Origin of the sequence: Liquorilactobacillus uvarum DSM 19971 (assembly GCF_001434935.1) — a bacterium.
GTDB lineage: Bacteria > Bacillota > Bacilli > Lactobacillales > Lactobacillaceae > Liquorilactobacillus > Liquorilactobacillus uvarum.
The window spans coordinates 1-52,455 of record NZ_AZEG01000016.1 but is presented as its reverse complement, the minus strand read 5'-3'; the positions used below and the strand labels follow the sequence as shown (position 1 = coordinate 52,455).

Genomic DNA, 52,455 nt, shown 5'->3' with positions numbered 1-52,455 from the left:
ATTAATTATGGCACAACTGTTCAGAAATTTATGTACCAAATACTAGGATAGGAGCAATGATTAGAATCTAATGAAATTATTTAGGATATTGTTTATTTATTAAATTAACGCTTTTTTCTCTAAGCTCTCTTAATGATTATTGCTACTCCAGGAATGTACAGTTAGAATTACCTTCATTACGCAAGTAAAATAAAAGCAGCATTATTAGAAATTGGAGGCGTTCTAATGAATTTTTTTAACAGAGCTTTTTTAAATATAAAGGGGAAAGTAGGGCGGACAATACTTTTAACCTTAGTTCTTTCAGCAATACTTCTTTTTGTTTTGGCAGGAATTATTATTCAAAATGCAGCTACCACTGCAGTTAACAACGCTAAAAAAAGTTCTGGAGCGACAGTTACATTATCTGCTAATCGTGATAATGCTTTTAAAAAATTACGGCAGCAGAAAAGCAAAACACCTACATTGAGCCTAGCGAGTGTAAATATTAAGACAGCAGAAAAAATAGGCAAGTCTAAATATGTTAAGAACTACAATATAGCAAGTTCAACTACAGCAAATGCGAAATCATTTGATGCAATTGAAACTTCAAGTAATAGCCAAATGAGTAGTCCGATGGGTGGAAAATCAGGTGCAACTTCTAGCAGTCAAGGAGATCTATCAATTTCCGGAGTTTCATCCACGAATCAAGTCAGTTCTTTTACGTCTAATACAAGTAAAATAACGAGTGGACGTGGCATAAAGGCATCTGATAAAGGAACTAATAATGTTGTGCTTGAAAAAGATTTAGCTAAGCAAAATAGCATATCTGTTGGTGATATTGTTACTATTAAAAGTACTAGCAAAAAAGTTTATAAATTAAAAGTAGTCGGCATTTACAAGACAAGTTCGACGACAAGCCAGAGTGGTGGCATGATGGGGCAAAGTGATCCAGCAAACACAATATATAGCTCATACACATTGGCAAACTCAATCAAAGGGACAAGTACCACAGCTGAATCAGTTGCTTATACAATTAACAATCCAGCAAAGGCTTCAAGTTTTATCAAAGATGCGAAGAAATCAATTAACAGTTCTAAACTTTCGCTTTCAAAAGATGACAGCACATATCAATCGCTGTTAACACCTCTTAACAACGTTAAGTCCTTTGCAAGAAAAATTGTGTTTTTAGTTAGTATTGCGGGAACCATTATCTTAACATTGATCGTCATTTTGATGATTCGTGAACGACGTTATGAAATTGGAGTTTTGCTTTCATTGGGTGAGAAACGGTGGAAAGTGATCGCACAATTTTTTGTGGAAATGGCAATGATAATGGTTGTTTCAATAGCAATTGCTGGTTTTGGAGGTAAATTTGTTGGAGACGCAGTTGGAAAACAACTTGTTAATCAAGAAACATCAACAACTAGTGTAACTGCAAATAATAGTGGTGGCAATAGTCAAGGCCAGACGAATAATGGAGGACAGCCTGGAGAAAATAATCAGCAGACGCCAGGAAAAGCTAACAATAGAGGCTCAGCATCACAAAGTGCCAGTTCAACACAGCAGCTCAAAAATCTTTCAACAAGCATTAGTATAATTTCTTTGATCCAACTAGCAGCTTTTGGACTAATTATTATCCTTTTAGCAATAATGATTGGATCTATTGGGATTTTAAGACTACAGCCTAAAAAAATATTGATATCCTAAATTGCGGAAGGAATGAGAAAAATGCTAAAAACAAAAAATCTTGAATACTGGTATGATCAGAAAGAAAATAAACTTTTTAACAATGCAAATTTAGAATTTGAAGAAGGAAAGTTATATGCGATTATCGGCAGCAGTGGTTCTGGTAAAACAACATTTCTTTCCCTTTTAGCTGGTTTAGATAAACCAAGTGCAGGGACAATTGAATATCAAGGAGTGCCTCTTCCAAAGATTGGGTTAACGAATTATCGAAATAAAAATGTTTCAATGGTCTTTCAATCTTACAATCTTTTTAACTATATGTCGGCTTTAGAAAATGTGCTAACAGCAATGGCGATTACTAGGGCTGAACATGCTAATGATCGAGAATATGTTTTTAAAATGCTTGCAAACATTGGAATTGATCAGGAAATGGCTAAGAAAAAAGTAACGCATCTTTCTGGAGGACAACAGCAAAGAGTTGCAATAGCACGGACTATGTGTTGTGATGCTAGACTGGTTGTGGCAGATGAGCCAACAGGTAATTTGGATGAACAAAACACGCGAGAGGTTTTGAACTTGTTTAAAGATCTAGCACACAAGCAAAAAAAATGCGTTATTCTAGTAACGCATGAACCCGAGGTAGCTTCATTATGCGACCAAACAATAGAGTTGAAGAATAAAAAATTCAGTATAGTATAACCAACTGTAGTAATACAAATTCGAAATTTTTATGAGCTTAAAAAGTATGTTTGGGATATAGTCAATTTTTTGAATGCAGGTAAGATTTTAGCTAGATGGAAAAACTAGGTTTTTGAATGCTTTTATACAGAACCTTCAACAAGATCTTGAGACATAATATAAAAAGAACTCTATGAACGTTAGATAGTATCTAATGTTTATGGAGTTCTTTTAGTTTACGAAAGGGATATTCTGGTTCGCAAATCAGCTGTATACAAGCTCAATTTGCAGACCATTTCTCAGATCGGTTATTATAAAAATTTCTTGATTTTATCAAAACCGAGTTCGCGTCTGCCTGCTTGACAATGCTGGTCTCCACCAGATGCCTTATCAAACATGATTGACTTAACTGAACTTGCATTGACTAAGCCAGTAGCAATTTCTGGAAGACGACTGCTAGGGACATACTGGTCATTTTCTCCTGCAAGCAGTAGAACATCTTGATTGATCAGGGGGAGAATTGGTTTGATGTTGTACTTTTGAAATTCCTTAAGTAGATCATAAGGTGTCTTAGTCCCGGTGTTCTCTAAGCCCTTGTTTATTTTCCAATTTAAGTCAAGATTTTGCTTCATCATCGCATAAAATTGAGTATTGATAATTTCTTTTTGATTAGCAGCCAGCAACTGCTCGACCTTGGTCATTTTGTCATAAGGCAAACGAACACGTAAACTATCCATAAAACTGTAAAAAATATCGAAAGCAACAACTTTATCCAGTCTTTTTTCAAAAGCAGCAGCTCGCATGACCAGGTAGCCTCCCAGTGACATTCCAACTGCGCTTGCACGCTTAATGCCGAAATAATCTAAGATAGTACTAATCGGTTTTTCCCAATTATGCGTGAGCTTTAGACCGTTTTTGAGCGCAGTACCTTGACCAGGTCCGTCAAAGACATAAATGTTATAATCGAGGCCTTTCATAAAATGTGCCATTTGACCATTTCTTCCATATATGAATCAAACCCCGCAAAGAATAAGAGGTTCTTTGTTGCCCCTGGGGTAATTAACTTAACTACTGGCAGATAGCTATTCTCATAAGGAACTTTATAGGATTCATATTCAAAGTCGGTATATCCCTTATAAAAGTTTGTACGGTATTTTTCGTATACAAATTGATCTCGAGGATCATCTGAGTTTAAATAAAATTCTGCTGCCTGATAGTAGGCTGAAGAAATTGACCATTGTCCATCAAGTTCGCGTTCTTGTGCTTTTTGGAACCAGGCCTTGTACCATGATTCAGTATCCTTCAGTTGGGGAACGATTGTTTCCAGATCTTGTTGAACAACTGGATCATTCTCAAATTCATCATTTATGAAACGATTGATTTGCAAATTGAATTGTTCATTTTCAACATATTGTTTGAACATTTTGAAGTACCTCCTCTTAATTTCTCTAGGTGTAGTATCTATGAAATTTCAGAAGTATACAACAAGCAAGTTCTGATTGATTGTAGGATATCAAACCATTGTTATCAATTAGTGTGATATCCTACCAAATGAAGGAAAGGTGATTGTTATGGTGTTGGATAAGCGAGAAATAAAAACTGAAAGACTAATAGAAACAACATTCATCAACATATTATCTGAAAAGGACCTTGCGAAGGTAACGGTAAAAGAAATTTGTGAGGAAGCATTAATCAGCAAGTCAACTTTTTATGATCATTATGTGGATAAGTACGCATTGCTAGATACTATTATTCAAGAATATTCTAGACAATTTCAAACAGAGATTCATGAACGATTCAAGTCAGTTGCTGAACATAATACTTTAAAGGTAATCAGCAGTATTACGCAAAGTATGGCTTCACACAACAAGAATCTGTCTACCATCTTAAAAGCTAGCGGAGTTGATAGGAGCTTAGAAAGTAACTTTAAAAAAATTCTTTTTCAAGAATCATTTGAGTATTTTACGAATCACGAAATTAACAGGAATTTTTCAAGTGAATTTTTAGCAAAAATGTATGCTGAAATTGCGTTGGCATCTGTCTCATTTACATTAACCAATTATGAAAATACAGACTTAATAAAGCAGCAAGCAGATTTCATGAATTTACTCCAACAGGCAATGCTGAAAAAAATCTAGTTTATATTAGGAATAATTGTCTAAGTGGAGCTACCAAGAAAGGTGTATGTGGAAAGGTGCAGCAAATCCGATTAAGCTGACAGTTTATTGTGTTTGACTGAAAAAAGAAGACAAAAAGTAGAAAAAATTTTGTCTGAAGGTCAAATGTAGAATTTTTATATTTGATGATATGATATCTTCTTAAATGCAGTACAGAGAATAGGGAGTATGAGATAAGTCGGCAAATTTTGAATACTAACGCTAAATTATGCATATAGCGTGTTCTCTATGGGCAATTTTAAGTTGGGTTTTGGGTTATGGAACACATTTACACGGAATCAATAAGAAAACTAGAGCATAAATTAAACTTTTGTTTCAACATCAATTACTGAAATATTACTTAAGCTGAAATTAAATTTGAAGCAGAAAGTGAATTTCAGTTTTTTTGCTGAATTGAGTGAGGTAATCCTTAAGTAGAAAGTAAAATCAAAGGGGAAAATTGGTTAAACAAGAAATATAGATTATTTAATAAAGTGCATGAACATAATTACTGGAAGTTAGTACAATATTACCCTATAATATAACTCATTTACAATTTAATTTGTAGATTATCAAAGAACTAATTATAGCTTATTTAAAATATAAATTTTGAGGAGAAAAAAATGCGTAAGTTATTTAGCTTTTTTAAATATGAGTATGCAGTTGTACTATTAGCTATTGTATTGATTTTATTATTATATTTGACTCAAGAAATGTTTGTCGATATTTTTTGGGCTGTCTCAATTTTGAGTTTATTAGGGCTTATAAGTGCTTTTATCTTACCTGATGTTTTGTTAACATGGTTTGTCATTTTAGTGGTGATTGCTGGAACGTTTACCATGATGGCAGGAATAGTATATATGCCGCATTTAGAAAGAGGTCTTTTGATTTTTACAATTCCTCTTTTTAGCGCTTTAGGTGCACTTATCAAGGGCTTGGGCGGGGTAAGAGAATCCGCACTCTCTAATAAAAGCAATATTATTAGTTATACTAATCATATTAATTCTGTTACTAAATTGAAAAACAAAAATAATGCTGCTCGTTTTTATGAGCGTTATATTTCTTTTATTGCCAATAACATGGATAGTAAAGAACTTACAATTGCAGCAACGTGTATTCATTGGGCACACAGTAACCAGTATCGCCAACTTAATTCTACTGAATACAAGCGGATTTTGAAGGAAATAGCGGATATTCTAAAAGTTCATCGTCTCCCTGATGAGGTGATCTGTTATATAGATTCAGGTAATTTTCTAATTTTTTCTTCTAAACTTGAAAAAGAACTAAAAGAAACTATCGATCACAAGGTGAAAGAAAGGTTAGCTGATATAAAATATCAGGATCAGGGAGTAAAACATGATTTGCAATATAAATATGCGTATCAAGCAATCAATTACAAAAATGTGAATGATTTCAGCACGTTTAAAGATTTAACTAATAATTTAAAAAGACAGTTGGAGACGAAAATCGTTGTAGAGTATCAGTAGAATTGAGGTGATCAAAGTGAATTTGACAAATATTTTCTTTGTCTTGGCAATAATTATCAGTGCTTTTTTTGCTTTTTGTACGGTTGGATTTTTCATTTGTCATTTAGTGATTTATCATAGAATAAATAAAAATTTTAAGGCGGTAGAAAAAGATGATTAACCAAGTCTTAATGATCATAACTTTGATTTCAATCTGGTTTTCTTTGACGATGTCTTTGATGATCTTGACTGGTGCAGCCCATTTTTGGTTAAAAAATAGTCGTACTAAGTCGATTGTTGAGAAATTGCCACGTTATCCTTTGATCACAGTTGTAGTACCCGCGCATAATGAAGAATTAGTGATTGCTCAAACAGTTGAGGCTATCTTGAATATGAATTATCCGCAAGCAAGGGTTGAGGTAATGCTTTTTGCGGATAACTGCAGCGATCATACTTATGAGGTAATGAAGGATATCAAGCAACTACCTAAATATCAAATGCGAAATATAAAGATAATAAAACGAAAGGGGGCTGGTGGAAAAGCAGGCGTTTTAAATGATGCCTTGAAAACAGCGCATGGGGAGTACATTGCTGTTTATGATGCTGATGCGATGCCAGAAAAAAACGCACTTTATTTTTTGGTTGCAGAAGCTCTAAAAGATCCAACTCGACATGTGGCTGCTTTCGGTAGAAATAAGACCCGTAATGCTACACAAAATTTTTTGACGCGTTGTATTAATCAAGAAATCGTTGTTACTCAACGTATTCAACATATAGGTTTGTGGCATCTGTTTAAAATTGGAAGGATACCTGGAACCAATTTTATTATTAATACTGAGTTTGTAAAAAGTATTGGGGGATGGCGAAATGGAGCATTAACGGAAGATACGGATATTTCGTTTAAAATAATGCAGAGCGGTAAACTGATTGCTTTAGCCTACAATTCGGAAGCATTTCAGCAGGAACCTGAAAATTTGAAGGCATACTACCTACAACGTAAACGGTGGGCTAAAGGAAACTATGAGGTTGTTATCGCCAATTTTAAACATCTTTTTGATAGAAGTAATTGGAGGGTAAAGTTCGAAACCTTTTATTATGTCTCCACATTTTTGTGGTTCAATTGTGCGATTATTTTATCGGATGTCATTTTCTTTTCGAATGTCGTTGTTTTATCATTAGGGCTTTTTATTCCCAATTTACAATTACCTTTTATGTTTTCGGCAAGCAATGTTTACATCGCACAGATTCTGTTTTTCAACTGGGGTTTGATGATTCTTTTGTACCTTCTTCAAATTAGTATGGCTTTAGTCACACAATTTGGTCAAGCAACTCCAGAACAAATCTGGCTGGGACTAGCATCATATTTTAGCTATTCACAGCTTTTTATTATTGTTTCGATTTCTGCAGTTTGTTCAGTAATGTTGGATAGAATTTTGCATCGTGATGGAAATGTTTGGGTAAAAACGAAAAGGTTTGATGACTGAGAGGAAGCATTGTGAAGAAAACTATTTTGAATTATGTTTTATTCAGCTCAATTTTATTGATTTTTATTGGTATTTTGATTTTTGTACGTATTAGTAGCTTGAAAAATATTGAGAAGAATCTTTATGATCAATGGCGAACAGCTTTTTTTGTTCCAGACAAGTTGGACAAGAATGCAGCCTATATTCAGACACAAAAGAGCAGAAACAATGCGGTTGTACTGTCTGAAGGTCAAGGGTATGGTCTTTTATTAACTGTAAAGGCCGCTGAACAAGGGTATACAACACAAAAAGATTTTACCAAACTTTATAACTACTATTTAAAGAACAGAGATTCAGGGACTGAGTTAATGTCATGGAAACAAAGGACTTCCCAGAATGGTGTAGTTAAAAAATTTAAAAATAGTGCAACTGATGGTGATATATATATTGCATATGCGTTAATCAAAGCAGGGAAACTGTGGCCAAATAAGGCAAAAATTTATAATAAACAAGCTGAAAAAGTGTTAAATGATCTGTTGAAGTATGATTACAACAATAAAACAAAGAGTTTGACAGTCGGAAATTGGGCAACAAATAGCACTGAATATAATAAATTGCTGCGCACGTCGGATGTTTTACCAGCACAGTTTGATGAATTTTATTATTTTAGCCGAAATGGTAAGTGGCTAACGATAAAAGATTCTATGATGCAGAGTTTGAAAAGCTTGAGTTCGCGGAACAAGACCGGTTTAATACCTGATTTTGCCTGGGTAAAGGGTTCAATTGCGATTCCAGTCTCGCCCAAAACAGTTTCCTCTAAGTATGATGGCGATTATTATTACAATGCATGCCGGATTCCTTATAATTTAGCACAGAGTAAAGATAAAACTAGTCAGCGTGTTCTAAATAAGCTAATGAAGTTTTTCATGACAAAAGATTATATTACAGGTGGTTATAAACTTAATGGAAATAATTTAAATGATTATCAATCAGCAAGTTTTGCTGCCCCAATTTTATATGCTGCCTTGCGCAATCAAAATTTTAATAAGTTGCTGCAACAGGAAAAATATATCTTTATGCAGAAATTAGATCCTAATAGCTATTATCAATCAACTATGGTGGTTTTAACGGCGATGAATGGATTGAAAAATAATTAACAAGGAAAACAATTAACAGATAGGTAACAAAGGCTCAATTTGCGCCAAAAAAATTTTAACCATCAAAAATAAAGTGAAATTTTTTATGCATAATATTGCTTTTAAATGCATAATTAATCATTATTAGACATGCTAAAGCTTATTGACTGGATATATATTTAAGGTTAGAATAGCATAATGGTTTTAAAAATTTGATTTTTACAATTCAAGGAGTGTTGGAATGAAATTGCAAAAATGGCAAGCAAACATTGTATTACTGCTCACAGCTGTGATTTGGGGAGCAAGTTATATTTTTATCAAACAAGCGATAAAGGCAGATATGCCCGCTGGTGTAATAAATTCTATCAGGGGATTTATTTTTGCGATATTAATATATCTTTTCTTCCATAGAAAAATTAATAAAATGACACGTACAGATTTTAAAGTAGGTCTTATCGCAGGCGTAATTAATTTTATTGGGTATCAACTGCAAGCAATTGGATTAAAATATACAACGCCTAGCAACAGTGCTTTTTTGACAGCAACTTATATTGTAATGATTCCCTTTGTTGTTTGGGTCTTTTTCAAAAAAAAGCCGCTATTAAAAAGTTATTTTTCAATTTCTATTTGTTTTCTAGGCACCGTCTTTTTAACGAATACTATCAGTAATGGTTTCAGTCTTGAAGTTGGAGATATTTTAACTTTGTTAAGTGCGTTCTTTTATGCTCTGCAAATTGTTTATTTCAGCAATACTGTCGCTAGTTCTAATCCCTTTATTGTTTCCTTTATGTTGGGCAGTGTGCAGGGAATAGCGAGTCTGATATGGTCTCTGCTTTTTGAACAATCAAGCTATGGATCTATAAATTGGTCAGTTGCAATAGTACCTGTAGTGATTTTAGGTGTTTTAGCATCTTTTGGTGCACAAACAATGCAGGTTATCGGTCAGAAATTTACTGATTCGACTTCAGCAGGTTTAATTTTAATGACAGAATCGCTGTTTGGCAGTATTTTATCGGTAATATTGGGATTTGATAAACTTGAAGGTAATCTTATAATCGGTGGGCTGCTGATTGTACTATCTATTTTTATAATGGAATTCAATGTTCAAAGATTATTTTTGAAAAAAAGATCTTTTTTAAGGAAAAGATGAAAAATCGTTTCTGGAAGGGCAACAGAACTCAGAAATCAGTGAACTCTAATGTTTAATTGCAAACATAGGTTGCTTTCAATTATGAAGCATGAGGCATTAGACGCATAAATTGATTTTTGAAATATGTTAACTTGTAAGGCCTTTGGCCCATGATCAATTTTTTGAAGTGAAAAGTATTAATAAAAGATAAGCTGTGCAGCCAATTATTGGCTGTTTTTTTGTGTCAGAGATTAATTTGAATATTTTTTGAGAGGATGCCAATAGATAACAATATTTATTGAAAGACGACAAACTATAGTACTTATTGATGCGCTTTTGCGTATTTAAATAAGCAATTGCTTAGAATGAACTAAAAACGGAGAATAGTTTCACAGGATTGAATGAATGCGCTTTAAAAAATGATAGAATGATTTTTGAAGGGAGGATGAGATAATGCAAGATGAAAGACTAAACGCGATAACTGAATTACTAAGAAAAAGGGGAAAATTAAGCACGAAATTTATGGCAGAGTATTTTGGTGTTTCAAGGGATACGGCTAGAAGAGATATCATAAAACTTGTTTCAACCGGCAGAGCTAAGCGGATGCATGGAGGGATACTGGCTTACAGCAGCAATACAGTGCCAGAGTACCTAGTTAGATCACACATTTTGTCACCAATAAAAGTGGAAATGGCCAAACTGGCGTTAAAAGAGATCCAAACCAAAGGCCTATTTTTCATTGCTGCTTCAACAACACTTGTTCAGATGTGCGAACATATAAATCAAGCTGGTGTGACAGTTGTCACAAATTCGATTGATAATGCTGTTGCTTTAACTAAAAGCAGTCTCATCAGAGTGGAGTTATTAGGTGGAAGAGTTGATAAACGGAACAGATATACTTGTTCATTGTCTACTTTATCAGAACTTGATTATCTCTCTTTCAAAAAGGTTTTTATCGGCACTTCTGGAATAACATCTGAAGGAATATATTTGTCTAACAAGGATGATGCTGTGGTTATTAGGAATGTAGTTAAACATTCACGTAAGATAATTGCAGTTGCTGAACAGTACAAATTCAATTCTCATAAAGCTGCATATAAAGTGTGCTCTTGCAAGGACATCAACGTTTTGATAACTGATGTTGTTTTAAAAGAAGAACAAGAATCATGGTTTAGTCAAGATATTAAGATCCTAATTGCAGAGGAGGATAAAAAATGATTAAACATATTTTTTTAGATATGGATAATACCTTATTGAATTCCGCAGGTAAACTGTCTCCAGAAAATACTAAGATCATAAAGAATTGCCATATCCCGGTGACGTTAGTATCGGCTCGCCCACCGGAAGCAATGAGCTCTTTTATTACTGAATTAGAATTATCTGGTGAACAGGTTGCTTTTAACGGTGGTGTGATTTTTAAGCTTAAAAACAGTGATTATGAAACAGTTTTTAGTGAGGGACTAGCCTTTAAAACAGTTGTCGACATATTGGTGTCTGTCAGGAACCAATTTCCACAGATATCGTTAAGTTGGTTTACCCTTAAAAAATGGTATACGGATAAAATGGATGAAAGAATTTTGTGGGAATCAAGCATAACGGATGTCAAGCCAGAAATCATGCCATTAAAGCAACTAAGTTATCTAAGGAACAGTATAATTTACAAAATTATGTTGATTAGTCGAGACATGAACATGACAGATGTTGTTTACAAATACTTGATGAGTCTGAATTTGAGCGATATTACGGTTACACGTTCAAACAGCAATTATTTAGAGCTGATCAACAAGAATATCTCAAAAGAAAATGGGGTTGCCTATGTACAAGCTGGTGAAGGACTAGAGAAAAAAGAACTAGCAGCTTTCGGGGATGGAGAAAATGATATTGACATGTTTAATGCTGTAGAGATGTCGATAGCTATGGCAAATGCAAGTAATTTAGTTAAAAACCGTGCAAAATTTGTGACATTGTCGAACGACGATAATGGGGTAGGTTATGGTATAAAAGAAATACTTACAGAAAGATATTTATTCTAATAAAAACATAAAACAAACGGGGCCGCCCTAGTTTTGAACTAGGCAGCCCCGTTTGCTGAATAAATTATTAGTTGAGACAAACACAAACGAATATCATGTTTATACAGGTGACATAATAGTTTGCAAGTTTGAACCTTGATTTAAGAGTGCTAGTCTAAATTGTCATTTGAATTTAACTGCTAAAGCCTCGTAGGGGCGCAATTCAATTTTCTTAGCAAGCTTAGTAGCATCAAGATTATAGTTAGAAATTAATGTTTTAACAGCCTTGTCTTGATATGCTCTTGGCAGATCCACGGTTGTCTTTTTGCCATAAAAATTAGTTAAAACAAGTATCTGATCTTGATTTTCTTGGCCGTTGTTTTTAAGATAACGTTCATATGCAAAGACTTGAGGATCATTTTCGAAAAGACTTTTGAAATGACCAGCGGAAATCAATTTTTCAGTTTTGCGCATCGAAATCAATTTTTGGTAATAATTAAAAATCTCACCATGCTCCAGTTCATCTTTAACATTGATGACATCTTGTCCTGTTGGGCGTAGCCATGGCTTGTTTTGCGAAAAACCTGCATTTAGGCTGTTATCCCAATGCATGGGTACACGTGAATTATCTCGTGATTTAGTTTGAATCAATTCAAAAGCATCTTCACTACTCAGTCCCTTTGCCAAAAGTTTGCGATAAGCATTCAGGCTTTCAATATCAACATAGTCATGGATCGATTGGTAATTCGGATCGGTCATCCCAATCTCTTCACCCATATAAATATATGGTGTGCCGCGCATTAAGTGAATTGCAGTTGCTAACATCTCAGCTGATTTTACGCGATAATGCACTGGATCGCCAAAACGATTGAGCGCCCAGGGCTGATCATGGTTATTCCAAAAAAGAGCATTCCAACCGCCACCGTGATCCATTTGAGTTTGCCATTCAATGAAAAGATGTTTTAATTTTTTAAAATCAAAAGGAGTTTTCGACCATTTTTCGCCATTTTGATAGTCGACTTTAAGATGATGAAAAGTGAAGACCATTGATAACTCATTCTGCTCAGGATGTGAATACTCAATGCAATTGCTGATACTGGTCGAAGACATTTCGCCAACTGTGATTGATTCGGGATCTTTTCCAAAACTTGATTGATTAAGTTCTTTCAAATATTCGTGAACGACAGGAGTATCGGTATAGAGGGATTTTTCTTGAATTGGATCTTCAGAATCAACTAATTGTTCATTTTTTCCGGTAACGTTGATGACATCAAAGCGGAAGCCCTGAACCCCCTTACTGCGCCAAAAGTTAACTACTGAAGCTGCTTCCTTGCGAACATCAGGATTGTGCCAGTCAAGATCAGCTTGCGTTTTGTCGTACAGATGAAGGTAGTAAAGATCAGTCTTGCCGAACTTTTCCCAAGCAGGGCCACCAAATTTGGATTGCCAATTAGTTGGCAACGAGCCATCTTTTTTGGCTGGGCGAAGGTAAAAATATTTTTGATATTTTTGGTTTCCAGCTAATGCTTTCTGAAACCATTCATGTTCAGTGGAACAATGATTGAGCACCATATCAAGCATTACACCGACATTTATTTTTTTTAAGGCCACAACTAGGTCCTCAAAGTCGGCCATTGTTCCAAATTTAGGATCAATATTATAATAATCGGCAATATCATAGCCGTTATCATTTTGAGGTGAAACGAAGAAAGGATTGAACCAAATCATGTCGACGTTTAATTTTGAAATATAATCTATTTTATTAATTATTCCGCGTAAATCGCCAATACCATCATTGTTACTGTCATAGAATGATTTGGGATAGATTTGATAAATAACTTTATTACCAAGATTTAGCATAAGTGCGCCTCCTATTTGATATTGTGAAGTATAGTTTCTGATATCCAAATGACTAATTAAATGAAATTTTTCTGCGCCGAGCGAAATCAATAAATTTAAAACGATCAGGTCTATGATAAGAAGCGGTTAACTGAAAAGGCGTTGTATCGGCCAAATATGTCATACTGCGGACAACAACAGCTAAATTATTGTCGTTCAAAGCAAGTAAAGAAGCAATTCGCTCGGGAACTGGTTCAACAGTGATTTCTTTCGTTGCATATGAAATATCAAGACCTAAACTTTTTTCGAAGTATTCATAAAGAGAACCAGCAGCTGCTTCATCGGGCACATCAGTAATAGGTGGATTTAGCAGATAGTCTTCATCTAAAACAATTGGTATCTGGTCGATTTTGCGTAATCGTTCAATATGCAGAGCTGTACGTCCAAAATCTACGTGTCCTTTCGCTAGAACATCAGGAACTATGTCATCTTTTTTCTGCAAAACTTCTGTTGTTGCATGCATACCTAATGTCTTATTTAGTTCTTGGAAGCTGGTAATTCCAGATACTGGGAAGGAGAAGCGTTGAATATCTAAAACAAGCGATCCTTTTCCGCGGATTTTTTGTATTAATCCCAGTTCTGTTAGTTGGTCCAGGGCTTTTCGAATTGTTTCACGCGAACTTCCATAAAGATCACACAGCTGATGTTCGCTTGGCAACAAATTACCCGGTTGATATTGTTCATGTTGTATTTTTAGTGCAATATCTTGTGCAATACTGTCTTGTTTATTTTTTTTATTATCTCTCGCCATAAAATGTTTCAGCTCTCTTTTTATAGTTTTAACAATTTTTATTTAATCACATTTTGTCTAGACAAGCAAGAAAATGAAAAATTGTATAAATGAATTGCTATATAAATAGTTTAAGATGCAAATATTAAATGTTTGACAACATGACTATACAAGTTGTAAAATTCTTATAGATCTTAAGAAAGCGTTTTATGAGAAAGGGGATAAAAAAATGGCTCAAAGTAAAAAAATGCATTTATCGGCACCAGCAAGTGGAGAAGTATTAGCTCTTAATAAAACAACCGACCCTGTTTTTTCGGGAGGAACAATGGGAGAAGGATTTGGATTAGAACCTGAGAATGGTGAAATTTTGTCGCCTGTTGATGGCACTATTTCAATGATTGCTGATACTAAGCATGCAGTTGGGATTACAACGGATGATGGTTTAGAAATCCTTGTTCATATGGGAATCGATACAGTAGGGTTGAAAGGAGAAGGTTTTTCTGTATCTGTTTCAAATGGACAGTCAGTTAAGGTCGGGGACGTGTTGGCCAAAATGGACCTTAAACTTGTAGCAGATCGTGGCCTAGCAAAAACAATTATGGTCGTTATTACCAACTCTAAAGATAAATTAGAGGGAATGGATCTGGTGGAAGGACCAGCTAAAGCCGGAGATGCAGTGGCAACTGCTTATGCAAAACAAAGCAAAAAAAGGTCTAAGAAAAGAAATTATGATGAACTGGCGGCCACGATAATCGACAATGTCGGCGGTAAGGAAAATGTTAACAGTTTGATTCACTGTATTACACGTCTGCGGTTCACACTCAAGAATGAAGGATCCGCCAATGATGATGTTTTAAAAGAAACTGACGGGGTAATAGATGTAATGCACGCTGGCGGACAGTATCAAGTGGTTATTGGTAATGAAGTTACACAGGTATATGATGCTGTAATGAAACAACTAGGAAATGATTTTGAGGGTGATGTGAGTCAGACACCATCACAAGATGATGGAAGGAATCCGATAAGTCGTGCCTTTGGCAATCTTATTGGTTTTATAACCGGTTCGATGAGTCCGGTGATTGGTGTGATTGCTGCTTCAGGTATTATTAAGGGGATTCTGGCATTATTAACATTGCCGCAACTCGGTTCCTTGTTGAACGCGAAGGGTACGGTATATCTGACTGTGAGTTCGATGGCGGATTCAGCATTTTATTTTCTGCCGATTTTAGTAGGATTTGCAGCAGCTAAACGTTTAGGCAGTGATCCAATTATTGCCGCAACGATTGGTGGTGTGTTGGCATATCCGCAAATTGTCACTTGGGGCCAATCCTTTAAGCAAATGTTTGAAATCGGTGGATTTCAATTTCAATTTTTAAATTATACTTATTCGATCTTTCCAATGATTTTGGCAGCATGGATGGCTAAAAAATTAGGTACTTGGCTTAAGGAGCATCTGCCAAGTTATCTGCAAATGATTTTCAATCCGTTGATCACTGTACTGATAGTTTCCGCAATCACATTAGTAGTTACCGGACCAATTATTCAGGGTGCTGCTAACGGAATTGCCGACTTTATCAATTGGTTGGTCCATGTATCTGGCTGGTCAGGTGGGTTGATTATCGGTGGTTTATATCAATTGTTAGTCATTTTTGGATTACATTGGGGTGTTGTTCCACTGGTCGCACAACAGATTGCCGGCAGTGGTGAAAGTTCTTTGAATGCAATCATATCTGTTACGATGGTTTCTCAAGGGGCGGCTGTTTTAGCAGTTGCGATTAAATCAAAGAAAGCCAATATGAAAGAACTTGGAATAGCGGCAGCAATCTCAGCCTTTTGCGGTGTTACTGAGCCTGCAATCTACGGGATTAACTTACGATATAAAAAAGTTTTCATTTCTGGTTTGATTGGGTCAGCAGCCGGTGGCTTTATCACTGGTTTAATGCATGGTTCGATGTTTGGATTTACTGGTTCACTGATTGGATTTTCATCGTTTTTCAACACGAAGAATCCTTCGGACTTGAACAGTTTTTATGCTTTTCTTCTTTCAAGTGTGGTTGCGTTGGTTGTATCTTTCATTTTAACTTGGGTATGGGGTTATAACGATAAAATGTCTGTAGGTAAGAAAGTTGAAAAGAAGAAAAAGCCAGGCACTAACTAGAATATATCAACTAAAGTAAAGTGAGACAGCTAGCCGGCAATTTTGAACGATGCGGGCAAAAAAATTGATCTTTGGAAAATACTAATGAAAAATTCAAGCTAAACTAAAAAAAGGATTGGGGCATGAGCCGCAGTCCTTTTTAGTTTATCGTTTTTCCACCAATAAGTGACAGTGATGTCACTTATTGGTGCTGAATCACATTGCAAGCTGACACGTGTGTCAGTTATTAATAAGGAAAAATATCATATGAATAACTCTGATTTATTTGTTAAAAGAAGACTAAATGAATTGACTAAAAAGGGCTTTCTGGCTACTGTTATGTAAAATATTTGGTATTAGCAAGTTTGTTTGCTTGTGCTTATAAGAGAAAATGGTCTCTGATAATATGAAATGATCGATAATAATTCTACACTAGTTATTGAGGAGATGTGTATGTTAGCAGCAACACGAGAATTTAAGGTCCGGAACTCCGAACAATCAAGTTTTTTTGTAAATATTGATATGGAAAAATTTTTTTGAAGACTCGAATTCGAGTTTTCATTTTGTTCATTTTTTTACTTGTAAATTAATACAAAAAAACAGCAATGTGGGAGATCCCCCACGATCACTGCTTGAATGTTGTTGTTACCTCTTTTTCTGAGAACGATTCTTACGATAATGATGAAGCTTTTCGAGGAACATAAATACAAATTGAAGTGTTGTAATCAATAAAGATAATTTGGCCCAAAAACCTAATTTATTTTTCATAATATACCCTCAATTCTGATGTTAACCACTATCAACTGTCTTAAGTATAAGGTAAAGAGTAATTATTAACAATTTAACAGCCTGTTCTTCTTTATAGAAGAAATTAAAAAAATAGTGATCTATGAATTGAAAAAATCTTTGTGGTATTAAAATTTAATCCAAGGAGTTTTTGAATGTCTCTAATTGACATTGACCGGTTTAGAGTATATAGTGCGAATGTAGTGAAAAATGCAGGTCTCTAGGAAAGGTGGTGGGTTTTATGTCTGATAATCATATAGCTTCTTCAGCTGGTGATGATGGTCCCGCGTGCAGTCAGCAGGGGACGGATGGGCATTTAACCCATCTTTACCCCATTTAGCACACTGGTTGCACGGTAAATCAATATTCAAACGAGGTGCTTATATCTCTATGGAGAAAAAGATTAATCGTAAATTTGATTGTGTGGCGGATCATAAACAGTATGATCTGGTGGATGGTGTATTCTTAGGAGACTTGGATGGTCCCTTGAAGGCGTTGATTCGTCGGGACTTTCCTAAGGCGACAAATGAAGCCTTTATTTGTAGTGGGCATTTGGTTCATTATCGGCTGTTGAAAATGGATCAGATGATTGCAAAGGACTATCGGCAAAATAATAAGCTTAATCGTAAACTCACGCGAGTGATGGAAAAAGATGCTTATCAGATGGTTGATGTTCGTGAGCAATTGGAAAACTCGTTGACATTTGGGCAAAGAATTGCGGATGCTGTTGCGCACTTCGGGGGTAGCTGGCCATTTATTATTTCTTTCATTGCAGTTATGTTTTTTTGGATTCTAATCAACACTTTTCATTGGTTAGGTTTCAACTTTGATCCATATCCGTTCATTTTGTTAAATCTTTTTTTGAGTATGATTGCGGCAATTCAGGCACCATTGATTATGATGAGTCAGAATCGCTCTTCAGAATACGATCGTTTAGAATCGCGCAATGATTACCACGTTAATTTGAAGTCAGAAGAAGAAATTCGTGTGTTGCATTCTAAAATAGATCATTTAATTCAGCAAGATCAGCCTAACTTATTACAGATTCAAAAGATCCAGACTGAAATGTTGGGATCAATCGAGTCACAGGTAAGTGAGTTAAGGCGATTGCAACAGTATTTTGAAAAAGAAGAAAAAATAAAGCAACCTGAACGACCATAATGTTGATGATGAGAGAAATTGTGAGTTTTTTTTTAGAAGAGATACAGAGTTATTGAATATGTTAAAAGACTTGTTGCCGATTTGGCAAAGCAAGTATCAATATTGTTTTTATGAGGAGAACTATACCATGAGCTTATATTTTGGTGTAGTTCTTTTTTGGTATAATTTTGTCTTTAAGATTTTTGATGTATTCACTGTTTTATACTAGTTTTAAGCTGAATTTCGCTATAAAAATGAAAAATTTATTTGTGGTCACCTTTTATTCTATATGCCAAGTTTAAAAATAGTATTCTTAAAAAGCTGATCTTATTAAAGTTAAAACAAGGCGCAATTATTTTTACTAGTTTTCTTAAGTTACAAAAAGCTATGCCTTTATCTATAACAATTTGAAAATTGTTTATTGAAAACTTTTTAAAACAAATCTAATTGTTCTGGTGGTAATGGACCTAGTCCCTTAAATTTGATGCCAAGCAATTGTTTAAATTTCAATGCATTTGGTGCGGCATCTCCACCGGAATTATTATTAAAAATAACGCAGATTTCTTTTACACTGTTTTGCAGTGGTTCAATTTTTTGTTTAAAAACTGTCAATTCTTCTGAAGAGTAACGATAAAGAGTCCGTTGTTTACGCCATTCCTTGCCTGTACTAAGCCACCCTTGCTGATTACGACCATGGAGCCGTAATAATAACAATTCCGGTGTGGTCACAACTGGGTAGAATGGGACGGAAGCTACTGTTTGCGTGGGTTCATCGATCGCAGCAAGTGTAAAATGATTTTTACGACAAAAACGAATTAGTGAATTGAGAACTGTTGGAGCGTACCAGCTTTGGTTCCGAAATTCTAAGGACAAAGGCAAATTTGAAAGCTGTGAGCGAAAATATTTTAAGTAGTTGATATTTTGACTTGTTGCATTGAAAAAGGGTGGGAATTGGCAAAGAACCGTTTTTAATTGTTTCGCAGCCACGAGTGGCCCTAATGCTTTTGAAAATTGCTGAAACTTTTCTTTTAGCTGTCCAATATCCAAATGCTCCTCTAAGTGACCAGTTAGCACACGATTTGCTTTGACAACAAATTGAAAATCAGAGGGCACTTGATGCTGCCATTTTTGAATGGTCGATGGTTGTGGAATACCATAGAAGAACGTATCAAGTTCAACCGTTGGAAAATAAGCTGCATATTCATCTAACCTTACCGGCCTTTCTTGATTTTTAATTAATGCGCGATGCTCACTCCATGTGGTTAAACCAAGTGTTATCATTATAATGTTACTTCCCTTCAAGTAGTTTGCAGTAGAATTGGGATAGTTGTGAACCAATATGATTTTTAAGTATTTATTTCTGCGTCTATCTTTTATTATATTGGACCCGAACTAATAATTAAATGATTAACTACAGAAGTTCCAATTAGTGACTAAAGTGTTTAATATCAATACTAAACATATTAATTTGTGGTGATTGCTTCTATAATAGGAGTGTAAGTTGCATATCAAGGGAGTGTATACAAAATGGAAAAAGTTTTAATAACCGGTGAGGTACCAGAGCATGCACAGAAGATGCTAGAATCTGCTGGTTTGAATGTTGATGTTTTTACGGGTGAAAAATTGATTGAAAAAGCGACATTGATGGAGAGAAGCCAAGATGCAAGTTTCTTAATTACTCCGCTATCAACAAAAGTTGATGCAGAGGTGATTGATCATGCACCAAAGTTAAAGCTGATTGCCAATTTTGGGGCAGGGTTTAATAACATTGACACTGATTATGCAAAAAGTAAGGGAATCATGGTGACAAATACGCCTTTTGTTTCGACTGTTTCCACTGCTGAGGTAACAGTTGGTCTGATTATTAGTTTGACTCACCGAATACCTGAAGGTGATCATTTAATGAGAACAACTGGTTTTAATGGTTGGGCACCTTTATTTTTCTTAGGACATGAACTTTCAAACAAAGTTCTTGGAATAATTGGAATGGGCCAAATTGGCCAGGCAGTTGCTGAAAGAATGAAAGCATTCGGTGTGCATATTCTTTATACCCAGCACCATCGTTTGAGCTTACAAAGAGAGAATGAACTTGGGGCAGAGTACGTTGAGATGGATAAACTTATTGAAAGCTCAGATATTATATCTCTTCATCTGCCTCTTTCAGACAAAACACATCATATGATTAGTGCGAACGAATTTAAACATATGAAGAAAAATGCAATATTGATAAATGCAGCAAGAGGGCCAATAATTGATGAAGATGCTTTGTTAAGTGCCTTGCTGAATCATGAAATAGCGGGTGCTGCGTTGGATGTCTACGAAAATGAACCAGTTGTTGCAGATGGATTTAAAAAACTAAAGAATGTTGTTCTGACGCCGCATATCGGGAATGCAACATTTGAAGCAAGAAATGCAATGGCAGAGATTGTTGCTTCTAATGTGGTTGCTTCTTTGCAGAACAAAGAACCAAAGTATATTGTCAATGGTGTTCAGACAAGGGCGTGACAGAGGTCAGGTCTTTTTGTCGTACAAGTAATTAGGTCGATACAAAAGTTAAATTTTGAACTAGCTTTTCTATTTACTCCGCATAAACGTGTTCTGTATTTTAATTTTTGAATTGACAGAAAAAATAAAAAAGTCTCAAGCATGGTAATATAACTACCAGCTTGGGACTTTTTAACTGTTCATTTTTTGAACGAGAAGTTTATTTGTGAATGCAATTTGTAATTTTCATCGTAGAGAGGCATGCTATTCAAATTTAACGAATGAAAAACAAAATAATCCAATTAGTAACAATGCAGCTGCAAAGTAAAAACCGATAACCATGCTTCCAGCGAGGTCAATAAATAGACCGGTTAAGTATGGTGCTATGATTGAAGCAATCATACCAAAGAAGTTGTAGACACCGAGTGTTGTTGAAAGCTGATTACGATTGGCATTTTTGTTGACTGTGTAAAGCAGGATAGGATCAATCGCCATTTTACCAGTAAACCCATACATGAACAGCATGATAATAAGAATTGTAAAGTTATTGACTGTCATACCCACTACGAGTGAGATGATTGCAATAGGAACAAGAATATACAACAGCTTCTTAGGATTTGCTAACTTGTCATTCAACTTAGCAAAAATGAGTGAACTCGGGATTGAAGCGAAAGGAACGAGTGAGGCCACCCAACCAACACTTGAACCAGAGATTCCGCGATCAGTAATTAAAAATTGCGGAAGCCATGTCAGCATTGCTATTTGCCCGTAAATTGAGGCAAATAACAGTATATATGTCATAACAAGATTCTTGTTGAACAAGCTGGCGATATCGATTTTAGGGCGTGGCTCTAATGGTTGTGTAGTTTTGGCGTTAGCTTTAGGTCTTTTTTCTTCTTTGACAAGCAGTATATATAACAGTCCCATTAAGATTGTCGGAATAGCAATTACAATAAAAGGCAAGCGCCAATGCAATCCATACTGGAGTACGAGAAAACTCGATAGCAGTGTTCCGAAGGCTTGTCCAATAGATTGACCAGAGTTGATGAGTGCCATTCCAAAAGTTAATTTTTTAGGTGGAATATTTTCAGATGAAAGACTATAAGAAGCACCATAAAAGGTTCCTTCACCGACTCCTGTAAAAGCTCTCATTATCAGAAAAATCCCGAATGTAGTAACAATACCGGAAAATAAGGTCATTATTCCAAAAAAAGCAAAACCTAGTCCAAGGATCCATTTTTTGCCGAAATAATCAGCGATTGCAGCAAAAGGAATTTGAGTAACGGTGTATGTTAAGAAAAAAATGGAGGAGATTAATCCGAGTTGAGAATTAGTCAAACTGAATGAATCTTGAATTTTGGGCATAATCGGATTCAGAATTGTGCGATCTGCATATATAAAAACCCAACCAAAGAAATTAAGAAAAACAATTTTTTTCCATGAGTTGTGCACGCGAACGTTCTTGCTTGAATCTTGCATATTTCTTCCTCTTCTCTAATAGTTTTAATCATTATATAAGGAAAAGTGAAATATTACTTTGTATTAAATGACAAAAAAAATTACATATTTGTTTTATTTAACATATAGAGTCGGATGGCTAATTGCAATTGCTCAGTTTCTCTTGGATTTTTAAAGTTGATTGAGAGCAGTTTCTCAACTTTTTTAAGTCTGTAGACGGCAGTATTACGGTGAATGAATAAACTCTGCGCAGCTTTTGAAATAGAGCGGTTTTCCAGAAAATATTGTTCGGCAACATCTAAAAGTTGTTCGCGCTCTTCAGTGTTTTTTATTTTAAAGATAGGTTCTAATACATAATTAACAAAAATATTAGTTTCTTTCGGGGGCAGTAATTGTAATAAATCAGAGACATGCTTGGGCCTGAATTCATTCGGTTCGTGCTTGTCATCATGTTTAGCTAAAAAAAGTGCCTCGCCCGCTTCACTAAAAAGTTTCTTTACATTGATTAACTTGTGTTCATAGGATGTAAAACCGATTCTAATATCTGTTGAAGTACTATTTTTTAACAAGAAAGTTTGCAATTTTGCTAATTCTGTTTTTAAATTAGGCGTTGCCGGAACTAAGACGAAAGTCTTAAAGTCTTGATACGTAATTATTATTTTTGTTTCAAATTTGCCGTAGTACCAATAAATAAGATTCGATAATTGATGCATTACAGTAGTGTGATTGTACGCTTTACTGGATATAAGTTCGTCTACCGCAAAAGCTTGATAATTATTAGTAGTATTTATGCCATTTAGTTTTAAATTGCTGGCTATCACATTTTTTGACATGTTCTGATTTAGAATAGTTGTAAATATTTCATTTTCACGCATCCGTGAATCTGATAAATTTATTTGAACTTTCATATTTTCTAAACTAAGTAAATTGATAATATTTTCAATCAGCAGCCGCTGTTCCGAGTCATCAATCGAAGATAATTCAAAAATCAGAAACCGTTTGGTAAGATTGCTAGTAGATTTTAAGGGATAAAGCAAGTAACGATTCCATAAAGTTAATGGTTCGTTGATATTGATGATATCAAGTTTGTTAGATGTGTAGTGGAAAAGGCGCGTGTCTATCATTGAGTTCAGACTTTTAGCAATCAATCGTCCATATGAATTTATTAAAAGAACATTGCAGTCTATCAAACCAGAAATTTTTGTTAATATTTCATTGTCGCTGCGGCCGGTTAAAATAAATTTAGATAGGGATAGTGATTGTTGCATGACATTAGTTAACTGATCAGTCTGTTGTTCAAGCACAGTGTGCAGTAGATCGCGAACGATTACTGACAATCCAATGTCTTCGGGTAGTAAAAGAATTGTAAATTTGAATTTATCAGCGGTGTCTAGTATTTGCTGTGGTATTTCATCAAAGTAGCGATGATGTTTAATACCTATAGCAGCAGCCTTTTTTCCACTCATTATTCTAACAAGTTTATCTAAAGCGGCTAAATTATTTTTAAAATGGAACCCAGTGGTGACAAGCAATTGTCCAGGTACGACAAAGTTTGCGATATCTGGAGCTTCCATCATTCCGATGGTAATAACATTGACATCGAGATTAGGATGTTTGTTTGCAATTTTTATACGGCTAAATTGTGGTTGTTCAAGCAGCTCAGATAATTTCATAAATTCACCTTTTGTTTTTTTTTACTAAAACTATACATACATTTGTATTAAATTACAATGAAAAGAGCTCCCTTTTCTGTAATAATTAGTTTTATAAAGAGGGGTTTGAATAATATGACAAAAACAACCAAACAGTTTAACTTGTTAGACTTACTCAAAAAATTCAGCGTTTTAGGACGAACAAGCAGTGAAGGTGTAACTAGACGTGTCTATGATTCAAATTGGGTTGCGGCCCAACTAAAGTATGCTGACCTAGCAGAAAAATACGGATTGAATGTATTTACTGATAAGATGGGTAACCTTTATGCATCTACCTCGAATGACCCTGAACAAGGACCAGTAATAATGACAGGGTCACATATGGATACCGTGGTTAATGGCGGGAAACTAGATGGAACGTATGGTACTTTGGCAAGCCTTGTGTCGCTCGGAGAGCTGGTGGCAGAATACGGAGCCCCTAAAGTTCCAATTGTAGCCGTTTCTTTTTCAGAAGAAGAGGGTTCGAGATTTGAAACGACATTCACTGGTTCAAAATTTTTGACGAACCAGTTCGATGATACAGTTTACAATATCACTGATAAAGAAAATATAACGTTTGAAGATGCCAGAAAAAAAGCATTAGATGAATTGAAATCGAAAATAAAGATGATGCATTCTAAATGGAAAATTGCGAAGTATATTGAACTTCATATCGAACAAGGACCAGTACTTGAAAAAGAACGAATTCCGATTGGAATAGTAACAGGTATAACAGGTCAGATAAGAGTTTTGATTCAAACACATGGTATCGCTAACCATGCGGGGACAACTCCAATGAACATGCGAGATGATGCGATGCGAAAAGCAGTTTCTCTGATGAATGATATATACCAGGAATTAGAACAAACATCTGGTTTGCGCTACACTATCGGGAAAATTACTGCAACACCGAATGTCGCAAATGTGGTGCCCAATAATGTTACTTTTTCACTTGATATGAGGCACTTGGATCAATCGATTTTGAATAAAGTTTTTGATGAAATATCAAAATTAGTTGAGCGACATGATGGAAAACTTACACTAACTACAAATGTTAAGGCATCAAAAATGAATCCGCATCTTAAGAGTGTGCTTGAAGCAGCAGCACAGAATAAGAATTTAGACTATAAGTGTTTGCCTTCCGGTGCAGGACATGACGCCCAAGTGGTATCTTATAAATTTCCCACAGGAATGATTTTTGTACCAAGCATTAATGGAATAAGCCATTCTCCTTTAGAGAAGACTGAAGCAAAAGATCTTATTAATGGAAGAGAAACTTTAAAGGATGCATTATATAAGCTTGCATATTAGAAGAGGAGAGAATAAATATGACATTAAAAATAACTGAACGTTTAATTATGACTCCAGGACCGACAATGGTTGATCCTCGTGTTTTACAGGCGGCATCGAATCCAATTTTGGGACAGTTTGACCCAGAGTTTACTAAAATAATGAATGAAAATATGGAATTCATCAGAAGAGCATTTCAAACAAAAAATAAATGGTCTTTTCCTGTCGATGGAACCTCAAGGGCTGGATTAGAAGCGGTAATTAATTCGATTGTAGCTCACGGGGACAAAGTTTTCATCCCGAGGATTGGACGTTTTGGGAATTTAGCGGTTGAATTAGCAACTCGTGCTGGAGGAGAAATTTATACACTTGATGGTGAATGGGGTCAAGTTCTTAGTCAAGAAAAAATAATTGAAAAAATGAATGAGATTAAACCAAAAGTTGTTATTTTTGTTCATGGTGAAACATCAACAGGAAGACTTCAACCAATGGATAAAATTGGTGCAGCAGCTAAAAAAATCGGTGCATTTACGGTCGTTGATGCCGTTGCAAGTTTTATGGGTGTAAATATTCCTGTAGATGATTGGGAGCTGGATGCTGTTATCGGCGGAGCACAAAAATCATTATCCGCGCCGTCAGGGATTACACCGTTAACGTTTAATGACCGTTTTGCGCAAGAAATCAGTAAGCGTAAAAGAGTTGAGGCTGGGGTTGCAACTAAAGATTCTGCTAAAGCAGATGATTTTATCACTTCTAATTATTTAGACTTAACTCAACTGATGGATTACTGGTCTCCGGCACGGTTAAATCATCATACTGAATCAACTATTCTAAACTATGCATTGCATGAAGCCTTGGAGCTGATCTTGAATGAAGAAGGCTTAGAGAATCGGTTTGAAAATCAGAAGAAGCAGCAGACAATTTTAAAAAATAGTTTGCGTCAGCTGGGCTTAAAAATATTTGGTGATGAAAAAAATGAGATGCCAAATATGGTGGCAGTTGAAATTCCTTCAAATGTTGACGGAGAGAAAGTGCGCAGTGTCTTGTTGAATGAATATGGGGTAGAGATCTCTTCAAGTTTTGGACCAATGGCAGGAAAAATTTGGCGGATAGGGTTGATGGGATACGTTGCGCAAAAACATTATGTCCTGCGTTTTTTATCGATTTTCAGCCAAGTTTTGGAACAGAATGGTGCGGTTTTAAACATAAAAGAAGCATTGGAGTATGCTAATAATGCGTACAAGAAATAGTGCTAATATTATGGAACTGGTGTCACAGTTGCAAATATTTCATCCAAAATGTTCATTCGATAAAAATTAGTTGAGAAAATATATAAAGTTAGAGGAGCTTTAGATGCTTCGGGCGTTTTTCTAACTGTTGTTGTGGGTCAATGTGAATAACTAATGAAAACAATCTTATCCTTTTTAGGATAGGTTGTTTTTTGTTTTAGCGTAAAATGCTGATTTATGGCTGTCAGAGTATATATTTGATAAAAATTGAAATAAAAGTGTTAAAAAGCTTGAAATCGTTACCAAATAGTTTTAGTATAATAAGTGAAGTTATTCACATGACGAATAACTATAAAACATTGCATGATTAAAAAGCGTAGGAGGGAATTATCAAATGGTAAAAGTAATGAAGCCAAAAGCAAAAAAGGTGTTGTCCGCTGAGGAAAAAGCGGCTTTGATGGATGAAGCTCGTAAGTATACAGACATTTTAGTCAATAAGGCATTGAAAGCAGAAAAAGAATACTCTGCATTTACACAAGAACAAGTTGACAAGATCGTAGCCGCTGCTGCCTTAGCAGGTTCAGAAGCAGCTTTGACACTTGCACATGAAGCTGTTGACGAAACTGGGCGTGGAGTCGTTGAAGATAAAGATACGAAAAACCGTTTTGCAACTGAAAACGTTTTTAATACGATTAAAAATGATAAGACAGTCGGTGTGATTCATGAAGATAAAGTTGCTGGTGAAGTTCAAATTGCCGCCCCGCTTGGTGTTTTAGCTGGGATAGTTCCAACGACTAATCCTACTTCTACAGCAATGTTTAAATCCTTATTGGCATTAAAAACACGTAATGCGATTGTTTTTGCATTTCATCCGCAAGCACAGAAGTGTTCGGTGCATGCTGCTAAAATTTTATATGATGCAGCAGTTGCAGCAGGAGCGCCAAAAGATATTATCCAATGGGTCGAAAAACCATCTCTTTATAATACAACGGCGTTGATTCAGAATCCAAAAATTGCTTCTATTCTGGCAACTGGTGGACCGGGTATGGTTAATGCAGCTTTGAAATCAGGTAATCCATCAATGGGTGTCGGGGCAGGGAATGGTGCAGTTTTCGTGGATCATACGGCACATATTGATCGTGCTGTCGAAGATTTGCTGTTATCTAAACGTTTTGATAATGGTATGATTTGTGCAACTGAAAATTCTGTTGTTGTTGAGTCGACAATTTATGCTCAATGGTTAACTAAGATGGAAGAAAAGGGTTCATACGTTGTACCTAAGAAAGATTATCAAAAGATAGCTGATTATGTTTTCAACGATAAACATGGTGTCAACGGTCCAGTTGCTGGGAGACCTGCTAGATGGATTGCTGAACAAGCAGGAATTGAGCTTCCAGAGGGCAAAGATGTGATGCTGTTTGAACTTGATCCTAAGAATATTGGTGAAAAACTTTCTTCAGAAAAACTTTCACCTTTACTGTCAGTTTATAAGGCAAAAAATCGCGAAGATGGAATTAAAATTGTGGGCGAACTTTTAAACTATCAAGGAGCAGGTCATAATGCTGCTATTCAAATCGGTTCGCAGTCTGATCCTTTTCTGACTGAATTTGGTGACAAGACTAAAGCTGCTCGTATTTTAGTTAATCAACCTGATTCAATTGGTGGAATTGGGGATATTTATACTGATGCTTTACGTGCGAGTTTGACTTTGGGTACAGGATCATGGGGGAAGAATTCATTGTCACATAATTTATCAACAAAAGATCTTTTAAATGTCAAAACAGTAGCTAAACGGCGTAATCGCCCACAATGGGTACGCCTGCCAGAGAACATTTACTATGAAAAGAATGCTATTTCTTATTTGCAAGATATTGAAAATATTACTAGAGCATTTGTTGTTGCTGATCCAGGGATGGTTAAATTCGGATTCGTTGACAAAATTTATGAACAATTGGCAATTCGTGATGAGGAGGTTAAAACTTCAATTTACGGAACTGTTCGTCCTGATCCAACCTTGGGACAAACGATTGAAATTGCAAAACAAATGCGTGATTTCGAACCGGATACGATTATCGCAATCGGTGGTGGGTCTGCTTTAGATGCTTCTAAAATTGCCCGCTTTATCTATGAATATTCACTTGATCAGGAACCTGGTTTCTTGGATAGCTATGAGGCAGTAAGTGAGTTATTTACACGTTTACAGCAGAAGTTTATTGATATTCGTAAGAGAATTGTGAAGTTCCATCATCAAACGCATACGAAATTAGTTGCAATTCCGACGACATCTGGTACTGGTTCAGAGGTAACACCTTATGCTGTTATTACAGATGACAAGACACATGTTAAGTATCCGTTAACAGATTATGAGTTGACACCACAAGTTGCGATTGTTGATCCAGAATTTGTTATGACCGTTCCTAAACGAACAGTTGCTTTGTCGGGTCTGGATACTCTATCACATGCTTTGGAATCTTATGTTTCTGTTATGGCATCTGACTTTACTCGTCCATGGTCATTGCAAGCAATTAAGCTTGTTTTTGAGAATTTAGAAAATTCATATAAATTTGATCCTAAGCAACCAAATTTGGCAGGAGAAACTGCACGTGAAAATATGCATTATGCTGCTACTTTAGGTGGAATGGCATTTGCCAATGCATTCTTAGGTATTAATCATTCAATTGCTCATAAAACGGGTGGGGAATTTGGATTACCGCATGGTTTGGTTATTTCAATCGCAATGCAGCATGTGATTCGCTTCAATGGTGTTGCTGGCAGAGTAAAACGGACACCTTTCCCACGTTATGAAGTATATCGTGCTCAAAAAGATTACGCAGATGTTGCGCGTTATCTGGGATTGAAGGGCAACACTGACGCAGAGCTAGTTGAAGCTTTATGTGATAAAATTGCAGCCTTAATGAAAGCTGTAGAGGTCGTTCCAACACTGTCTGCTAATGGTGTAACTAAGCAGCAATTTGACGGGGCACTTAATAAATTGGTAGATTTGATTTATAACGATCAATGTACACCAGCCAATCCAAGGCAGCCACGTCTTGAAGAAATTCGACAATTGCTGATTGATCAGTTCTAAAAATTTAAATAGGCAATAAATAAAACAAGGGTCTCAACAAAAATAATAATTTTGTTGAGGCCCTTGTTATGTTTCAAAATATTTTTACTTGGTGCAAGCTGGCATGAATTTTGAATAAATAATAAAGAGACAAATACTTTAGGTGTTGTCATGAAAAAATAAAAATAATTTACTGAATGACACAATCCTTATTTTTCAATGTAAGCTTCTTTGAAATTAAAAGCTACACCGGCAGTGTTGTAAATAACGCCTTTAACTTTGCTTTTCAGCATTTGTGCTTGTGACAGTTGGTAAAGTGGAGCAACCCCTTGTTCTTTATTCAAAAGTTTTGAGGCTTTGACTAAGTCATTCCAACGTTTACCGGTATTGTTAACATCAGTCGTTTTGGAAGCTGTGATCAACTTGTCATATTCTGAGCTGTCCCACTTACCATTATTATAGGAATTTCCTTTCGTGAATAAATCCAAAAAACTGATTGGATCAGAGAAATCGGCCCCCCAACCTGAAACAACTACATCGAATTGTCCACTGGCAGAGCGAGTGATCCTTGTTTTTTTAGGAAGGCTCAATACTGAAACTTCTGCACCAGGTAAATTTGTTTCCAATTGACTTTGAAGATAAGTTGAAACGTCTTTATTAGCATCATCATCATCACCCAATAAAGAGAAGCTCAATTTCTTAAGACCTAGTTCCTTCAAACCTTCCTTCCACAATTTTTGCGCCTTGGTTTTATTATAGCTGGTTCCAGCTGTTGTGGCGGCATCCTTAGTGAAGTCTTGATCATTATAGTTTGCTAACCCCTTTGAAACAACGCTCTTAGATACAAGAGAACCGTTGCCTAGTACTTTGTTAACTAATTGCTGACGGTTGATCGCATAAGAGATAGCTTCGCGGATTTTTTTGTTTTGAAATTCTTTTTTTGTTTGATTGAATTCTAAATAATTTGTCCGTGACTGATTTAAAGAAACGTATTCTTTATTGTTACTCAGTTGTTTGGCCTGTTCCGCATTCAAATAAGTTTCGTCCAGTTTATTATCTTGATAAAGGTTGTATGAAGTAGTTGGGCTTTTAGTAACTTGGAAAGAAATATCATTTAATTTAACGTTTCTCTTATCCCAGTAACCATTATTTTTAACTAATTTCCATTTTAAATTAGAACCAGTCCAGCCGGTCATTTTATAAGGGCCGTTATAAACCATGTATTTAGCAGATGTACCATATTTTGAACCAAATTTTTCAACTGCTTTTTGATTTTGTGGGAAGAATGGGGTGAAACCCATCAAAAGCTTAAAGTAGGGAAGTTTTTTGTCTAAAGTAACAACCAGCGTATAATTATTGACCGCTTTAACGCCAAGCTCTGATGTTGCTTTTTTCCCAGCCGTAACATCAGCAGCATTTTTAATGCCGTCGAAAAGATAAGCATATTCAGATGCTGTTTTGGGATCAACGGTTCTGCGCCAAGAATAGACAAAGTCTTTAGCAGTTACAGGTTCACCATTTGACCACTTGCTGTTTTTTCGCAAGGTAAAAGTATATTTTAGACCGTTATCAGACACTTGTGTTTTGGTAGCAAGTCCAGGTTCAATTTTGCTATTTTTACCAAGACGGTAAAGGCCTTCAGTGCTGTTACTGATCATATCGGAACTGACAGTATCGACAACTTTTGAGAGATCCAATGTTTGTAGTTCAGAAGGTTCTGACCACCTCAATGTTTGCTGGGATGATGCTTGACCAGAGTTTTTAGAGCCACATGCCCCAAGTGCTAGACTGCATGCTGCAAAAGCAACTGATGTAGATAAAACTTTTTTCCAATTCATATATATTCCTCCTAAAGGGATGATCAACTTTTTAATATAACTGAAAAAAATACCCACCTGAGAATGCGCAACAGGTGGGCGTTAGAGTTCTATATTTAACAACCCACCGTTTTGAAAAAAATTTTTCGCGCGATGGGTCTAATTTTTGGTTTTTTAAAAAGCCAAGACATTAGATGACACATCGCGCGTGCTAATAATGACTAGGCTAATAATTAGAATTACTGATAAACAATAAATTACGAAATTATGTAAAAACGTCATGGTCATCTAACCTCCCTTGTATTTTAAACTGACTGGCAGTTTTTTTAACGAATAATTAAAGTATAGCTATAAAAAAAAAAAAAGCAATAGTAAAAATTAATTTTTCTTAAAGGAAAATATTTGCATAGTAATATTAAATCTAATGCATTTATATGTATGTTGCCAATGAGTAATGTAAGAAACTTCTAAAAATAAGATAATATTTGTCTTATTAGTAACCCAAATTGCAAGTTGTTCAGAAATTTATGGTATTAACAAAAGAAAGCGATTACATTATCCTTTAAGTGTAAAGAAAATTAAGTCAGGAGTGGTTGAATATGTCTAAAGACTGGTTAGAATTAACTGATAAGGTAATCATTGTTACAGGTGGGTCTTCCGGTATTGGGGACGCAATTGTTAGAGAGTTAGCAGGTCATGGTGCTGATGTTGTCAATGCTGATTTAAAACCTGGAAATTTTGAAAGCGAAAGGGTAACATTTGTAAAAACTGACGTAACTTCAAAAAAAGATGTTAAAAATATTGTTGAAAAGACAGCTTCAAAATTTGAGCATATTGATGGTTTGGTCAATAATGCAGGTATTAATCTGCCGCGTCTTCTTGTTGATGCGCAAAAGCCTAGTGGAAAGTATGAATTAACCGAGAATGACTTTGAGAAGATGTTCACAGTCAATGTCAAAAGCGTTTATCTTATGTCTCAGCTGATAGGACATTATATGGCTAAACAAGGACGCGGAGTTATTGTAAATATGTCTTCAGAAGCAGGGCTGGAGGGCTCACAAGGACAAAGTATATATGCCGGAACAAAAGGAGCAATAAATGCTTTAACACGCTCATGGGCTAAAGAACTTGGTGAGTTTAATATACGTGTAGTAGGTGTTGCTCCAGGAATCATGGAAGCAACTGGGTTGAGAACTCTGGCATATGAAGAAGCATTGGCTTATTCGAGGCATAAAACAGTAGCAGATATAAGAGCAGGTTATAAGAGTAAGACAACAACGCCATTAGGGCGAAGCGGGCATTTATACGAGGTGGCAAATCTTGTGAGCTATTTTCTTTCTGAACGAGCAAGTTATATCACCGGTGTTACGACTAATGTAGCGGGAGGCAAATCAAGAGGATAAAAAGGAATGGTGCAATTGGATAGCCAAGGGTTTAGGTTGTTAAAATACTTTATTGTCAATGACTCAATAACAATTGATGAGTTGATTGCAAATGAGCATGTTTCGAAAAGAACCATGACGAAGTATATTCAAGAATTGAATGATGATTTAGACGGTATTGCACAGGTTCATAGGAAGCAACAGCGTTATTATATTCGCGTTAATGACTATCAACAATTGGCTAAAATACAGACCGGACAATTAAAAAGAAATTTGGATTTCAATGATGCTAACAAGCGCTATGCATACATTATTGATCGTTTAATTCGGGCAGATGAGTATATATTACACTCGATGATTTAGCAGAAGGATTGACGGTTAGCAGGACAACGTTAAATAGAGACATTAAAGACTTGCGGAATCAGCTCGATGAGTATCAAGCAGAAATTTTTTCAATGACTAGTAATGGGATAAAGTTAAAAGTTTCAAAAGAGTACGAAGTTCCTATACTCATTGAGAACTTTGTTTACGACTACTATCCAACACAATTACTAGCAAAAATTGAAAAACGAGCAAATTTAAAACTGCTTTACGAGGAACTTCATATTGAGGCACAGACACAAGTTCAATTTGAAAAAAAATTAACTTCACTTTATCTGGCAATTCAAGATGGCTACAGAATAGAACATAAGATTCCATTCTTTCCACGGTTATGGGACAACGAGGGAAGTATTAGCAGATTAATCAATATATTCGAGGTAATAATTGGAGCAAGACTAACAAGCTATGAGTGCGACTATCTTCTGTCACCACTCACTTTTAAAGCAAACCGCTTGCTTTCAAGAGAATTAGTTGAAAAAGAGGCAAGAAATAATTATCAGGTATTTGAACTAGTAAAGAAAAAAAATACTTTTGATATAGCACTTGATTTTAAGCATATTTATGAACAGATAAAATATCATTTGCTTTTTTTGATAAACAGAGCACTTTTTCATTTTAAAGTACCTACGATCTTGCCTGACAATGTTGTTGATCAATATCCACTCGCAAATGATTTAGCGGTATTGACGATACATGTGTTGGAGAAAAAGCTCAATGTAAATATTGATAAGGTTGAAATCAGTTACTTAGCTATTTATTTTGAAATGGAATTGGAAGAAAACAAAGCAGGAACAGTACAAACATTAGAGGTTGCGATTGTTGGTCAAATCGGTGAAAGTGTTATCCGCTTCATTCAGCATCGCTTGGAAGATATTTTTGAAGATGAGATAGCAGTGGCTGTATTCAAAAACGTTGAGCAATTAGACAAACAGAATGCTCATTATTTGCTTATATTTTCAGATAAACCGATTAGATATTATGATCAAGCAACACCAGTTGTTAGGATCAGTGCAGCATTCAGAGCAAATGAATTGCGGAATAAATTGCAAGTCTCGTTCATTGAGAAAGCTATCTCGAGTAATCTGTGTGAATTTACTTATCAAAGGTTGCATAGCAAGGATGGATACTTGTGCGCAACGGAGAAAATGATTCGATCAAAAATAAAGGAAGGGAGCTTGAATGCGAGTTTTCTTAAGTTTTGGAAAAAGAGGGAACAGCAAGGATCCAATGTGTTTGAAAATGGGATTGCAATTCCGCATGTCATGGATAATTCTGACAATGAACGAATATTATTGAGTATCGGTGTTTTCGATTCTGATACTAAATATCAGGATCGAAGAGTTAGAATTGTATTTCTTATTGGGATACCGCAAAAACTTAACTATCAATTGAACAAAGTTTTAACACAAGTTTATGACCTGGTTTTTGCGGTGGCTAACAATCGAGATATTTATAATAATGTTTTGGATTATGATCAGCAAGGACCATTGACACAAATAACGGAGGGGATTTAAATGTCTGTAATGTTTTGGCTGGGTTTGTTTCTGGTGATGGCATTCTTGCTCCAAGGTTTTCTTGGATTTTTACAAATCAAAAATTTTTCAGCTAATTTTGGTGAGCTAAGAAAGAAAGGTAAAGTTTTAATTGGGAAAAACCCCAAGAAAATACGTTCAGGAAGCCTGATTTTAATGGCTATCGACAATGAAGGAAATATAAAAGATGCTCGAATAATGAAAGGGGTTACAGTGTTTGCTAAATTCAACCAACTTTCAAAATTACACAGCATGAATATAGCCGAAGTTGCCTCTGATTATAAATTTATTACTAGTTTTGATAAGTTAACACAACAATGCATTTTAAATGCCTATCGAAATTATATCAATTTCAAAACAGGCAAATTGGCGATAGATGACCTTGATACGAGTATCAATCTTTTTTCAATGCCTCTTTTTGAGAAAATAAAGATGCAAATTTTACAGATTTCAAACTTTATTAAACAAAGATTTGTCCGTGAAAAATAGACAGGATTGAAGGAGTGATAAAAAATGAAATATATTACTGACTTTGCTTCAGGATTTATGGGATTATTCCAAACAGGTGCTAAAACTTTTATTAGTTGGATGTCTTCAATCGTACCTGTAGTTCTGTTATTACTGGTTTTGATGAATACTATAATTGCCTTTTTGGGAGAAGAAAGGATGGAAAAGCTAGCTCGGTCGTCTTCGAAAAATGTTTTTACGCGCTATATGCTGTTACCATTTCTAGCAGCCTTTATGCTAGGTAATCCAATGTCTTTTACATTAGGGCGCTTTATGCCTGAGTTTTATAAACCAAGTTATTATGCAGCTTTAGCTCAGTTTAATCATACCAGTAATGGTGTATTTCCACATATCAACCCGGGTGAATTATTCATCTGGTTAGGTATTGCGCAAGGTGTTCAAAAACTTGGTTTGAATAGCATGGATCTGGCAATCCGTTATCTGTTGGTAGGATTAATTATGAATTTTGTTGGAGGGTGGGTCACTGATTATACGACTGCATATGTTTGCCGAACAAGTGGAGTCAAACTTTCCAAAGAAGTTAATTTATCAGTCAGTCAGAATACACAGGATTAAAAACGTTAAGGAGTGAAATGTTATGGCATGGAGAAGCGTTAAAATTGAACGTGGAACGGGTGGTTGGGGAGGCCCATTGGTTATTACACCAACTGAACAAAAACATAAATTTATTTATGTGACAGGTGGAAACAAGCCCGATATTGTTGATAAAATAGCTGAATTGACAGGTATGGAAGCAGTTGATGGTTTTAAAACATCAATTCCTGATGATGAAACAGCACTAGCGGTTATTGATTGTGGTGGAACTTTACGCTGTGGTATTTACCCTAAGAAGGGTATTTTTACAGTCAATGTGTTGCCGACAGGAAAAAGCGGACCTTTAGCAAAATTCATTACACCAGAACTTTATGTTTCCAATGTTGGTGTTAATCAAATCAAACTTACTGAGGATGTTCAAGGGAACAAACCGGTGGATAATGCAAACACTGAGCAAGTCCAAGATTCTAAATATGATAGTCAAAAGACGATTACACAACAGATGGAACATAAAGGGTTTATTGCCAAAATTGGTATCGGGGCTGGTAAAGTTGTCGCGACTTTTAATCAGGCAGCTAAAGACTCTGTCCAAACAGTGATCAATACTATTATTCCATTTATGGCCTTTGTGGCGTTGCTGATCGGTATCATTCAAGGATCAGGAATTGGAAAATTATTTGCAAAATTAATGACGCCGCTGGCTGGGAATGTATGGGGATTAATGATTATGGGCTTTATTTGTTCATTACCATTCTTGTCCCCATTATTAGGACCTGGTGCAGTGATTGGACAAGTTATTGGTACCCTGATTGGTGTTGAAATAGGTAAAGGCAATATTGCACCGCAATATGCGCTGCCAGCGTTATTTGCTATCAATACTCAGAATGCTTGTGATTTTATTCCAGTTGGCCTTGGGCTAGAAGAAGCTGAATCCAAAACAGTTGAAGTTGGTGTTCCATCAGTCTTGTATTCAAGGTTTCTTAACGGTGTTCCACGTGTGTTTGTGGCGTGGCTTGCAAGCTTTGGGCTCTACGCTGGAAAATAATTGTGTTAATTGGAGATGGGGAGAATGAAAACAAGTGAAAAAGTAATATATGAAACTAAAGTAAACGAGATCGGCAGTGAAGCCAAAGATTTCAGAGACATCCAAATGTTAATATTATTTGGAAGTGAGGCTCCCGATGCATTGCGATCTTCGTGTTACATTATCGATGTTAACAATATCAATGGAAACATTACTGCGGGTATGTTCTTAATCATAGATCATAGTAAGTATAAAATTACAGCAGTTGGTAATGAAGTTCAAAAAAACCTGCAAAATTTAGGCCATATTGCGATTAGTTTTACGGGAATGGATGCGGCTGAATTACCAGGAACATTGTATGTTGAAAAAGGAGTTTATCCAGAGATTAAAGTAAATACTGAAATTGAAATTGCTGCTCTAAATTAAGAAAAATAGAAATTTTTTGAATGTAAAAAAAATATTTTTTTAGTTTCGAAAAACCCTGCCAATTATTATTGTGGCAGGGCCTTTTGGTTAATGAAAAGTTCTCAAAGAAGTGCAAATACAAGTTATATACTTTGAAATAGAAATTGATTAATTTTTCAATTTATACGTGCAAGTGCTTGCTTGTGCAAAAGGACTGAAAGTGCTATCTTAAAACTTGAAAGACAGTTGAACTGCGCAGAATCTATCTTTCAAAGATGCGTGATGTCGAATTGCAGTAAGTGAATTTAAATAATAATGAGGTGAGGATAGATGGCAGGAAGATTGGAAGGAAAAGTAGCGATTATTACCGGTGGAGTTGCAGGAATTGATTTAGGAATTGCTGAATGTTATGTTCGTGAAGGTGCTTGTGTCGTGTTGACTGCTAATCATAATGTGAAAGGTGGTGAAACTGCTGTTCACAAATTTGGTTCAAAAAAAGCGTTATTTGTTCAACAAGATGTTTCTAAGGAGAAAGATTGGCAAAAAGTTATTGAAGAAACGTTAGCAAAGTTTCACAAATTAGATATCTTGGTAAATAATGCAGGTATTTGTGGAAAATTAGTTCCAATTGAAGAAGAGGAATTGAGTGACTGGCAACAAGTTATCGATGTAAATTTAACCGGTAACTTTTTAGGTGTTAAAGCAGCAATCCAAGCAATGAAGAAGACAAATAATTCTAAAGGTTCAATTATAAATATTTCATCGGATGCCAGTTTAGTGGGCTTTCCTTTTGCACCAGCTTATTCACCAAGTAAGGGCGGTACAAGATTATTAGCTCATTCAGCAGCGCTTTCGTTAGCTCATCGAAAAATAGAAATCCGTGTTAATTCGGTTCATCCAGGATGGATAGACACGCCGATGGTGCCAAAAGACATTTATGAGCAGATCATTCCTGAAATACCAGTAGGACATGTGGGGAAACCCAAAGATGTTGGGGAGCTGTGCGTTTACTTGGGGAGTGACGAGTCCAATTATGTGACTGGTTCAGAGTTTACAGTTGATGGTGGTATTCGGGCTTAAGCGCTTTTTATGCCTAGATTAGATAAGACAACAGACAATTATCCGGTGAGAATGTTAAAAAGCATAAAAAAATTCTTGACTTTTTACGCAGCTTACAGAATAATGTACATTAACATAATAATTGATTAAGATACGTTGAGAAGAAGGAACAGCAATATCAACTTGTACAGAGAATATTCGCGATGGTGGAAGAATATCTGGTTGGGTGCTGTTTGTAGTCTTTGAGTAGCAGCAACGAAAAGAAATCCTTTAGTTGCTGATGTGTGCACCCATTAAAGTGCCAATGCATCGCTCTTTTGGGAGCCGCGCATGAGAGATTAGAGTTGTAGCCTATTTTTTTCAGGTTGTGATTTTCTGGTAACAAAGGTGGTACCGCGTTAAAAGCGTCCTTGGATTTAATTCAAGGACGCTTTTTTGTTGTAAAAATATGGAAAGAAGATGATTCAAAACAGAAGTTGAAGCAAAAATTAACAATTGGAATGTTTTATTAAGAAAGGGTAGGTTTTTATTATGAAAGAAAATAAATTAAGTTTTAGAGGAATAATTTTGATTGCATCACTGATTTTTGGCATGTTGTTTGGGGCAGGTAATCTTATTTTTCCAGTACATTTAGGGCAGTTGGCTGGACAGAACTGGTTGTTAGCATCATTAGGTTTTTTAGTAACTGGGACATTGATACCATTGATAGCGTTGATAGCATTAGGAATTTCTAAGAGTCACGGATTATATGACTTTGGGGCGCCTGCTGGTAAAAAGTTTGCTGTTTTTTTCTTAATAATTACACATTTATCTTTAGGACCATTATTTGCAACACCACGGACAGCTTCAACTGCTTTTCAGTTATCGTTTGCAAGTATTTTACCAACGAAGTATCAAGGTTTAGGTCTGTTTTTCTTTTCCGCAATTTTCTTTTTTTTGGTATATCTTTTTGCACAGAATGAAATACATCTTACTCGTTACATTGGGAAATGGCTGAATCCATTGTTTTTATTATTGCTAGCAATTATTTTTATTATTGGTATAAGCAAACCCATGGGGAGTTTGCAACAAAATGTCACAGCTATTTATCAAACAGCACCATTTGCAAATGGGTTTTTAGAAGGTTACAACACAATGGATGCATTGGCAACATTGGCCTTTGGAATAACAATCATAAAAGCGCTCAACTTTTTAAAAATTACCCATCCGAAAGAAATCGCAGGTTCGTTAATTAAAACGGGTATTCTTGCGATGAGCATAGAAGCAATTATCTATATTGGGTTAATCATGTTGGGAGTAGCAAGTTTAGGCCAATTTAAAATCTCCGCCAATGGTGGGATTGCATTGGGACAGATCACACAGTATTACTTAGGTTCTTTTGGAACTGCCTTTCTAGGAGTTATGGGGACGCTGGCAGTATTCACAACAGCCTTGGGATTGGTAACTTCTTTTGCACAGGATATGCACAGCATTTTTCCAAAGATCAAATATAATTACTTCCTTATTTTTACTATCGCCGCATCATTTTGCACGTCAAATCTAGGTTTGACCCAGATCATTGCTTGGGCCACACCATTACTGATGTTCCTTTATCCATTAGCAATGGCTTTGATATTACTTTCATTGCTTACTTTCTTATTTAAATTGGATTCTATTGTATATCGTTCGACGTTGATTTTTACTAGTATTGCTGCGGTTTTGGATGGCATCAACGCTGCACCTAAAGTACTAAGCAGCCTTTTTAGTGGCATTTTAAGCGGATATCATCAATGCATACCATTTTCAGGTGTTGGCTTTGGATGGATATTACCCACAGCAGCAGGATTAGTACTGGGGATTTTGTTGCATTGGAAAAAAAGTGCGGCTGAAAAAGCTTTAAGTAAACGTAATGCAGCATAAAATATAAAGATTATTCGCTATTAAAATATTGCAAATATTCTCCTTCATTTTCTTGGCAGCTTAGAAGCAGATGCTAGCAGAAAGGGTTAATCAATATGCAGATCAGTTAATTGGTGCGTGTTTTCTAGATCTATGTGCCACTTACGCAGAAGAAATTACCACTTGTACCAAAATCATTTACCCGCCATTCGAAATATGTTCTACTTAGAGTGTGAAAGGGATTGTCTATGAAAATAACAATTGATATCGATGGCAATTTGAAAGAAACAGAGGTCGTTATACATGCCCCGAAATATTCTGAAGAAATCGTGCAGTTAAACGAGATGCTTCAAGCTAAGCAGAAAAAAAATTCTCTTTTATTTTATAAAAAGGCAACAGAGTACTACTTAGATGTTGATGATATTCTGTTCTTTGAAACAAATGCTCGTCAAATCCACGCATATACAGAAGATGATGTTTACGTGGTCAGATATCGTTTATATGAGTTGGAAGATATCTTGCCAGATGAATTCATGCGTGTGTCGAAGTCGGCTATTTTAAACATAAATAAAATATTTGCATTGACTCACTCTGTTTCCAACAACCTTATCCAATTTCAAAATTCACACAGGCAAATCTACGTTTCTAGAAAATACTACAAACTATTAAGGAAACGTTTAGAAGAAAAGGAGAAGGATTTATGAAAAAACAAAGATGGTTTTGGGGGATTTTTTTCTTACTGAGTGCAGGTTTGTTAGTTGCTGGCCAAATGGGATGGATTAGTGCGCAAATTAGTTTTTGGAGTGTTATTATTACACTTTTCTTAGTTGCAGCATTTGTTCAGAGCGTGGTTCACAGAACTGTTCCAGGAATGGTTTTTTCGATAGCTTTTTTATGCATGCTCTATGCGGAACCACTGGGGATTAAACATCTGGTTCCGTGGACAATACTTGGAGCGGCAGTGTTGTTAAGTATTGGTTTTTCGCTACTATTTCATCAAGGAATAAGCTTTGGAAAGAAAAAGCGAAAGTATGCATTTGACAAAACATCTGCAACAAATGATGCTTCTCATGTCCACATCAGTGGAAATATGAATTCGAGTATCCAATATGTACAATCCCAGGATTTCAGGCAAGCTGATGTTGATGCATATGCATCGGGGATAAAAATTTATTTTGATAACACAAGAGTTGAAGAAGATAATGCGATAATCAATATAAATGCTGCATATAGCGGAGTTGAATTCTATGTTCCGAAAACCTGGAAATTAAAGAAACAAGTGGATTCTTTCTTAAGCGGGATAGAGGAAAAGGGAAGACCCAACACAGAAGAAGGACCGACTGTTATTTTAAACGGCAATTTGAAATTAAGCGGTTTGGTGATTCATTATATTTAAAAAATAGTTTTAATTATAATTTATAAAGAAAATAGTGCCTATCATATGAAACATTCTCAGAGTAAATAAAAAATTTTGAGGATGTTTTTTATTTTGCAGAAAGTGGAGCATGCCAGTATCTGCTAACTTGAGCATTAATTAAATTGTGAATAAAGTTTGGCTTTGAATATCGATTCATGGCTAAAAAAACATGCTAACTTGTATAGTACAAGTCTCAAGGAGAAGATTAGGTGAATATAACTTTTAGTGCAGGCTCAGCTATAATGTGCTTAATGGAATTAAGCAGTTTCGATTTTAATCTGAATTGATGGGGAAAAACAGACTAGGAGAGAAAATAACAAGCTTTTTTGCTTATTTTTGTAATAAAAAAATAAAATGGTTGTGTTTGTGGTAATGTGATTAAATATAGTTAAACACTCTAAGGGAGATTAGTTCATGAAAAAAGCTCGTTTTAAAGTCAGAGATGCACTGAAAGAATTACTCAACCGTGGTCATCAGAAGATATCAACTGAAGAAATTGCGAAAGCCGCGGGACTTACACGTGGTGTAACTAGTTCATATTTGTCTCAATTGCGTAAAGATGGTTTGGTTGTTAAATATGGAACTAAACCTATTTATTGGAAAATAAAAGAGAATACAGATGTTTTTTCAAAATTTATAGGTTCATCAGGCAGTTTAAGGAAAGTCATCGAGTCTTCTAAATCATCAGTTGTTTATCCGCCTAGTGGCTTTCCGTTGATTATCACAGGTCCTTCGGGTACGGGGAAAAGTTATCTTGCATCCCTTATATATAAATATGCGCACCAGAAGCATGCTATTGCTGAATCTGCAAAATTCATTGTGTTAAATTGTGCTGACTATGCGAATAATCCGGAACTTCTTTCTTCGGTTTTATTCGGTTACAAAAAAGGTGCATTTACTGGAGCTGAGAAAGATACCGCTGGTTTGGTCGAACAGGCAGATGGTGGCTACCTTTTTCTAGATGAGATTCATCGGTTGCCAATAGAGAGTCAGGAAAAATTATTTACACTGCTTGATACTGGGTATTATTATCCATTGGGAGAGAGCAAAGAGGCACGTCAGGTCCACATCCGCTTTATTTTTGCCACAACAGAGAAATTAGATAACTATCTCCTACAAACATTTAGGAGACGTGTACCTTTGAAGCTTGAACTGCCATCATTTTCGAAAAGGCCTCTATTTGAGAGATATCAAATTATACTTCATTTTTTTTATCAAGAAGCTGTTTCTATTCAGTGCGATTTGAAAATTGCCTATGGCATTCTCAGATCGCTAGTTGCAATTTCCTCGGCGGGAAATATTGGTACCATTCAAAATAAAGTAAAGCTAATGTGTGCTGATGCGTACCGTAATGATAATAACGATCGACACTATATAACGATCGATAATAAGCAGGTTTTCTTGGAAGAGTATATACTTCTTGAGTATCAAAAAGTTGAGAATTTTGAGCCGGTAATGTCCGTTGGTGATAAGCAGGCAGTTTTAAAACTTATTAGTGTTTTGAATAAAAATGAACATCAAAATGCACCCATTTCGGATAATGTTTTAGAAATTCAAAGTTTTTTACATGATATGAAACAGGCAGTCCTTAATATTGATTTGGATGAGAAAATGGCTGATGTAATGGCGAAAAGAGTTAAAAAAGTAATTTCTTTTTTAAGGCATCGTTATGGATTATCCCTTAATATTTCAGATAGTGATGTGAGGACTTTAACGCAGTTTCTGGACGTGATGATTCATTTTTCTGAGCAGCTTAATTTGAAAGACATCGAAAGCTTGGCACGATCTGTCAAAAAAAGATATCCACGGACAACATATCTAGCAGCACTTGCTACACAGCAATTAAATTTTAAGGAAATACCTCAGAATTTAGTTGTCCTAGCGATGGTTTTCTTGATTTTTGCACCTAAAGTAAATGACATCGAAAAAATAGATATGTTAGCAATCATTGTGTCGCACGGAGAAACGATGGCGGCCAGCATTCAGAGTATTGTTAATAATTTGTGTGGTAATTATATTTTTGAAAGCTTCGATATGCCGATTGAAACTTCAATGATGGATATTAGTAAAAAAATCGGCAATTTTATCAATCAACAGTCTCAAACATATAAGGGAACGATTTTGATGTTTGATATGGGATCTTTAAGTCAGATGTATAAAGAGATAAAGCCATTGCTTTCCTCGGATTTATTGGTTATCAATAATGTGACAACAGCAACTGCATTGGATATAGGCCTTCAAATACAACAAAAAAATCAATTTAAAGAAATTGCTGAAAAAGCAGAATCATATCGGGATGTTATCAGTACGCAATATTATGAGGGATTATCTCAGAAACAAAATATTATTGTTTCATGTATGTCAGGGGAGGGACTTTCTAAGGAAATCAAAAATATTATAAAAAAGGTTTCTCAAACCGATACCGATATCATAACGATGGATTATAAAGACCTGAAAAACTCTTTGGACAATCACGATCATGAATACTTTCGGAACACAAAGGTAATTCTCACTACCACAGATATTCCACAGCATGCAGCAACCTCAATCATTAATATTTACGATATTATGGATAAACCGGGTACCCAAAAACTCTATACTTTGCTAAAAGAACTTGGAGAAAGCGATCAAAGTATTAATGCTTTGATCGAGGAGCTACTGAAATTTTTCACGATTGAAGGCATCGGGGATAGGTTAGAGTTTTTAAATCCAGAAGTTGTGATAAAAGAAGTTCAGAAAATTACCAGCAAGTATGAAAAGTACTATCATTTGAGCTTAAGTGGAAAAATAAAATTGAATTTGTATATGCATATTTCTTTAATGCTTGAAAGAACACTGGTTTCAAATAATTCCAGTAATAAAGGACATACTATCCATGAGCAGATGTCAGAAGCGCAATTAGAATTTTATTCAGTTTCAAAGAATATTTTTCATGATGTTGAAGTGAAGTACAATATTACGGTGAATGATTATGAGATATCATTGATGTACGAGTTGTTGAGGCCTCTGATAGTTGATTGAATGTGCTTAAACAAGTGCTCAGAAAAGAGTACTTGTTTATTTTTTTTGCTCAGGAAAGTTGAATTGAAGCTTTTTGTAAAAGTTGGCACGGAAGTTGCTATGTAATAATTGTGAGAAAGAAGAATAGAAAGGGATGGTTTTGTGAACAAGTATTTGATTGCAACACATGGTGAACTGGCAAAAGGAATTAAAAGTACAATTGAACTTTTTGCAGGGCAAGAACAGCCAATTAGTTATATTTCTGCATATACAGACGGTACAAAGGATTTAGATGAAGAATTAAATAATTTCTTCGATGGATTAAATGGCGAAGATAGTGCAGTAATCTTTACTGACCTGTACGGCGGTAGTGTTAATCAAAAAGTAAGCGTTATTGCTACTGGACGAAAAAACATCTTTATTATTGCTGGATTTAATTTGCCTGTTATTTTGGAGACTGTGTTGGCACAAGAAAAGATTACACAAGATTTTATTGAAGGTGTGATTAAAAAAGGAAAAGATAATTTAAAACAAGTTCAGTTACAGTCGGATGTTGATGAAAGTGAACAAGATTTTTTTGATTAAGCAGATATAATAAAAAAATAAATTTAGGGAGAGATTAAAATGATTCAAGCTTTACGAGTAGATGAAAGACTTATTCATGGACAAATTGCAATGGTATGGTCAAGAGCACTTGACTTAGATGGTATTGTGGTTGCTAATGATGAAACCGCTGGCAATGAGACACAAAAAATGGCGCTTAAGATGGCGGTTCCTACAGGAATTAAGGTCATTATCAAAACAATTGATGGTGCAATCAATTTGCTAAATGATCCTCGTGCTGGAAAGATGAAGTTACTTGTTTTAGTTAGAACAATTGCAGATGCAAAGGCATTGGCTGAGAGTATTTCAGGTATTAATTATGTCAATATTGGCAATGTGGGCAAGTCTGTTCAAGGAGATAAAACGACTCTAACTCAATTTGTAATGCTAACAGATCAAGAAATAGAAAGTCTTAAGGAATTGGTAAAGATCTATCCAGATACTGCACTTCAGAATCTGCCAGATGATAAAAAAGAATTGGCAAGCAGTGCTTTGAAAAAATTGAGTTTGTAAGGAGGAAGCAAACATGTTGTATCAAGCTATAATAGTTGCCTTAATAGTATGGCTCACAGTAGGTGGTCAAGAACTACTTGGGTTCACTCAATTAGGAAGACCAATCGTTATTGGTCCACTTGTCGGTTTAGCATTAGGTGACTTAAAAACAGGTTTATTGCTGGGAGCCGCACTTGAAACAATCTTTATGGGTGTTGTTAACATTGGTGGTGCGAGTTCTGCTGAACCAGGATTGGCAAGTGCGTTAGCTGTAGCCTTTGCAATTAATTTACATGGTGGACTGGGTGTTGCTTTGCCTATTGCAATTCCGATCGGAATCATTGGATTGCAGATTAAGACATTAATTTATGTGTTGTTTGTTGGACCTTTTGCCAGCAGATTTGATACGTTGGCTAAACAAGGCAATCAAAAGCAAATAGTTGCACTGCATTATGGGCTGTGGGCCTCGCAGTGGTTTATTTATTCATTAATTCCGTTTTTTGCCATTCTTTTTGGATCAACAGCTACGCAGGAAATTTTAAATATGATTCCTAAAACGATTGTCAATGGACTTACGGTTGCTGGAAATCTGCTGCCTGCCGTCGGAATGGCAATGTTAATGAAAATTTTATGGCAGAACAATATTTCAGTATATTATTTCTTAGGTTTCTTGATCGTTGCATATTTCCAAGTTCCATTGATTGCAGTTGCGGTTATGGCGATTGTAATTGGAGTTGTAAGCGGACAGCGTGATTTTGAAATGCATCAGTTGAATAAAAAAGTAACTGAACAAAAATCATTAGCGGCAGCAAACGTTCAAAATGCACAAGTAGCTGGAGCTGGAAACGATATAGAAGATGATGATTTCTTTGATTAGTGGAGGAAAAAAAGATGGCAAACAATACTTTAAGTAAAGATGAACAAAAATTATTACATCAAATGTACTGGCGTTCCTTTATGTTGTATTCATCTGTAACACCAGCAAAACAAGGTGCTTCAGGTTTTGAATATTCAATGCTTCCATTCATCAATTATTTTTATAAGGATCCTGAAGATAAAAAAGAAGCTATGGTTCGTCAAATGTCCTATTTTAATACTAATTTAGCCATGAGTCCGTTTATTATGGGAATTACAGCATCAATGGAAAAAGAAAACGCAACTAAGAAAAATTTTAATGCCGACTCTATTAATGCCATAAAAACAAGTTTGATGGGTCCATTAGCAGGAATAGGTGATTCAGTTTTCTGGGATGTTTTAAAAGCAATTGCAGCGGGCGTTGCCATTAGCTTAGCCAAATCTGGTAACTTCCTCGCACCGATTATTTTCTTGTTGATCTTTAATATACCGGTTCAAGCTGTTCGTTGGTATGGTGGTAAATTAGGTTACACACTGGGCTCAACCTATATTTCGAAACTTTATGAAAATGGACTTATCAATATTTTGACAAAAGCTGCAAGTATCGTGGGATTGATCATGGTCGGAGCTATGACAAACCAAATGGTGCTGTTCAAGGTCAAGTGGAATATGGTAATGGCTGGAAAAACTGTTTTAAAGACTCAGGTAATGCTTGATCAGATTTTTAAAGGGTTGGTTCCGTTACTAATTACTTTGCTGTGCTTTTATCTGTTGAAGAAAAAGAATGTTTCAATCAATTATCTGATCTTTGGAATAATTATTTTAGGAATTGTTGTTTCATTACTCGGGATTGCTTAAGGAGTGCATAATCGTGGAAAAAAAATGGTGGAAAAAAGCAGTCATTTACCAAGTCTATCCCAAGAGCTTTTTAGACACTAATGGAGACGGGATAGGCGATATCAAGGGAATCGAAAAGAAATTAGACTATCTTGTTAAATTAGGAATCGATGCCATTTGGATAAGTCCAGTTTATTTATCCCCACAAGTCGATAATGGATATGATATTACGGATTATCGCAAAATCGATCCAATGTTTGGCGACAACAACGATATCTATCATTTGATTGACAAAGCGCATGAATATGGGATAAAGATTATTATGGATATGGTTGCTAATCATACATCAGATCAAAGTCTTTGGTTTCAGGAAAGCCGCAAATCAAAAGATAATTTCTTTAGTGACTTTTATGTTTGGCGTGATGCCAAAGAAGATGGAAGCGAACCAAATAACTGGGGATCAAACTTTGGAGGATCCGCGTGGGAATGGGATCAAAATCGTAAACAGTATTATTTACATTATTACGCGAAACAGCAGCCTGACTTGAATTGGGAGAATCCAAGGGTACGGCAGTATATTTATGATATGATGCGTTTTTGGAAAGCAAAAGGTGTCGATGGCTGGAGAATGGATGTAGTTACATCTATTTCTAAAGATCTGCATTTTCCAGATAATCCTAATCCGCATGGAAAGCCATATGTTGTGGGCAATCAAAATAACGGTCCGCGGATGCATGAGTTCATACATGAAATGAATCAGGAAGTTTTGAAACCTTTCTCAATGATGAGTGTAGGAGAGTCGCCCGATTCAACTAGTCAAGATGCGACTTTGTTAGTTGATCCAGAACGCGAAGAACTTGACATGATATTTACCTTTGAACATATGCATGTCGATCGCGCACAGGGTGGTGTAAATGGACGTTGGGATATTCAAAAAATGGATCTGATAAAATTAAAGAAAATTTTGTCTTCTTGGCAGATAAATTTAAGAGATCATGGATGGAATGCATTATATTTTGAGAACCATGATCGTGCCCGGGTCACCTCGCGCTGGGGAAATGATAAAAAATACAGATATGAGAGTGCGACCGCTTTTGCAACCATTTTATATGGTTTGCAAGGGACACCTTTTGTTTATCAAGGCGAAGAAATCGGCATGACAAATCCAGATTTTGAAATTGAAGATTATGAGGATATTGAGCTTCTGGACAATTATCGTGAACTCGTACTTGAACAAAAAACGATTTCAAAGGAAGATTTTCTCAAGGCAGCTCGCAAAATAAGCCGCGACAATGCTCGAACCCCTATGCAATGGAGTGGGACTGATAATGCTGGCTTTACGACTGGAGCTCCTTGGTTTAAGCTTAACCCAGATTATAAAGAAGTTAATGTAGAGGCTGATTGCAAAAAAGATACATCTGTTTTTAAGTACTATCAGACTTTAATCAAGCTCAGGCACGAATGTAGAATTTTAACAGAAGGTTCTTATGAACTGCTTTATCCAGAAGACCCAAATGTTTTCACGTATAAGAGAACATTGGGTGGAAAAACTTGGTTGGTAGTTGTTAATTTGAGTGATACCCAATTTGAATTGAGTGATTACTTACCGCAAGGGCTGAAGAAAGAGACATTGGTAATTGCTAATTACCGGGATCGAACCAGTACAGACGGTCTTTTAAGGCCTTGGGAAAGCTTAATTTTAGCGATTTCTTAATGGATTAGTTACTAAAAATGTGTCAAAAGTCGAGAAAAATTAGGCGCAGTTTAACCGTCCTTTACAGTATTTGCGGTACTTTTTGTGGCCTAACTGAAGAAAAGGGGAAAGTGAAAATTCATGTATACACATTATGTAGCATTGGGGGACAGCATAACAGATAATAGAACCTCATATACCAGTAAATGGTATCATGACTGGCTTAATGAGTGGTGGCAGCCACAGCAGACAACTATTCTTGGAACTGCTGGATCAACGGTAGCCTTGGGACATGATTCGATGGTCAAACGATGTCAGCAGATTCCAGCGGACTGTGACATCTTGACTATTTACGCGGGTATTAATGATTTTGGCAGAAATCAGGCTTTGGGACAGTTTGGAGATAAAACGGTAGAAACTTTCTATGGTGCTTTAGAACAGTTGTTTATGAAATGTATGTCAGCTCACCCGGATATGGCTATATATTTTATATCTCATGTTCATATCGGGACAGACTTTTTCCCCCAAAAAAATAGTTTTGGTTTACTCCAACTGGATTATGAAGAAGCTATTTGCAGAATGACACAGAATTTTGGAATTCCTCATTTGAGTTTGTATCATAATGCGGGATTTAACTTCTTCATTCCGACACTAGCTGAAAAATACAGTTATGACACACTGCATCCTAATGACTTGGGACATTACAAAATTGCACAAAAAATTCATAGTTACATCAATAGTTAGTTTTTAATACTTTAACAAGGTGTTGGGTCAAAATAAAAATGACCCGGCATCTTGTTTTTACTTGGTAGTATGCGAATTAATGCTTAGCAGTAGGTTTTACGTAACTGCGAAGTGCTCATAAATTGAAGTCAGGCAGTATTCATAATTTATCGCCAATTACGTAAAGGTTAACAATTATTGCTGCATTTCGGTTAAGCGACTTCAGTTTAAATAAGAGAATAGCAGATGAATTCTAAAATTAATAATGGATGGTTACACACTTGTAATTTCAATGTGTGACCATTCTTTTTTGTGGTATAGTTATTTCTTAAGCGTGTTTTGCTTGAATAATAGAAAACTAATAATTTTTCTAAATAGTTTATATACGAACTTTTGAAATGTTTTACTTAATGTGTACTGTAATTGAGAGGCAAACTATTTTTTTAAAAGATACACTTTGAGAATTGAGTGTAGAATTTTGAAGTGCTGCTGTATTTCTAGAGTTTAAGATAGTATAATATTTGTTTTCTTGAGAATGTTTGAGATAATAAGGGAAATTAGACGGGGGTCAGATTAATGAGACATAGGTTTCATATATTAGAATTTATAACGGTATTATTGAGTTGTTTCTTATTTTTTATTGCACCAGCACATGCTGATAACACTTATAAGATTAAGCAATATCATATCAATGTGAATGTTTTAAAAAATGGAGATGCGGAATTAACGCAGCAAATCACTTATGATTTTGATGGCAATTTTCATGGAGTTTATTATAATCAAGATCTTCGCGGAATTAAAGGAGTTTCAAATATTGGTGTTTCTTCAGAGCAGAATAAAAAGAAAACTAATTTAACGCAAGCAAATACTGGAACTAATAATACGTACACACTGAACCAAACCAAAGATAATTTGCAAATTAAAGTTTTTCATGCTATTTCTGATGAGGTTGCAACTTTTACCTACCGCTATTTATTGCGTGGTGTAGTCACTAATTATAATGACACAGCTGAACTGAACTGGAAGATAATCGGAGAGAAGTGGGATGTCCCCTTAGAAGATGTCCTAATTACAATCCAGTTGCCACAAAAGAACATTCAATCTCTTCAAGGATGGACTCACGGAAATCTGAATGGTCATACGAGCGTCCGGAAAAAGAGCGGACAAGTTGTAATACGCTTGAATGAAAATCCCGCGAATCAATTTGTTGAAAGTCGTCTGCTATTTCCAACAAATGTGACTTCGGCTAATACAAATAAGGTGAACAAAGATGTTAAAGAAAAGATTCAGCAGCGTGAGGCTGAACTAGCACACCAAGCTAATGAAAAGCGCAAACGCAGTCAGCAGCGTAACATGTTTATAAAGTATACAATGATGATTTTGGGTCTATTAATTACTGGTGTTTGGTGGCTGTGGCGTTGGCGTAACACAGGTAATCCTCGAAAAGCGCTGCCGCCGTTGGTTCATTCTTATGAGATACCGGAATATTCAGCAGAAATTACACAAGCGATTATTGATGATAATGAACCTAGTTCGAAGACGTTTAGTGCGTATTTGCTAGAACTTGCAGCAGTTAAGAAAATAAGTATCAGAAAGACAGAAAATGAAAAGAATGACTATGAGGTAGCACTACTTGAAAAGAAGCTCATAGAAGAAGATAAATTATTGAAGACCTTGTTTACAGAGGTCGGCGATGGAAACAAATTTTCATTAAAACAACTGAATAAATTCGGTAAATCATCGAAACATAGTCTGAAAATTCAAAGAGCTTTTAACTCATGGCAAAAGAAAATTTTCAAACAGGCACGGAGTTTGAATTACCATGATAAAACTAATGCTAAACTACGAATAATAGCTTTATGGGCGACGATCGTCAGCAGTGCCTTTCTGGTGGTATCAGCGGTGATATCTTGGAACACTTGGTGGTTCGGGCTGTTTTCATTGTTAATAATACTGAATATTATAATTTGTTATTCGTACCGTAAACAAAGACCAAAATATTCGGAAGCTGGTTGGCAGATGTTTTATCGTTTTTCATGTTTTAAAAAGATGTTACAGGATATTGGCCGTTTTGACATGAAAAAAGTCGGTGATCTCATTTTATGGGAACAGATTTTACCATACGCTGTAGCCTTTGGATTGGCTAAAAAGGTTATTAAAGAGTTGAAGGCTAATTTCTCTGTTGAGGAATTAGAGACAGGATTTGGAAATTACTATCCCATTTTTATTTTAGGCAGTGCTAATTTTGAAACTGCATTTAACAGCAGTTTTTCAAGTGTGATTGCTGGTGATGCTTCGTCAGCAGGCGGTTCATCTGGTGGCTTTAGTGGTGGTTCGTCAGGTGGCTTTGGCGGTGGTTCCGGTGGTGGGGCATTCTAACTTACCGTTGTTATAAATTTTATTATATTAATTAAAAAAACTATGGAGCATATCAGGAAATCTGCTTAACGGAAAAATTTCTATCTTAAAATGGTTATTCTAAATACGTTGAGAAGTTGTGACATAAGTTGGTATAACTTGAGTGCTGACACGAACTTGTGAATATAGCATGTTTCTTTGTTACAATTAATTCGAAGTTAGACAGAGAACTTTAGCTTATGGGACAAATTTATTTGTAATTAATAACCTGAATTATTCACCATAAGTTCTCCAAGTACAGTGTCACCCCGTTATCATGGG

Annotated in this window: 43 protein-coding genes; 35 read left to right on the top strand and 8 right to left on the bottom strand. The window is 35.6% G+C overall.

Annotated features, from left to right (window positions below):
• The first annotated feature begins 225 nt into the window (after positions 1-225).
• Both FD20_RS08430 and FD20_RS08425 read left to right on the top strand, forming a co-directional pair.
• Positions 226-1,686 (top strand): ABC transporter permease, encoded by a 1,461-nt coding sequence (locus tag FD20_RS08430; protein ID WP_057737656.1) that lies wholly within the window; start codon positions 226-228, stop codon positions 1,684-1,686.
• Between the two features lie 21 nt (positions 1,687-1,707).
• The gene (locus FD20_RS08425; protein ID WP_057737653.1) at positions 1,708-2,364 is read left to right on the top strand and encodes an ABC transporter ATP-binding protein; all 657 of its coding nucleotides are present in this window, start codon (positions 1,708-1,710) and stop codon (positions 2,362-2,364) included.
• A gap of 290 nt (positions 2,365-2,654) precedes the next feature.
• Here the strand turns inward: FD20_RS08425 and FD20_RS13810 are convergent, their stop codons facing one another.
• Both FD20_RS13810 and FD20_RS13805 read right to left on the bottom strand, forming a co-directional pair.
• Entirely contained in the window at positions 2,655-3,332 is a 678-nt protein-coding gene (locus FD20_RS13810) for an alpha/beta fold hydrolase (protein ID WP_235807743.1), read from the bottom strand.
• On the bottom strand, positions 3,317-3,766 hold the full coding sequence (locus FD20_RS13805; protein ID WP_235807742.1) for a hypothetical protein: 450 nt from the start codon (positions 3,764-3,766) through the stop codon (positions 3,317-3,319). The genes FD20_RS13810 and FD20_RS13805 overlap by 16 nt, the downstream gene beginning before the upstream one ends.
• Before the next feature lie 148 nt (positions 3,767-3,914).
• On the opposite strand from FD20_RS13805, the gene FD20_RS08415 reads away from it, so the two are divergent.
• From FD20_RS08415 to FD20_RS08385, 7 genes are all read left to right on the top strand, one after another.
• Positions 3,915-4,481 (top strand): TetR/AcrR family transcriptional regulator, encoded by a 567-nt coding sequence (locus FD20_RS08415; protein WP_057737652.1) that lies wholly within the window; start codon positions 3,915-3,917, stop codon positions 4,479-4,481.
• 641 nt (positions 4,482-5,122) lie between these two features.
• Positions 5,123-5,986 carry a hypothetical protein gene (locus tag FD20_RS08410; protein WP_057737650.1) on the top strand — a complete coding sequence of 288 codons (864 nt, stop codon included), beginning with the start codon at positions 5,123-5,125 and terminating at the stop codon, positions 5,984-5,986.
• A gap of 152 nt (positions 5,987-6,138) precedes the next feature.
• Entirely contained in the window at positions 6,139-7,449 is a 1,311-nt protein-coding gene (locus FD20_RS08405) for a glycosyltransferase family 2 protein (protein ID WP_057737648.1), read from the top strand.
• A gap of 11 nt (positions 7,450-7,460) precedes the next feature.
• Complete coding sequence (locus FD20_RS08400; RefSeq protein WP_057737646.1) at positions 7,461-8,585, top strand: glycosyl hydrolase family 8; 1,125 nt, start codon at positions 7,461-7,463, stop codon at positions 8,583-8,585.
• 220 nt (positions 8,586-8,805) lie between these two features.
• Entirely contained in the window at positions 8,806-9,714 is a 909-nt protein-coding gene (locus tag FD20_RS08395; RefSeq protein WP_057737644.1) for a DMT family transporter, read from the top strand.
• Between the two features lie 432 nt (positions 9,715-10,146).
• Positions 10,147-10,911 carry a DeoR/GlpR family DNA-binding transcription regulator gene (locus FD20_RS08390; protein WP_057737642.1) on the top strand — a complete coding sequence of 255 codons (765 nt, stop codon included), beginning with the start codon at positions 10,147-10,149 and terminating at the stop codon, positions 10,909-10,911.
• Positions 10,908-11,726 carry a Cof-type HAD-IIB family hydrolase gene (locus FD20_RS08385; RefSeq protein ID WP_057737640.1) on the top strand — a complete coding sequence of 273 codons (819 nt, stop codon included), beginning with the start codon at positions 10,908-10,910 and terminating at the stop codon, positions 11,724-11,726. The genes FD20_RS08390 and FD20_RS08385 overlap by 4 nt, the downstream gene beginning before the upstream one ends.
• Before the next feature lie 162 nt (positions 11,727-11,888).
• On the opposite strand, the gene treC is transcribed toward FD20_RS08385, so the two are convergent.
• Positions 11,889-13,565 carry an alpha,alpha-phosphotrehalase gene (treC, locus tag FD20_RS08380; RefSeq protein ID WP_057737638.1) on the bottom strand — a complete coding sequence of 559 codons (1,677 nt, stop codon included), beginning with the start codon at positions 13,563-13,565 and terminating at the stop codon, positions 11,889-11,891.
• A gap of 52 nt (positions 13,566-13,617) precedes the next feature.
• Positions 13,618-14,355: a trehalose operon repressor gene (gene treR, locus FD20_RS08375; RefSeq protein WP_057737636.1), complete on the bottom strand. Its 738-nt coding sequence runs from the start codon at positions 14,353-14,355 to the stop codon at positions 13,618-13,620.
• A gap of 208 nt (positions 14,356-14,563) precedes the next feature.
• Here treR and FD20_RS08370 point away from each other — a divergent pair, with 208 nt between their 5' ends.
• From FD20_RS08370 to FD20_RS08365, 3 genes are all read left to right on the top strand, one after another.
• Entirely contained in the window at positions 14,564-16,492 is a 1,929-nt protein-coding gene (locus FD20_RS08370; protein ID WP_057737634.1) for a PTS sugar transporter subunit IIABC, read from the top strand.
• A 174-nt stretch (positions 16,493-16,666) separates the two neighbouring features.
• Positions 16,667-16,816, top strand: coding sequence for a hypothetical protein (locus FD20_RS13560; protein ID WP_235807741.1), 150 nt, complete (start codon positions 16,667-16,669; stop codon positions 16,814-16,816).
• A gap of 831 nt (positions 16,817-17,647) precedes the next feature.
• A complete protein-coding gene (locus FD20_RS08365) occupies positions 17,648-18,418 on the top strand; it encodes a DUF1003 domain-containing protein (RefSeq protein WP_057737633.1) in 771 nt (256 codons plus the stop codon).
• A gap of 411 nt (positions 18,419-18,829) precedes the next feature.
• Here FD20_RS08365 and FD20_RS08360 read toward each other — a convergent pair whose 3' ends face one another.
• Positions 18,830-19,678 carry a DUF72 domain-containing protein gene (locus tag FD20_RS08360; RefSeq protein ID WP_057737631.1) on the bottom strand — a complete coding sequence of 283 codons (849 nt, stop codon included), beginning with the start codon at positions 19,676-19,678 and terminating at the stop codon, positions 18,830-18,832.
• A gap of 246 nt (positions 19,679-19,924) precedes the next feature.
• Here FD20_RS08360 and FD20_RS08355 point away from each other — a divergent pair, with 246 nt between their 5' ends.
• The gene (locus tag FD20_RS08355; protein ID WP_057737629.1) at positions 19,925-20,902 is read left to right on the top strand and encodes a 2-hydroxyacid dehydrogenase family protein; all 978 of its coding nucleotides are present in this window, start codon (positions 19,925-19,927) and stop codon (positions 20,900-20,902) included.
• 243 nt (positions 20,903-21,145) lie between these two features.
• Here the strand turns inward: FD20_RS08355 and FD20_RS08350 are convergent, their stop codons facing one another.
• On the bottom strand, positions 21,146-22,360 hold the full coding sequence (locus FD20_RS08350; RefSeq protein WP_057737627.1) for an MFS transporter: 1,215 nt from the start codon (positions 22,358-22,360) through the stop codon (positions 21,146-21,148).
• Between the two features lie 80 nt (positions 22,361-22,440).
• Positions 22,441-24,012, bottom strand: a complete 1,572-nt coding sequence (locus FD20_RS08345; RefSeq protein ID WP_057737625.1) for a PucR family transcriptional regulator — start codon at positions 24,010-24,012, stop codon at positions 22,441-22,443.
• A 114-nt stretch (positions 24,013-24,126) separates the two neighbouring features.
• Here FD20_RS08345 and FD20_RS08340 point away from each other — a divergent pair, with 114 nt between their 5' ends.
• From FD20_RS08340 to adhE, 3 genes are all read left to right on the top strand, one after another.
• Complete coding sequence (locus FD20_RS08340) at positions 24,127-25,341, top strand: hydantoinase/carbamoylase family amidase (protein WP_057737623.1); 1,215 nt, start codon at positions 24,127-24,129, stop codon at positions 25,339-25,341.
• 17 nt (positions 25,342-25,358) lie between these two features.
• Positions 25,359-26,570, top strand: a complete 1,212-nt coding sequence (locus FD20_RS08335; RefSeq protein WP_057737621.1) for a pyridoxal-phosphate-dependent aminotransferase family protein — start codon at positions 25,359-25,361, stop codon at positions 26,568-26,570.
• 385 nt (positions 26,571-26,955) lie between these two features.
• Positions 26,956-29,637 (top strand): bifunctional acetaldehyde-CoA/alcohol dehydrogenase, encoded by a 2,682-nt coding sequence (gene adhE / locus FD20_RS08330; protein ID WP_057737658.1) that lies wholly within the window; start codon positions 26,956-26,958, stop codon positions 29,635-29,637.
• A gap of 188 nt (positions 29,638-29,825) precedes the next feature.
• On the opposite strand, the gene FD20_RS08325 is transcribed toward adhE, so the two are convergent.
• On the bottom strand, positions 29,826-31,454 hold the full coding sequence (locus FD20_RS08325) for a peptide ABC transporter substrate-binding protein (protein ID WP_057737619.1): 1,629 nt from the start codon (positions 31,452-31,454) through the stop codon (positions 29,826-29,828).
• Positions 31,455-32,032: 578 nt separating this feature from the next.
• Here FD20_RS08325 and FD20_RS08320 point away from each other — a divergent pair.
• The 19 genes from FD20_RS08320 (at position 32,033) to FD20_RS08230 (ending at position 52,155) form a co-directional block, all read left to right on the top strand.
• Positions 32,033-32,836, top strand: coding sequence for an SDR family oxidoreductase (locus tag FD20_RS08320; RefSeq protein WP_057737617.1), 804 nt, complete (start codon positions 32,033-32,035; stop codon positions 32,834-32,836).
• Positions 32,837-32,842: 6 nt separating this feature from the next.
• Positions 32,843-33,178, top strand: coding sequence for a helix-turn-helix domain-containing protein (locus FD20_RS08315; protein ID WP_057737615.1), 336 nt, complete (start codon positions 32,843-32,845; stop codon positions 33,176-33,178).
• An 8-nt stretch (positions 33,179-33,186) separates the two neighbouring features.
• Positions 33,187-34,710 carry a PRD domain-containing protein gene (locus tag FD20_RS08310; RefSeq protein ID WP_083489089.1) on the top strand — a complete coding sequence of 508 codons (1,524 nt, stop codon included), beginning with the start codon at positions 33,187-33,189 and terminating at the stop codon, positions 34,708-34,710.
• Positions 34,711-35,217 (top strand): transcriptional regulator GutM, encoded by a 507-nt coding sequence (locus FD20_RS08305; protein ID WP_057737611.1) that lies wholly within the window; start codon positions 34,711-34,713, stop codon positions 35,215-35,217.
• A 24-nt stretch (positions 35,218-35,241) separates the two neighbouring features.
• Positions 35,242-35,811, top strand: coding sequence for a PTS glucitol/sorbitol transporter subunit IIC (srlA, locus tag FD20_RS08300; RefSeq protein ID WP_057737609.1), 570 nt, complete (start codon positions 35,242-35,244; stop codon positions 35,809-35,811).
• A gap of 22 nt (positions 35,812-35,833) precedes the next feature.
• Positions 35,834-36,835, top strand: coding sequence for a PTS glucitol/sorbitol transporter subunit IIB (srlE, locus tag FD20_RS08295; RefSeq protein ID WP_057737607.1), 1,002 nt, complete (start codon positions 35,834-35,836; stop codon positions 36,833-36,835).
• A gap of 24 nt (positions 36,836-36,859) precedes the next feature.
• Positions 36,860-37,240, top strand: a complete 381-nt coding sequence (locus FD20_RS08290; RefSeq protein WP_057737605.1) for a PTS glucitol/sorbitol transporter subunit IIA — start codon at positions 36,860-36,862, stop codon at positions 37,238-37,240.
• Between the two features lie 309 nt (positions 37,241-37,549).
• On the top strand, positions 37,550-38,299 hold the full coding sequence (locus FD20_RS08285; protein ID WP_057737603.1) for a glucose 1-dehydrogenase: 750 nt from the start codon (positions 37,550-37,552) through the stop codon (positions 38,297-38,299).
• Positions 38,300-38,809: 510 nt separating this feature from the next.
• A complete protein-coding gene (gene brnQ, locus FD20_RS08280) occupies positions 38,810-40,177 on the top strand; it encodes a branched-chain amino acid transport system II carrier protein (protein ID WP_057737602.1) in 1,368 nt (455 codons plus the stop codon).
• Positions 40,178-40,404: 227 nt separating this feature from the next.
• On the top strand, positions 40,405-40,860 hold the full coding sequence (locus FD20_RS08275; RefSeq protein ID WP_057737600.1) for a LytTR family DNA-binding domain-containing protein: 456 nt from the start codon (positions 40,405-40,407) through the stop codon (positions 40,858-40,860).
• Complete coding sequence (locus FD20_RS08270) at positions 40,857-41,552, top strand: LiaF transmembrane domain-containing protein (RefSeq protein WP_057737598.1); 696 nt, start codon at positions 40,857-40,859, stop codon at positions 41,550-41,552. The genes FD20_RS08275 and FD20_RS08270 overlap by 4 nt, the downstream gene beginning before the upstream one ends.
• Positions 41,553-41,987: 435 nt before the next feature.
• Positions 41,988-44,594, top strand: a complete 2,607-nt coding sequence (locus tag FD20_RS08265) for a sigma 54-interacting transcriptional regulator (protein ID WP_057737596.1) — start codon at positions 41,988-41,990, stop codon at positions 44,592-44,594.
• 141 nt (positions 44,595-44,735) lie between these two features.
• Positions 44,736-45,158 carry a PTS sugar transporter subunit IIA gene (locus tag FD20_RS13800; RefSeq protein ID WP_057737594.1) on the top strand — a complete coding sequence of 141 codons (423 nt, stop codon included), beginning with the start codon at positions 44,736-44,738 and terminating at the stop codon, positions 45,156-45,158.
• Between the two features lie 39 nt (positions 45,159-45,197).
• Positions 45,198-45,689, top strand: a complete 492-nt coding sequence (locus FD20_RS13795) for a PTS sugar transporter subunit IIB (RefSeq protein ID WP_057737592.1) — start codon at positions 45,198-45,200, stop codon at positions 45,687-45,689.
• Positions 45,690-45,702: 13 nt separating this feature from the next.
• Positions 45,703-46,545 carry a PTS mannose/fructose/sorbose/N-acetylgalactosamine transporter subunit IIC gene (locus FD20_RS08250; RefSeq protein ID WP_057737590.1) on the top strand — a complete coding sequence of 281 codons (843 nt, stop codon included), beginning with the start codon at positions 45,703-45,705 and terminating at the stop codon, positions 46,543-46,545.
• A 14-nt stretch (positions 46,546-46,559) separates the two neighbouring features.
• Complete coding sequence (locus FD20_RS08245; RefSeq protein WP_057737588.1) at positions 46,560-47,381, top strand: PTS system mannose/fructose/sorbose family transporter subunit IID; 822 nt, start codon at positions 46,560-46,562, stop codon at positions 47,379-47,381.
• A gap of 13 nt (positions 47,382-47,394) precedes the next feature.
• Positions 47,395-49,074, top strand: coding sequence for a glycoside hydrolase family 13 protein (locus tag FD20_RS08240; RefSeq protein ID WP_057737586.1), 1,680 nt, complete (start codon positions 47,395-47,397; stop codon positions 49,072-49,074).
• 120 nt (positions 49,075-49,194) lie between these two features.
• Positions 49,195-49,797, top strand: a complete 603-nt coding sequence (locus FD20_RS08235) for an SGNH/GDSL hydrolase family protein (RefSeq protein ID WP_057737585.1) — start codon at positions 49,195-49,197, stop codon at positions 49,795-49,797.
• Positions 49,798-50,352: 555 nt separating this feature from the next.
• Positions 50,353-52,155, top strand: coding sequence for a DUF2207 domain-containing protein (locus tag FD20_RS08230; RefSeq protein ID WP_057737583.1), 1,803 nt, complete (start codon positions 50,353-50,355; stop codon positions 52,153-52,155).
• Positions 52,156-52,455: the final 300 nt, after the last annotated feature.

Bases quoted from the DNA above. Each gene is read 5' to 3' on its own strand.
- FD20_RS08430 (WP_057737656.1), top strand. From the start codon at position 226: ATGAATTTTTTTAACAGAGCTTTTTTAAATATAAAGGGGAAAGTAGGG.
- FD20_RS08425 (WP_057737653.1), top strand. From the start codon at position 1,708: ATGCTAAAAACAAAAAATCTTGAATACTGGTATGATCAGAAAGAAAAT.
- FD20_RS13810 (WP_235807743.1), bottom strand. From the start codon at position 3,332: ATGGCACATTTTATGAAAGGCCTCGATTATAACATTTATGTCTTTGAC.
- FD20_RS13805 (WP_235807742.1), bottom strand. From the start codon at position 3,766: ATGTTCAAACAATATGTTGAAAATGAACAATTCAATTTGCAAATCAAT.
- FD20_RS08415 (WP_057737652.1), top strand. From the start codon at position 3,915: ATGGTGTTGGATAAGCGAGAAATAAAAACTGAAAGACTAATAGAAACA.
- FD20_RS08410 (WP_057737650.1), top strand. From the start codon at position 5,123: ATGCGTAAGTTATTTAGCTTTTTTAAATATGAGTATGCAGTTGTACTA.
- FD20_RS08405 (WP_057737648.1), top strand. From the start codon at position 6,139: ATGATTAACCAAGTCTTAATGATCATAACTTTGATTTCAATCTGGTTT.
- FD20_RS08395 (WP_057737644.1), top strand. From the start codon at position 8,806: ATGAAATTGCAAAAATGGCAAGCAAACATTGTATTACTGCTCACAGCT.
- FD20_RS08390 (WP_057737642.1), top strand. From the start codon at position 10,147: ATGCAAGATGAAAGACTAAACGCGATAACTGAATTACTAAGAAAAAGG.
- FD20_RS08385 (WP_057737640.1), top strand. From the start codon at position 10,908: ATGATTAAACATATTTTTTTAGATATGGATAATACCTTATTGAATTCC.
- treC (WP_057737638.1), bottom strand. From the start codon at position 13,565: ATGCTAAATCTTGGTAATAAAGTTATTTATCAAATCTATCCCAAATCA.
- treR (WP_057737636.1), bottom strand. From the start codon at position 14,355: ATGGCGAGAGATAATAAAAAAAATAAACAAGACAGTATTGCACAAGAT.
- FD20_RS08370 (WP_057737634.1), top strand. From the start codon at position 14,564: ATGGCTCAAAGTAAAAAAATGCATTTATCGGCACCAGCAAGTGGAGAA.
- FD20_RS13560 (WP_235807741.1), top strand. From the start codon at position 16,667: ATGTCACTTATTGGTGCTGAATCACATTGCAAGCTGACACGTGTGTCA.
- FD20_RS08365 (WP_057737633.1), top strand. From the start codon at position 17,648: ATGGAGAAAAAGATTAATCGTAAATTTGATTGTGTGGCGGATCATAAA.
- FD20_RS08360 (WP_057737631.1), bottom strand. From the start codon at position 19,678: ATGATAACACTTGGTTTAACCACATGGAGTGAGCATCGCGCATTAATT.
- FD20_RS08355 (WP_057737629.1), top strand. From the start codon at position 19,925: ATGGAAAAAGTTTTAATAACCGGTGAGGTACCAGAGCATGCACAGAAG.
- FD20_RS08350 (WP_057737627.1), bottom strand. From the start codon at position 22,360: ATGCAAGATTCAAGCAAGAACGTTCGCGTGCACAACTCATGGAAAAAA.
- FD20_RS08345 (WP_057737625.1), bottom strand. From the start codon at position 24,012: ATGAAATTATCTGAGCTGCTTGAACAACCACAATTTAGCCGTATAAAA.
- FD20_RS08340 (WP_057737623.1), top strand. From the start codon at position 24,127: ATGACAAAAACAACCAAACAGTTTAACTTGTTAGACTTACTCAAAAAA.
- FD20_RS08335 (WP_057737621.1), top strand. From the start codon at position 25,359: ATGACATTAAAAATAACTGAACGTTTAATTATGACTCCAGGACCGACA.
- adhE (WP_057737658.1), top strand. From the start codon at position 26,956: ATGAAGCCAAAAGCAAAAAAGGTGTTGTCCGCTGAGGAAAAAGCGGCT.
- FD20_RS08325 (WP_057737619.1), bottom strand. From the start codon at position 31,454: ATGAATTGGAAAAAAGTTTTATCTACATCAGTTGCTTTTGCAGCATGC.
- FD20_RS08320 (WP_057737617.1), top strand. From the start codon at position 32,033: ATGTCTAAAGACTGGTTAGAATTAACTGATAAGGTAATCATTGTTACA.
- FD20_RS08315 (WP_057737615.1), top strand. From the start codon at position 32,843: ATGGTGCAATTGGATAGCCAAGGGTTTAGGTTGTTAAAATACTTTATT.
- FD20_RS08305 (WP_057737611.1), top strand. From the start codon at position 34,711: ATGTCTGTAATGTTTTGGCTGGGTTTGTTTCTGGTGATGGCATTCTTG.
- srlA (WP_057737609.1), top strand. From the start codon at position 35,242: ATGAAATATATTACTGACTTTGCTTCAGGATTTATGGGATTATTCCAA.
- srlE (WP_057737607.1), top strand. From the start codon at position 35,834: ATGGCATGGAGAAGCGTTAAAATTGAACGTGGAACGGGTGGTTGGGGA.
- FD20_RS08290 (WP_057737605.1), top strand. From the start codon at position 36,860: ATGAAAACAAGTGAAAAAGTAATATATGAAACTAAAGTAAACGAGATC.
- FD20_RS08285 (WP_057737603.1), top strand. From the start codon at position 37,550: ATGGCAGGAAGATTGGAAGGAAAAGTAGCGATTATTACCGGTGGAGTT.
- brnQ (WP_057737602.1), top strand. From the start codon at position 38,810: ATGAAAGAAAATAAATTAAGTTTTAGAGGAATAATTTTGATTGCATCA.
- FD20_RS08275 (WP_057737600.1), top strand. From the start codon at position 40,405: ATGAAAATAACAATTGATATCGATGGCAATTTGAAAGAAACAGAGGTC.
- FD20_RS08270 (WP_057737598.1), top strand. From the start codon at position 40,857: ATGAAAAAACAAAGATGGTTTTGGGGGATTTTTTTCTTACTGAGTGCA.
- FD20_RS08265 (WP_057737596.1), top strand. From the start codon at position 41,988: ATGAAAAAAGCTCGTTTTAAAGTCAGAGATGCACTGAAAGAATTACTC.
- FD20_RS13795 (WP_057737592.1), top strand. From the start codon at position 45,198: ATGATTCAAGCTTTACGAGTAGATGAAAGACTTATTCATGGACAAATT.
- FD20_RS08250 (WP_057737590.1), top strand. From the start codon at position 45,703: ATGTTGTATCAAGCTATAATAGTTGCCTTAATAGTATGGCTCACAGTA.
- FD20_RS08245 (WP_057737588.1), top strand. From the start codon at position 46,560: ATGGCAAACAATACTTTAAGTAAAGATGAACAAAAATTATTACATCAA.
- FD20_RS08235 (WP_057737585.1), top strand. From the start codon at position 49,195: ATGTATACACATTATGTAGCATTGGGGGACAGCATAACAGATAATAGA.
- FD20_RS08230 (WP_057737583.1), top strand. From the start codon at position 50,353: ATGAGACATAGGTTTCATATATTAGAATTTATAACGGTATTATTGAGT.